This window comes from Streptomyces sp. enrichment culture, assembly GCF_964273255.1.
Taxonomy (GTDB): Bacteria; Actinomycetota; Actinomycetes; order Streptomycetales; family Streptomycetaceae; genus Streptomyces.
The window spans coordinates 3986771-4042966 of sequence record NZ_OZ186835.1 but is presented as its reverse complement, the minus strand read 5'-3'; the positions used below and the strand labels follow the sequence as shown (position 1 = coordinate 4042966).

50 protein-coding genes and 2 pseudogenes (2 of these 52 only partly in view) are annotated in these 56196 nt (G+C 73.6%); 30 read left to right on the top strand and 22 right to left on the bottom strand.

Annotation, left to right across the window (positions count from 1 at the left end):
• The 3 genes from ACSU53_RS17540 to ACSU53_RS17530 form a co-directional block, all read right to left on the bottom strand.
• Nucleotides 1–1776 carry the 5' portion of a serine/threonine-protein kinase gene (locus ACSU53_RS17540; RefSeq protein ID WP_437028840.1) on the bottom strand. It extends 33 nt beyond the left edge of the window, so 1776 of the gene's 1809 nt are visible here — the first part of the coding sequence; its start codon is at nucleotides 1774–1776; its stop codon lies off the left edge, out of view.
• Between the two features lie 552 nt (nucleotides 1777–2328).
• Complete coding sequence (locus ACSU53_RS17535) at nucleotides 2329–3357, bottom strand: hypothetical protein (protein ID WP_437028838.1); 1029 nt, start codon at nucleotides 3355–3357, stop codon at nucleotides 2329–2331.
• A 239-nt stretch (nucleotides 3358–3596) separates the two neighbouring features.
• Nucleotides 3597–3938, bottom strand: coding sequence for a hypothetical protein (locus ACSU53_RS17530; RefSeq protein ID WP_437028837.1), 342 nt, complete (start codon nucleotides 3936–3938; stop codon nucleotides 3597–3599).
• Nucleotides 3939–4449: 511 nt separating this feature from the next.
• Here ACSU53_RS17530 and ACSU53_RS17525 point away from each other — a divergent pair.
• On the top strand, nucleotides 4450–4728 hold the full coding sequence (locus ACSU53_RS17525) for a hypothetical protein (RefSeq protein WP_437028835.1): 279 nt from the start codon (nucleotides 4450–4452) through the stop codon (nucleotides 4726–4728).
• A gap of 273 nt (nucleotides 4729–5001) precedes the next feature.
• Here the strand turns inward: ACSU53_RS17525 and ACSU53_RS17520 are convergent, their stop codons facing one another.
• Nucleotides 5002–5970 carry an EamA family transporter gene (locus ACSU53_RS17520; RefSeq protein WP_437028833.1) on the bottom strand — a complete coding sequence of 323 codons (969 nt, stop codon included), beginning with the start codon at nucleotides 5968–5970 and terminating at the stop codon, nucleotides 5002–5004.
• A gap of 274 nt (nucleotides 5971–6244) precedes the next feature.
• Between ACSU53_RS17520 and ACSU53_RS17515 the strand changes: the two genes are divergently transcribed.
• Nucleotides 6245–6697 (top strand): NUDIX hydrolase, encoded by a 453-nt coding sequence (locus ACSU53_RS17515; protein ID WP_362099703.1) that lies wholly within the window; start codon nucleotides 6245–6247, stop codon nucleotides 6695–6697.
• 51 nt (nucleotides 6698–6748) lie between these two features.
• On the opposite strand, the gene ACSU53_RS17510 is transcribed toward ACSU53_RS17515, so the two are convergent.
• Complete coding sequence (locus ACSU53_RS17510) at nucleotides 6749–7018, bottom strand: GntR family transcriptional regulator (protein ID WP_437028831.1); 270 nt, start codon at nucleotides 7016–7018, stop codon at nucleotides 6749–6751.
• Between the two features lie 183 nt (nucleotides 7019–7201).
• On the opposite strand from ACSU53_RS17510, the gene ACSU53_RS17505 reads away from it, so the two are divergent.
• Nucleotides 7202–7486 carry a hypothetical protein gene (locus ACSU53_RS17505; protein WP_437028829.1) on the top strand — a complete coding sequence of 95 codons (285 nt, stop codon included), beginning with the start codon at nucleotides 7202–7204 and terminating at the stop codon, nucleotides 7484–7486.
• A gap of 30 nt (nucleotides 7487–7516) precedes the next feature.
• Here ACSU53_RS17505 and ACSU53_RS17500 read toward each other — a convergent pair whose 3' ends face one another.
• Entirely contained in the window at nucleotides 7517–10519 is a 3003-nt protein-coding gene (locus ACSU53_RS17500; RefSeq protein ID WP_437028827.1) for an FAD-binding and (Fe-S)-binding domain-containing protein, read from the bottom strand.
• Nucleotides 10520–11509: 990 nt separating this feature from the next.
• On the opposite strand from ACSU53_RS17500, the gene ACSU53_RS17495 reads away from it, so the two are divergent.
• The 7 genes from ACSU53_RS17495 to serC all read left to right on the top strand — a co-directional run bounded on the left by ACSU53_RS17495 (nucleotide 11510) and on the right by serC (nucleotide 19249).
• The gene (locus tag ACSU53_RS17495) at nucleotides 11510–13900 is read left to right on the top strand and encodes an ATP-binding protein (RefSeq protein WP_437028825.1); all 2391 of its coding nucleotides are present in this window, start codon (nucleotides 11510–11512) and stop codon (nucleotides 13898–13900) included.
• Nucleotides 13897–14304, top strand: a complete 408-nt coding sequence (locus tag ACSU53_RS17490; RefSeq protein WP_362099717.1) for a roadblock/LC7 domain-containing protein — start codon at nucleotides 13897–13899, stop codon at nucleotides 14302–14304. Before ACSU53_RS17495 ends, ACSU53_RS17490 begins: the two co-directional genes overlap by 4 nt.
• Complete coding sequence (locus ACSU53_RS17485; protein ID WP_437028823.1) at nucleotides 14301–14648, top strand: DUF742 domain-containing protein; 348 nt, start codon at nucleotides 14301–14303, stop codon at nucleotides 14646–14648. The genes ACSU53_RS17490 and ACSU53_RS17485 overlap by 4 nt, the downstream gene beginning before the upstream one ends.
• Nucleotides 14629–15264 carry a GTP-binding protein gene (locus tag ACSU53_RS17480; RefSeq protein ID WP_437028821.1) on the top strand — a complete coding sequence of 212 codons (636 nt, stop codon included), beginning with the start codon at nucleotides 14629–14631 and terminating at the stop codon, nucleotides 15262–15264. The genes ACSU53_RS17485 and ACSU53_RS17480 overlap by 20 nt, the downstream gene beginning before the upstream one ends.
• A complete protein-coding gene (locus tag ACSU53_RS17475; protein ID WP_437028820.1) occupies nucleotides 15261–16508 on the top strand; it encodes a cytochrome P450 in 1248 nt (415 codons plus the stop codon). The genes ACSU53_RS17480 and ACSU53_RS17475 overlap by 4 nt, the downstream gene beginning before the upstream one ends.
• A complete protein-coding gene (locus ACSU53_RS17470) occupies nucleotides 16505–17794 on the top strand; it encodes a cytochrome P450 family protein (protein WP_437028818.1) in 1290 nt (429 codons plus the stop codon). The genes ACSU53_RS17475 and ACSU53_RS17470 overlap by 4 nt, the downstream gene beginning before the upstream one ends.
• A gap of 336 nt (nucleotides 17795–18130) precedes the next feature.
• Nucleotides 18131–19249, top strand: coding sequence for a phosphoserine transaminase (serC, locus tag ACSU53_RS17465; protein WP_437028816.1), 1119 nt, complete (start codon nucleotides 18131–18133; stop codon nucleotides 19247–19249).
• Between the two features lie 85 nt (nucleotides 19250–19334).
• Here serC and ACSU53_RS17460 read toward each other — a convergent pair whose 3' ends face one another.
• The gene (locus tag ACSU53_RS17460) at nucleotides 19335–20348 is read right to left on the bottom strand and encodes a WD40 repeat domain-containing protein (protein WP_437028814.1); all 1014 of its coding nucleotides are present in this window, start codon (nucleotides 20346–20348) and stop codon (nucleotides 19335–19337) included.
• A 107-nt stretch (nucleotides 20349–20455) separates the two neighbouring features.
• On the opposite strand from ACSU53_RS17460, the gene ACSU53_RS17455 reads away from it, so the two are divergent.
• The 3 genes and pseudogenes from ACSU53_RS17455 (at nucleotide 20456) to ACSU53_RS17445 (ending at nucleotide 22459) form a co-directional block, all read left to right on the top strand.
• On the top strand, nucleotides 20456–21133 hold the full coding sequence (locus ACSU53_RS17455) for a GDSL-type esterase/lipase family protein (protein ID WP_437028812.1): 678 nt from the start codon (nucleotides 20456–20458) through the stop codon (nucleotides 21131–21133).
• Nucleotides 21134–21204: 71 nt separating this feature from the next.
• Nucleotides 21205–21423, top strand: a pseudogene (locus tag ACSU53_RS17450) (Uma2 family endonuclease); the annotation flags it as partial.
• A gap of 43 nt (nucleotides 21424–21466) precedes the next feature.
• Entirely contained in the window at nucleotides 21467–22459 is a 993-nt protein-coding gene (locus tag ACSU53_RS17445; protein ID WP_437028810.1) for an aldo/keto reductase, read from the top strand.
• Nucleotides 22460–22625: 166 nt separating this feature from the next.
• Here ACSU53_RS17445 and thpR read toward each other — a convergent pair whose 3' ends face one another.
• The 3 genes from thpR to ACSU53_RS17430 form a co-directional block, all read right to left on the bottom strand.
• The gene (thpR, locus tag ACSU53_RS17440) at nucleotides 22626–23198 is read right to left on the bottom strand and encodes an RNA 2',3'-cyclic phosphodiesterase (protein WP_437028808.1); all 573 of its coding nucleotides are present in this window, start codon (nucleotides 23196–23198) and stop codon (nucleotides 22626–22628) included.
• A gap of 145 nt (nucleotides 23199–23343) precedes the next feature.
• Nucleotides 23344–24711 (bottom strand): MFS transporter, encoded by a 1368-nt coding sequence (locus ACSU53_RS17435; protein ID WP_437028806.1) that lies wholly within the window; start codon nucleotides 24709–24711, stop codon nucleotides 23344–23346.
• Between the two features lie 81 nt (nucleotides 24712–24792).
• Entirely contained in the window at nucleotides 24793–25230 is a 438-nt protein-coding gene (locus ACSU53_RS17430) for a MarR family winged helix-turn-helix transcriptional regulator (protein ID WP_437028804.1), read from the bottom strand.
• Between the two features lie 155 nt (nucleotides 25231–25385).
• On the opposite strand from ACSU53_RS17430, the gene ACSU53_RS17425 reads away from it, so the two are divergent.
• A complete protein-coding gene (locus tag ACSU53_RS17425; protein ID WP_437028802.1) occupies nucleotides 25386–25568 on the top strand; it encodes a ribbon-helix-helix protein, CopG family in 183 nt (60 codons plus the stop codon).
• Between the two features lie 43 nt (nucleotides 25569–25611).
• On the opposite strand, the gene ACSU53_RS17420 is transcribed toward ACSU53_RS17425, so the two are convergent.
• Nucleotides 25612–27063 carry an NCS2 family permease gene (locus ACSU53_RS17420; RefSeq protein WP_437028800.1) on the bottom strand — a complete coding sequence of 484 codons (1452 nt, stop codon included), beginning with the start codon at nucleotides 27061–27063 and terminating at the stop codon, nucleotides 25612–25614.
• A 379-nt stretch (nucleotides 27064–27442) separates the two neighbouring features.
• On the opposite strand from ACSU53_RS17420, the gene ACSU53_RS17415 reads away from it, so the two are divergent.
• Together ACSU53_RS17415 and ACSU53_RS17410 are read left to right on the top strand one after the other, a co-directional pair.
• On the top strand, nucleotides 27443–27793 hold the full coding sequence (locus ACSU53_RS17415) for a DUF2530 domain-containing protein (RefSeq protein ID WP_437028798.1): 351 nt from the start codon (nucleotides 27443–27445) through the stop codon (nucleotides 27791–27793).
• 219 nt (nucleotides 27794–28012) lie between these two features.
• Entirely contained in the window at nucleotides 28013–30415 is a 2403-nt protein-coding gene (locus tag ACSU53_RS17410) for an HAD-IC family P-type ATPase (protein ID WP_437028796.1), read from the top strand.
• 161 nt (nucleotides 30416–30576) lie between these two features.
• Here the strand turns inward: ACSU53_RS17410 and ACSU53_RS17405 are convergent, their stop codons facing one another.
• Nucleotides 30577–31455, bottom strand: a complete 879-nt coding sequence (locus tag ACSU53_RS17405; protein WP_437028794.1) for a hypothetical protein — start codon at nucleotides 31453–31455, stop codon at nucleotides 30577–30579.
• 225 nt (nucleotides 31456–31680) lie between these two features.
• The gene (locus ACSU53_RS17400) at nucleotides 31681–34857 is read right to left on the bottom strand and encodes a sacsin N-terminal ATP-binding-like domain-containing protein (protein WP_437028793.1); all 3177 of its coding nucleotides are present in this window, start codon (nucleotides 34855–34857) and stop codon (nucleotides 31681–31683) included.
• Nucleotides 34858–35363: 506 nt separating this feature from the next.
• Between ACSU53_RS17400 and ACSU53_RS17395 the strand changes: the two genes are divergently transcribed.
• Complete coding sequence (locus tag ACSU53_RS17395; RefSeq protein WP_437028791.1) at nucleotides 35364–36056, top strand: M23 family metallopeptidase; 693 nt, start codon at nucleotides 35364–35366, stop codon at nucleotides 36054–36056.
• Nucleotides 36057–36122: 66 nt separating this feature from the next.
• On the opposite strand, the gene ACSU53_RS17390 is transcribed toward ACSU53_RS17395, so the two are convergent.
• Both ACSU53_RS17390 and ACSU53_RS17385 read right to left on the bottom strand, forming a co-directional pair.
• Nucleotides 36123–36332, bottom strand: coding sequence for a DUF397 domain-containing protein (locus tag ACSU53_RS17390; RefSeq protein WP_437028789.1), 210 nt, complete (start codon nucleotides 36330–36332; stop codon nucleotides 36123–36125).
• Nucleotides 36329–37210: a helix-turn-helix domain-containing protein gene (locus ACSU53_RS17385; RefSeq protein WP_437028787.1), complete on the bottom strand. Its 882-nt coding sequence runs from the start codon at nucleotides 37208–37210 to the stop codon at nucleotides 36329–36331. Before ACSU53_RS17385 ends, ACSU53_RS17390 begins: the two co-directional genes overlap by 4 nt.
• Before the next feature lie 158 nt (nucleotides 37211–37368).
• On the opposite strand from ACSU53_RS17385, the gene ACSU53_RS17380 reads away from it, so the two are divergent.
• From ACSU53_RS17380 to ACSU53_RS17355, 6 genes and pseudogenes are all read left to right on the top strand, one after another.
• A complete protein-coding gene (locus tag ACSU53_RS17380; protein ID WP_437028785.1) occupies nucleotides 37369–37800 on the top strand; it encodes an ATP-binding protein in 432 nt (143 codons plus the stop codon).
• 253 nt (nucleotides 37801–38053) lie between these two features.
• Nucleotides 38054–38944, top strand: a complete 891-nt coding sequence (locus ACSU53_RS17375) for a helix-turn-helix domain-containing protein (protein ID WP_437028784.1) — start codon at nucleotides 38054–38056, stop codon at nucleotides 38942–38944.
• Between the two features lie 92 nt (nucleotides 38945–39036).
• The gene (locus tag ACSU53_RS17370) at nucleotides 39037–39384 is read left to right on the top strand and encodes a hypothetical protein (protein ID WP_437028782.1); all 348 of its coding nucleotides are present in this window, start codon (nucleotides 39037–39039) and stop codon (nucleotides 39382–39384) included.
• On the top strand, nucleotides 39381–39638 hold the full coding sequence (locus tag ACSU53_RS17365; RefSeq protein WP_437028780.1) for a hypothetical protein: 258 nt from the start codon (nucleotides 39381–39383) through the stop codon (nucleotides 39636–39638). The genes ACSU53_RS17370 and ACSU53_RS17365 overlap by 4 nt, the downstream gene beginning before the upstream one ends.
• A gap of 192 nt (nucleotides 39639–39830) precedes the next feature.
• Nucleotides 39831–40711: pseudogene (locus ACSU53_RS17360) on the top strand (hypothetical protein).
• A gap of 51 nt (nucleotides 40712–40762) precedes the next feature.
• Complete coding sequence (locus ACSU53_RS17355; RefSeq protein ID WP_437028778.1) at nucleotides 40763–41107, top strand: hypothetical protein; 345 nt, start codon at nucleotides 40763–40765, stop codon at nucleotides 41105–41107.
• A gap of 282 nt (nucleotides 41108–41389) precedes the next feature.
• On the opposite strand, the gene ACSU53_RS17350 is transcribed toward ACSU53_RS17355, so the two are convergent.
• Complete coding sequence (locus ACSU53_RS17350; RefSeq protein ID WP_437028776.1) at nucleotides 41390–42316, bottom strand: DUF3027 domain-containing protein; 927 nt, start codon at nucleotides 42314–42316, stop codon at nucleotides 41390–41392.
• A gap of 356 nt (nucleotides 42317–42672) precedes the next feature.
• On the opposite strand from ACSU53_RS17350, the gene ACSU53_RS17345 reads away from it, so the two are divergent.
• The 4 genes from ACSU53_RS17345 to ACSU53_RS17330 all read left to right on the top strand — a co-directional run bounded on the left by ACSU53_RS17345 (nucleotide 42673) and on the right by ACSU53_RS17330 (nucleotide 46320).
• A complete protein-coding gene (locus ACSU53_RS17345; protein ID WP_437028774.1) occupies nucleotides 42673–44121 on the top strand; it encodes an MFS transporter in 1449 nt (482 codons plus the stop codon).
• Nucleotides 44122–44184: 63 nt separating this feature from the next.
• Nucleotides 44185–44682: a DUF2771 domain-containing protein gene (locus tag ACSU53_RS17340; protein WP_437028772.1), complete on the top strand. Its 498-nt coding sequence runs from the start codon at nucleotides 44185–44187 to the stop codon at nucleotides 44680–44682.
• A gap of 23 nt (nucleotides 44683–44705) precedes the next feature.
• Entirely contained in the window at nucleotides 44706–45401 is a 696-nt protein-coding gene (locus tag ACSU53_RS17335; protein ID WP_437028770.1) for a futalosine hydrolase, read from the top strand.
• On the top strand, nucleotides 45391–46320 hold the full coding sequence (locus ACSU53_RS17330) for a 1,4-dihydroxy-6-naphthoate synthase (RefSeq protein ID WP_437028768.1): 930 nt from the start codon (nucleotides 45391–45393) through the stop codon (nucleotides 46318–46320). Before ACSU53_RS17335 ends, ACSU53_RS17330 begins: the two co-directional genes overlap by 11 nt.
• A gap of 93 nt (nucleotides 46321–46413) precedes the next feature.
• Here the strand turns inward: ACSU53_RS17330 and ACSU53_RS17325 are convergent, their stop codons facing one another.
• On the bottom strand, nucleotides 46414–46797 hold the full coding sequence (locus ACSU53_RS17325) for a cold-shock protein (protein WP_164333825.1): 384 nt from the start codon (nucleotides 46795–46797) through the stop codon (nucleotides 46414–46416).
• Nucleotides 46798–46959: 162 nt separating this feature from the next.
• On the opposite strand from ACSU53_RS17325, the gene ACSU53_RS17320 reads away from it, so the two are divergent.
• Entirely contained in the window at nucleotides 46960–47220 is a 261-nt protein-coding gene (locus tag ACSU53_RS17320; protein WP_362102600.1) for a hypothetical protein, read from the top strand.
• Here the strand turns inward: ACSU53_RS17320 and ACSU53_RS17315 are convergent.
• Together ACSU53_RS17315 and ACSU53_RS17310 are read right to left on the bottom strand one after the other, a co-directional pair.
• Nucleotides 47187–47921 (bottom strand): HAD family hydrolase, encoded by a 735-nt coding sequence (locus ACSU53_RS17315; protein WP_437028766.1) that lies wholly within the window; start codon nucleotides 47919–47921, stop codon nucleotides 47187–47189. The genes ACSU53_RS17320 and ACSU53_RS17315 overlap by 34 nt on opposite strands.
• A 456-nt stretch (nucleotides 47922–48377) precedes the next feature.
• Nucleotides 48378–49427 carry a hypothetical protein gene (locus ACSU53_RS17310; RefSeq protein WP_437028764.1) on the bottom strand — a complete coding sequence of 350 codons (1050 nt, stop codon included), beginning with the start codon at nucleotides 49425–49427 and terminating at the stop codon, nucleotides 48378–48380.
• Nucleotides 49428–49547: 120 nt separating this feature from the next.
• On the opposite strand from ACSU53_RS17310, the gene ACSU53_RS17305 reads away from it, so the two are divergent.
• Nucleotides 49548–52208 (top strand): helicase-associated domain-containing protein, encoded by a 2661-nt coding sequence (locus ACSU53_RS17305; protein WP_437028762.1) that lies wholly within the window; start codon nucleotides 49548–49550, stop codon nucleotides 52206–52208.
• 365 nt (nucleotides 52209–52573) lie between these two features.
• Nucleotides 52574–54217 (top strand): DNA repair helicase XPB, encoded by a 1644-nt coding sequence (locus ACSU53_RS17300; RefSeq protein WP_437028760.1) that lies wholly within the window; start codon nucleotides 52574–52576, stop codon nucleotides 54215–54217.
• 31 nt (nucleotides 54218–54248) lie between these two features.
• On the opposite strand, the gene ACSU53_RS17295 is transcribed toward ACSU53_RS17300, so the two are convergent.
• From ACSU53_RS17295 to ACSU53_RS17285, 3 genes are all read right to left on the bottom strand, one after another.
• Nucleotides 54249–54632: a hypothetical protein gene (locus tag ACSU53_RS17295; protein WP_437028758.1), complete on the bottom strand. Its 384-nt coding sequence runs from the start codon at nucleotides 54630–54632 to the stop codon at nucleotides 54249–54251.
• A 185-nt stretch (nucleotides 54633–54817) separates the two neighbouring features.
• Nucleotides 54818–55645 (bottom strand): ABC transporter permease, encoded by an 828-nt coding sequence (locus tag ACSU53_RS17290; RefSeq protein ID WP_437028756.1) that lies wholly within the window; start codon nucleotides 55643–55645, stop codon nucleotides 54818–54820.
• On the bottom strand, nucleotides 55642–56196 hold the 3' portion of the coding sequence (locus tag ACSU53_RS17285) for an ATP-binding cassette domain-containing protein (RefSeq protein WP_437028754.1). It continues 402 nt past the right edge of the window; only the last 555 of its 957 coding nucleotides appear in the window; its start codon lies off the right edge, out of view; the stop codon is at nucleotides 55642–55644. The genes ACSU53_RS17290 and ACSU53_RS17285 overlap by 4 nt, the downstream gene beginning before the upstream one ends.

Here is a 56196-nt window from a genome sequence, read left to right as displayed (position 1 = left end):
GAGGAAGGCCAGGTCCGGCAGGGCGGTCGACTTGACCTGGACGACGAGGAGTCCCACGTCCCCGTCGCCGTCCCGGAAGCAGATCTCGGTGCCGACCGCGGAGGCGGCCAGCGGGTGGGCACCGGGCTTCTGCCTCGCGGTCAGCATGTTGCACGTGTCGTAGGTGCCGTCGCCCGGGTCGCCGAACACCTGGACGAACGTCACGGTGTCGCTGTCCAGTTCGCAGCCGGTCATGGAGCAGCCGAACCGGATGTCCTCCTTGCGGGTGTCGTAGACCTTGCCGTTGCCGGTGCGCAGGGAGTTCTCGGCAGTCAGAGTCAAGCCGCTGTAGCCGTGCGCCCGCGGCTTCCCGTCCGCGTCCGTCGCTCCGGCCCCGGTGCCCCGCCCGGCCGACGCGTCCGCGTCCGCCCCGGACCCCGCCCCGGCCCCGGTCCCGGACTTGTCCGCGTCAGCGTCCGTGCCCTCCCCCGCGCCCTCGCCCTCCCCCGCGCCACCGGACCCCGCCGGCCGGTTCGCGTCCGGTCCGGGTGTGCCGGAAGCGGAGGCGGCCGTGTCCCGGCCGCGTTCGCCGCCTCCCCGGCCCAGGTCGCCCACCGCGTCCAGGACCGTCCAGGCCGCCGCGATCACCAGCCCGACGGCGGCGACTCCGGCCGCTCCGTACAGCCCCAGGCGCCGCCGTCGGCTCCGTCGGTCCTCCGGGGTGGACGGCGGCCGGGGCGCGGCGAAGGGCCCGTACGGGGCCCCGTAGGGGTGTCCGTAGGGATGCCCGTACGGGCCGGCGGGCGGGAACGGGGCCGCACCGGCCACGGCTCCCGCGGGCCCCGCCGGCACCGTGTGCACCGCGGTCGGCGCCACGTCCGGTCCCGGGTGCGCGGCCGGCGGCGGCACCGTCACCTGCGGTCCGGCGATCTCCTGCCAGACGTCCGCCCCGGCCCCCGCATCGGCGTCCCGTCCCAGCGCCTCGCGGCAGAACGCGACGACCTCCGCCGGGGTGGGTCTGTCCTCCGGGGTCTCGACCAGGCACCGGGCGAGCAACCCGCGCAGCCGGTCGGGCAGTTCGGACAGGTCGGGGGCGGAGTGCACGATGCGGTACAGCACGCTCACCCCCGGCCCGTCGCCGTACAGCGGGCGGCCGAGCGCCGCGAAGGCGGCCGTCTGGGCGAGCGCGAAGACGTCCGTGGCGGCCGACACCTCGCCGCCGGACGCCTGCTCGGGGGCCATGAAGTGGGGCGTGCCGATGGTGGCACCGGTGGCGGTGTGGGCGGTCGCGTCGACGGCGCGGGCGATGCCGAAGTCGATGACCCGCGGCCCGTCGGAGGCCAGCAGGACGTTGGACGGCTTGAGGTCCCGGTGCACGATGCCGGCCCCGTGGATGGCCTGCAACGCCTCGGCGATGCCCGCCGTCAGCCACAGCACCGCCGTCTCGGGCAGCGGCCCGCGCCGGGCGACGGCCTCCGTGAGGGAGGGGCCCGGCACGTACAGCGTGGCCAGCCAGGGCGGTACGGCCTCCGGGTCGGCGTCGATCAGTTCGGCGGTGTAGGCACCCTTCACCGTCCGCGCCGCCCCGACCTCCCGGGCGAAGCGCCGCCGGAAGGTGGGGTCGTCGGCCAGTTCCGACCGCACGACCTTGACCGCCACCGGCCGGCCGCCGTGCGTGTGCGCGAGGTACACCCGCCCCATCCCGCCCGCACCCAGCCGTGCCGCGAGCCGGTACTCCCCCACGGTGCGCGGATCGTCGTCCTGCAGCGGCTGGAACACCTCGGCCGTATCCGTCATCGGTTCCCTCCCCGTTGTCCCGATGAGTCGATCAGCAGCCTAAGCGCTCAACATCGCCACGAGTCGGGGCGGGCAGCGCCGAGGGGGCGGGGCACCGTGGTGACAGGACGGGCACCTGGGGGCTCGGCGGGCGTGCGCCCTGTCGGCCGCGGGAAGACCCTCGGCAGCATCGCCGAGGGCATCTCCTGCCGGGTGAGCGCGGTCCGGCGGCGCTGTGGCCGACACTCACCCCCTGCGCACCTACGTCAACGGTCCGGCAGCCCGGGGCCGACGGGCCTGTGCCCCTGTCAGGGACGCCGATCCCCTTGTCGCCCTCGATGGTGGAACGCGATTCGCCCGGCCACCAGTGCGGGCAGACCCACCATGAGCCACCCCGCGACGGCCCAGTCCCGTACGGCTCCGACCGTCAGGACCACTGCCAGGTAGACGACGGCGACCACCGCGAGATCCCGGCCTACGGCTCCGTACCCGGACATTGCAGCCCTTCCTTCCCGTGCTGATGGGGGACATGGACGGACTGTCGCCGTCCGACGGCTGACCACCTGCAGGTGGTCAGCACTTGTAGCGCTTCCAGCCCTTGATGACCCCGACGTAGGTCAGCTTCCATTCCACGCACTGCTTGGCCTTGGCCGCGTCCTTGGCCTGCCCCCACAGGGAGGCGGCCTGAAGACCGGTGGCCGCCGCACAACCGGCCGACGCCGCGGGATTGGGTATCTTGCCGCAGGCCATGGCGGCCGCGATGACCGCGAACGTCGGCATGGTGGCCTTGGCCAGATCCTTCACCTCGCTCTTGCTGAACCGCAGGTAGATGTACCAACCCAGGCTGACCTTCGGGTCGGCGACAACGGGAAACGCCGTATCAGGAGATGTCTCGATCGTCTGAACGAGAGTGCTCCCCTCGAGCCGGTATCGCGTGGTCAGCGGACGCCCCTCGGCGTCCTTGGCCCACGGAGCGTCGATGGAGCCAATGATCTTGGCTTCGTCGCCGGTGCCCTGATTGATGACGTAACCACCGGATCCATCGGCCAGGAGGGTGGCACCCGCGGGAAGTCCCAGCGGGAACCGCTGCTCGGTGGCCGCTGCGGAGTCCTTGAGAGTGACCAGCACGCGAACACCGGCATCCTTGGTCGGCTGCACCGCCAGGTCCGTGGACGGGGCCGCGTCCGGGTATACGACCGTGCCGCTGCCGGCCTTCGTACCACGAGCGGCAGTACCGCCGTTCAACGCCACGGTCAAACGGGTGTCCCCCACTGCAGCGGTCACGGCATCTGACGCGACCGTCGGGGCCGTGATCCTCACTTCCTGGCCTTCGACCCTCGTCAGCGCGATGGCCGGGGTGTCCCGAGCAGCGGTGCTGTCCGCGATGTCGGCCGTACCGGTGACCGCCTCGACTGTCGCCGCAGCGTTCAACGGCCGTGTCGCGTCATCAGCCATGGCTACGGGTGAGCCCGCAGCAAGCAATGCGGCGCCGGTGAGGAGAGCGACGCCGCACATCGTCGTACGGCGCCCCGTCATGAACCGAAGCATTTCTTCCCCCTTGTGGGACGTTTCAGGAAGCGTCGTCCTGGTCAGGGACGACACGCGCTGAAGATCCTTACACGCGCCGAAGGGGCGGAATGATCAATTCCCTGTGAAAAGGATCAATGGAACCTCACGGTCCTCAACTGCATCGCCCTCTCGGGCTCCGATTCAGAGGAGCGACCACTCATGCGGCCAGGCACTCCGATCCGTGCCGAAGAAGGGGGCGCGGTACGTGCCCGCAGGCCAGGGCCAGGAGTCGTCCGAGCCGGTTCTGTCCGGACGGCGCCACCCACCACAGTTCACGGCAACCGGCGCCCCTTCTTCGCCGCCTCCCGCTCATAGCCCTTGGTTTCCCACCACTCCTCCAACAGGCCGCGGACCAAGGACACGAACATGGCGAGCCGGTCGGGTTCGGGCGCGGGCGAAGTGAGCACGTCGACGAAGGACTTGTCGTCCCACGGCAGCGTGACCTCCCAGTGCTCCTCCTCCTGGCGACCTTCACGCGCGACGGCCAGTCGGTACGTCAAGGTCGCACTGCGGTCCTGGTGGTGGTCGATGCGCAGGTCGGCGACGTCGAACCGCGTACCGCGGCTGGTGAACGAGCGCGCCAGAGCGAGTTCCGTCGGAGTCTGCGCCGCCATCAACAGTCCGTTCCTTCCGCCCTGTGCCGGTGGTGGGGAACGACTTGCCGCGCAGGCCACCGCCGGCGCGGGGGCCGGCACGGTTCACCGGCTTCCCCATCAGGTCTCGCAGACCGGGTCGACGGCAGTCCGCGCCGCCGCCCCCGCACGACTCTTCGGTCGTGCCTCTTCCTCGTCTTCCTCGTCATCGCCGTCCGGCCACTGAACGACCTCGCTCACCGGATCGGCTGGTCCGACCGGCGACGCCGCCCTCGCCGAAGCGACGGGCGAACGTCGAGAAGGTCGCGTTCACGCCGAAATTCGGCGGGCGGAGAAAGCGCTTGACGGCATCACTGTCCCGAATTCCCCCGGCCGTCGCACGGAAATTATCGCCTCTCGACCGAACACCTCGATGGTGAAGTGTCCGACGCGCGGGTAGCGTGCACGCGCGTTCCGTGACCGATATCGAGACGCCGGGCTCCGCCGTATCCCTCCCCGACCACGGCGAGCCCCGCCCGGGGGAGTTTTCCGGATGACCGAGACCCAGTCGCCTCACGCCGCATCCGAAGGCACGTGGGCCCTGCCGCTGCTGGTGCTGATACCGCTGACGGTGCTCAGGATGTTCGCGGATCCTTCCGCGGGACCCTGGCCGGTCCTGGGATGGTGCCTCATCGCCCTGGCCGTCCTGCTCCTGGCTGCCGGGTGGGCAACCGCCTTCCGTCATGGATCGCGACGGCGCGGTGCATGGGGCACGTGCCTCCTCGTGCACGCCGCGCTGGTCTGGCAAACGGTGCTCCTGCTGCGGCAGTGAATCGCAAAGGGACGCGCGCGGAGAACGTTCCGAGGACGCGGAGGGGAGGAAAATGGGCGGCACGGTGTCCCTTTCCGCTGTACTCCCGCCACAGGTACTTCGGGCACCGCATCAAGCGGAATACGGATAGCGGTCACGGGGCGGGCAAGGCACCTCCCTCGGGGCCGGTTTCCGGTGAACCCGACCGGGAAATCGTCGTGGGGTCCGGGCGTCCGGGGCGCTTTTGGCATCCGTGATCCGACGAGCCCCGTGATCCGACGGGGCGGGCGGCTGTCAGTCCTTGGCGGAATCCACCCGCACCCTGCTCCGGCGCCGCGGGCCCACCTGGGTGCGGACCGCGCCCATGCTCGCCGCGATGACCAGGGCGATGGCGGCGGCCTCGGTCGGGCTGAGGGCCTGGCTGAGGACGAGGAAGCCGGCCATGGCCGCGATCGCGGGCTCCAGGCTCATCAGGATGGCGAACGTGGAGGCGTGCAGCCTGCGCAGGGCGAGGAGTTCCAGGGTGTACGGCAGCACGGAGGAGAGCACGGCGACCGCCGCGCCCAGCGCGAACGTCGTCGGTTCGATCAGCTTGGCGCCCGACTCCAGGATGCCCAGCGGCAGGAACAGCACCGCCGCCACACCCATCGCCAGCGCCAGTCCGTCCGCCTGCGGGAAGCGGCGGCCCGTCCGGGCGCTGAACACGATGTAGGCGGCCCACATCACGCCCGCCGCCAGGGCGAACACCACGCCCAGCGGATCGAGGTGGTCGAAGCCCCCGCCGCCGAGCAGGAAGACGCCGGCGAGGGCCAGCCCGGCCCAGAGGAAGTTGATCGCCCGCCGGGACGCCAGCACGGACAGGGCCAGCGGCCCGAGCACCTCCAGGGTGACGGCCGTGCCGAGCGGGATGCGGGCCACCGACTGGTAGAAGAGGCCGTTCATCGCGGCCATGGCGATGCCGAAGACGATCACCGTGGTCCAGTCGGTGCGGGAGTGCCCGCGCAGCCGAGGCCGGCACACCGCGAGCAGCACGACGGCGGCCACCAGCAGCCGCAGCGACACCACCCCGAGCGCGCCCGCCCGCGGCATCAGGGTCACCGCGAGGGCGCCGCCGAACTGCACGGAGATCCCGCCGGCGAGGACCAAGCCCACCGGCCCCAGCGAACCCCGCCCGCGCGACGCGCCGTCCGGAGCGGACGGGCCGCCGCCCGTCGCGGGGGCGGCGGCCTGGGTGGACGGGGTGGCGGGGCTGGGCGTGGTCACGAGACCTTCCTGGGGACGCGGTGCGGAGGGCGGGAATCCTGGCGGGGGGCGTGCACCGGAATGCATCACCCGGTCCAGGGTAATGTCCCCGGTACAGGACCGTGAGGCATGTACGTACCTGACGATGAGGCTCGCGGGCCGTCCCGGTCAACCCCCTTCCAGACTGCGGGCCACACGCCGCACCCGGCCCGTGGCCGCGCCGGCCCGACCGGACCGGTACGGTTCCCAGCGGCGATCACCCGCCCCCGCCCCGTCACCACCCCTCCGAGGTCCCGTGCGACGACTTGTCACCCGCGTCTGGCGACTCCTGCGCCCCTTCCAGAGCCGCATCATGTGGCTCCTGCACGCCAAGTTCGTCGTCGGCGTGACCGGTGTGGTGCGCGACGACGAGGGGCGGGTGCTGCTGCTCCGGCACCGGATGTGGCCGCCGGGACGGCAGTGGGGCCTGCCCAGCGGATTCGCCCGCAAGGGCGAGGACTTCCGGCAGACCGTGGTCCGCGAGGTCAAGGAGGAGACCGGCCTGGACGTCGAGGTGGGTCCCCTGGTCATGCTGAACAGCGGCCTGCGCACGCGCATGGAGGTGGCCTACGAGGCCCGGCTGCTCGGCGGCGAGCTGCGCCTGGACCCGTTCGAGATCCTGGAGGCCCGCTGGTGCCTCCCGGACGACCTCCCCGAGGAGGTCCAGCCCGTCTGCCACCCACTGGTCCGGGGCGAGACGACGCCGTAGAGGCGGGGCCGGGCCGGATGCCGAGCCGGATTCCGGCCCGGGGAACTGCCGTCAGGTGCCGGAGGCGGGCCCGCCGGCCGCGGACGGCCCCTTCGGCTCGGCGACGAAGGAGCCGAGACCGGGCTCGGTGTACGTCAGCCCTTCTTCCCGCAGCGCACGCAGCACCTTGTGAGCCGTGGCGTTGGCGATCCCGAACTCCGCGGTGAGCTGCACCACGGAGGGCACGCGCGTGCGCGGCGGGTAGGTGCCGTCGGCGATCCGGCCGCGCACCACCTCGGCGACCTGGCGCCAGCGGGGAATGTCGGGAGCGAACTCGATCACCGATTCAGGATGAGCATACTTAGCGCAGTACGCGATACAGGGGATACCTAGCATGCCTAGAATGCCTTAGTGTCCCGCACGGGTGTCCCTGCCCGTGGCGTGGCAACTCGCTGATCACCTCGACCGGAACCGATGACATGACCGACCACCCCACCCACCCCCTCACCTCACCGGGACACCCCCATGGACGCATCTGAGCCCCGCCTGCTCCCCTGGTCCGGCGTGGACGGCAAGCCCTGTTACCTGATCACGGACGACGGTCTCGACGGGCCGGTCTCCCGGCTCGCCGACACGACGGAGGCGGTGCAGCTCGGCATGGGCGCCGACGTCCTCGCCCACGCCCGCGCGCTGATCCCCGACGCGCTGCCCGGCGAACTGCGGCACCTGGCCGAGTGCCTGACTGTGGCCCTCGCGGACGCGCTGCGGGTGGCGGAGAGCCGGGGCCGACGGCTGCGGCGGCTCGTCTGAGCGCCGTCCGGACACCCGCACCCCCGGTGCTCACGCCCCGTCGTCCAACGTCCCACCGTGCGACGTCCCGCCGTCCGACACCGCGTCGTCCAACGCCTCGGCCAGCACCTCCGCGAGGTGACGGCCCCGCACGCCCGCGAGCTGCTCCAGCTGGGTGCGGCAGGAGAAGCCGTCGGCCAGGACCACCGTGCCGTCCGGGGCGTCCCGGACGGCCGGCAGCAGCTGTTCCTCCGCGCAGGCCGTGGAGACCTCGTAGTGGCCCTTCTCGAAGCCGAAGTTGCCCGCCAGGCCGCAGCAGCCGCCGGACAGGTCACCGGTGAGGCCGGCGGCGTGGCGCAGGCGGCGGTCCGGGGCGTCGCCGAGGACCGCGTGCTGGTGGCAGTGGGTCTGGCCGGTGACGGGGCGGTTCAGGGCGGGTGGGGCCCAGCCGGGGGCGTACTGCTCCAGCGCCTCCGCGAAGGTCCGGACGCGGCCGGCCAGCCGGGCGGCCCTGGGGTCGTCGTGGAGCAGTTCGGGGGCGTCGGTGCGCAGGGCCGCCGCGCAGCTGGGTTCCAGGACGACGAGCGGGGCGTCGGTGGCGAGCACGGGTCCCAGCAGGTCCAGCGTGCGGCGCAGCACGGCGCGGGCCCGGTCGAGCTGGCCGGTGGAGACGTAGGTCAGTCCGCAGCAGACCCGGCCGCGGCGGGCCGTGAGCAGGGAGAGGGCCGAGCGGGAGCGGGCGTCCCCGACCGGGCGGCGGCCCCGGCGCAGGGTCGGGGGCAGGGCCACCCGCAGGCCCGCCGCCTCCAGCACCCGGACGGCGGCCCGGCCCACCGAGGGCGACAGGTGCTCCGTGAAGGTGTCCGGCCACAGGACCACCAGCGTCCCCGCGCCCGTCCCGCCGGCGTCCGCCCCAGGGCCCTCGGCCACCGCGGCTCCCCCGGCCCCCACGCCGGGTGTCCGCCGCGTCCGCCACCACCGCGTGAACGTCCGGTCCGCGACCCGGGGGATCTGCCGCTCCCCCGCGATCCCGCCCAGCCGTTTCGCCGCGCCGGCGAGCGGGCCGACCGAGGCGAGGGCGTTGACGAGCGCCGCCGAGCGCGTCCGCGCCACCCAGCCGAGCCACTCCGGCAGCCACCCCATCGCGTAGTGGGCGGCGGGACGGCGACGGCCGGCGTAGTGGTGGTGCAGGAACTCCGCCTTGTAGGTGGCCATGTCGACGCCCACCGGGCAGTCGGAACGGCAGCCCTTGCAGGACAGGCACAGGTCGAGGGCGTCGCGCACCTCCGTCGAGCGCCAGCCGTCCGTCACCAGCTCACCGGCGAGCATCTCGTGCAGCAGCCGTGCGCGTCCGCGCGTGGAGTGCTCCTCCTCACCGGTCGCCCGGAACGACGGGCACATCACCGACGGCCCCGACGCCGACGTCGTACGGCACTTGGCGACGCCCACGCAGCGGCGGACCGCGGCCGAGAAGTCGCCGCCGTCGGCCGGGTAGCCGAAGGCCACGTCCACCGGCTCCCGGGGCAGCACGGCGAACCGCAGGTCCGCGTCCAGGGGCGCCGGGTCCACCAGCATGCCCGGGTTGAGCAGGCCGTCCGGGTCCCAGACGCCCTTGACCCGCTCGAACAGGGCGACCGTCTCCGCGCCGTACATGCGCGGCAGCAGTTCGGCCCGCGCCTGTCCGTCCCCGTGCTCCCCGGACAGCGAACCGCCGTGGGCGACGACCAGGTCGGCCAGTTCCTCGGAGAAGCGGCGGAAGCGGGCCACGCCCGGCTCCGTCAGCAGGTCGAAGTCGATCCGGACGTGGATGCAGCCGTCGCCGAAGTGCCCGTAGGGGGCGCCGCGCAGACCGTGGGCGGCGAGCAGGCCCCGGAAGTCGCGCAGGTACGCGCCCAGCCGGGCGGGCGGCACCGCGCAGTCCTCCCAGCCGGGCCACGCCTCGGTGCCGTCCGGCATCCGGGTCGCGGTGCCGCTGGCGTCCTCGCGGATCCGCCACAGGGTGCGCTGCCGCGCCGGGTCGGTCACGACGACGGCGTCCAGGGCGTCGGCCGCGCGGACCACCGACTCCGCCCGCGCGCGGGCCTGGGCCGCCGTGTCGCCGCCGGTCTCCACGAACAGCCAGGCGCCCCCGCGCGGCAGGTCCACGGCCTCCGGCACGAGATCGGCCGCCATGCCCTCCACGGTCAGCGGCCCGCACGGCAGCAGGCCCGCCGCCGCTTCGGCGGCCCCGCTCTCGTCGGCGTACCCGAGCACGGCGAGCGCCCGTGCGCGCGGGGCGGGCACGAGGTCCACCACCGCCTCGGTCAGGAGGGCCAGCGTGCCTTCCGACCCGCAGAGGGAGCGGGCGACGTCGGCACCGTTCTCGGGCAGCAGGGCGTCCAGCGCGTAGCCGGAGATGCGGCGGGGCAGGTCGGGGAACCCGGTGCGTAGCCGAGCCAGTTCGCCCTCGACGAGCCGTCGCAGGCCCGCCGGGGCGCCGGACCAGTCCCGGCCGGCGTCCAGCCGCTCCCCGCGCGCGGTCACGACCGACAGCTCGCGGACGTTGTCGGCGGTGGTGCCCCAGGCCACCGAGTGGGAGCCGCAGGAGTTGTTCCCGATCATGCCGCCGAGCGTGCAGCGGCCGTGGGTGGAGGGATCCGGCCCGAACCGCAGACCCTGCGGGGCGGCGGCCTCCTGGAGCCGGTCCAGCACCAGTCCGGGCTGGACGACGGCGGTACGGGCGCGCGGGTCGAGGGCGAGCAGCCGGTTCATGTGCCGGGTGAAGTCCAGCACCACACCGGTGCCGGTCGCCTGCCCCGCGATCGACGTGCCGCCGCCGCGCGCGACCACCGGGACGCCGCGCTCCCGGCAGACCTCCAGCACGGCCGCCACGTCGTCGGCGTCCCGGGGTGCGACCACGCCCAGCGGCACGCGCCGGTAGTTGGAGGCGTCCATGGTGGTCAGTGCCCGCGCGGTCGTACCGAAGTCCACCTCACCGGCCACCACGGAACGCAGGGCGTCCCGCAGGTCGCGGGAGGCCGCGGAGCCCGCCGGCACCGAGGCGGTGCGCGCCACCGACGGTGGGGGCGCCGACGGCGTGGACTGGGCTGGGGGCGTCGGCGCGGGGGACGCCGGCGCGGGGGTCCTGGGCAGGGGGGACATCGGCGCTTGGGACGTCGGAGACGCCGCCGGGGAATCCGTCCGGGGGGACCTCCCGCCTGCCCGGCCGGTGCCACCGTCGGAGGCGCCCGGGCCGTCGGCCCCGGCGGAGCCCTCGGAGCCGCCGGGGGCGCCCGGCCTCCCGGCGCCATCCCGTCCGCCCGGGCCGCCGGGCGCGCCGGGGCGCCCATCGGCCCTGCCCTGCCTGCCGACCCCGCCCGGCTCGTTCGGTTCGCGCGGCTCGTTCGTCCCGTCCGTCCCGCCTGTGGTGCCCGTCATGCTCTCAGCATGCCCCGGCCCGGGGGCCCGGCCCCAGACCCGGGCGACGCGGCCCGGCGGCCCGGCCCCGAACCCCGGTGACGTCCCCCACCGCTCGGCCGCGGACGGGGGCGCAGCCCGGCCGCGCACCCCCGAGCCGCGCCCCCTCCCACGCGCTCTCCGCAGCCTCTGCCGTTCCCCCGTTCCCCCGTTCCCCCCGTTCCCCGTTCCCTCGCCCCCGTTTCCCTCGTTTCCCGCACCCGGCCCACCACGTCGAGGCCTTCCGGGGCCCCGGCAGGACGTCCGACCGGTCGACGGTCCGGGACCGGACCCCGCACGCGCACCGTGCACCGTGCCCCGTGCCCCGCGCACCGCGCACCCCTCACCCCGCACCGTTCCGGCCACGGTCCCGGACGCCGTGGCCGGATCCCGTCGCCTCCCGGCCGCGTCCCGAGAACTGGAAGGGATACTTCCCAAAGCGATCACGAACTCCCATATAGTGACCGCGAGTTGCGCGCGCCCCATCGCTCTCGTCCGAAACGCGACCCCAAAACGACAACGGTGGCCACGCGGGCCACGGCCGAGCGCGGTGACCCCCGGCACGCACACCCGCGGACCAGCCCGAGGACCCGACCGAGGACCTGATTGATGACCTCCCCCCTGCTCCCCGGCGACCGCCCCACCCCCCGTGCCCTGCTGCCGATCCCCCTGCTGACCGCGGCTCTTGCCGCGCTCGGGACCGTCGCGGCGGTCCTGCTGGGACCGGAGTCGGCCCGGGGCGCCGTCGGGTGGACCGCGGCGATCGCCGGCCTGCTGCTGTGCGCCGCCGCGACGGTCGCCGTGCACGCCGTCCTGACGGCACGCGCGGCCCGCGGACGCGTGGAGGCGGTCAGCCAGGACGTCGGCCGGCTGCTGCAGGAACGCGCCCGGGTCGCGGAGGAAGCCCGCCGCCAGCACGAGCGGCTCACCGGTGAACTCAACCGCGAGCGCGCCCGGTTGTCCGCCGAGCTGGACCAGGAGCGCGCCCACCTGGCGGAGGCACTGACCGCGGAGCGCGACCGGCTCGGCGAACAGCACGCCGCCCAGAGCGCCCAGTTGTCGCTCCAGCACGCCGAGGAGAAGACCCGGCTCACCGAGGCCCACACCGCCGAGATCGAGCGGCTGACCGATGAGCACGCCGCGAAGCTGCGGCTCATCACCGACGAACACACCGCCCACACCGCCCGGTTGACCCGTGACCTGGACGAGGAGCGGACCGGCTGGGCCGACGAGCGGGCCCGCCTGACCGAGGAGTGCGAGCGGCTCCGCGAGGAGAACACCCGGCTGACGCGGGACCTGCGCGAGGCCAACAGCGCCCGCGCGGCCGCCGTGTCGGCCACCGCGAACACCGCCGGCCGGATGCAGGCGCTGGCCACCGGCATGCTCGCGGACCTGCGCGCCATGGAGGAGAAGCACCAGGACGAGGAGGTGCTGGCCGACCTGCTCCACCTCGACCACCGCACCGCCCAGGCGGGCCGCCTCGCCGACTCCGTCGCCGTTCTGACCGGCGCCCGCTCCGGCCGCCGCTGGGCCCGGCCCATCGGCATGGAGTCGATCCTGCGCGGCGCCATGGGCCGCATCAGCGGCTACCAGCGGGTCCGCGTCCACTCCACCAGCGACACCGCCGTCGCCGGGCACGCCGCCGAGGGCGTCATGCACGCGCTCGCCGAACTCCTCGACAACGCCGCGAACTTCTCACCGCCCACCGCCGAGGTCCACGTCTACGTGGAGGAGGTCCCGGCGGGCGTCATCGTCTCCGTCGAGGACAGCGGGCTCGTCATGGGCGAGTCCCAGCTGCGCCGCGCCGAGCGTGCGGTCTCCGGCGAGTCGGCCGAACTCGGCGGCCTGACCGGCACCCGGCTGGGCCTCGCGGTGGTGGGCCGGCTGGCCCGGCGGTACGGCCTGCGAGTCTCCTACCGTCCCTCGGCCCGCGGCGGCACGGGCGTGCTGATGCTCGTCCCGCAGGACATCCTCGTACCGCCGGAGTCGGCCGCCGCCCCGGCCGCCGGCAGCGCGCAGGCCGCGGCGCCGTCCTCCGCCCCGGCCGCCGCGCCCTTCTCCGGCACCACCGCGCGGACCCCGTCGGCCGCCACGGAACCGGCAGTCCCGGCCCGGACGGCACCCGGCGGCGAGCCCGAGCCCCGTCACGGCACCGCCGCCCGGTCCGAGGCCGGTCACGGTGCCCGCGAGGGGACGGCACCCGGCCGGACGGCTCACAACGGCACGGCACGCCCCGCGCTCCGCGCCCCGTCCGGCGCCGCGGAGTCCCCCGCCCCGTCCTCCTACGCGGCGGGCCGTGCCGGGGCCGTCGAGCCGGCCCCGGAGCCGCTGCCGTCCCACGGCTCCCCGGCCGTCGGCACTCCCAGATCCGCCCCGGGCACCGACGCGCCCGCACCGCTCACGCTGCCGCGCCGCCGCCGGGGCCGCACCCTCGCGGAGGCCGAGCGCACCCGGCAGGACACCACCCCCGCTCCGCGCCCCGCGCCGACCGCCGAGGAGACCCGGGCCCGCACGGCCCGCTTCCACACCTTCCGCCAGGCCGTGCGCACCGTCGCGGAGGAGACGGCCGCGGGCCCGGACGGGATCTCCCAGCCCCAGGGCGCGGACGGGACCCCCCGGCCCCAGGGCGCGGACGGGACCTCCCAGGACCCGGACCGGTCCCCCCGGGCACGGCAGGTCACCGCCCCCGAAGCGGCGGCCACCACCGCCACGGCCACCGCGCCCTCCGCCGACACCGACGCCGCCATCGACACCACCGATGTCGACGCCCCGTCCCCGGCCGCCTCACCGCCCCCGGCCCCTTCCTCCCGGGAGCCGGACAGCCGGAACGCCGGGAACGCCCGGGACACCCGGGACACCCGGGAAGCCCCAGGCACCCCCGAGTTCACCGAGACCCCGGAGGTCTCCGAGACCCCCGGCGCCCAGGAGGTCACCGGATCCCCCGAGACCTCCGACCCCGCAGCAACCCCCCGCATCCCGGAAGGCGACACGACCACATGACCGGCACGACGACCGCCGACGACAAGCTCACCTGGCTGATCGAGGGCCTGCTGGAGCGCACGCCGGGCGCGCGGCACGCGCTCGTGCTGTCCCGGGACGGCCTGAAACTGTGCCGCACCCCGGAACTCTCCGCCGACCAGGCCGACCAGCTCGCCGCCATCGCCGCCGGCATCCAGTCCCTGTCCCACGGCGCCTCCGTCGAGTTCGGCGACGGCAGCGGCGGCGTGCGCTCGGCGATGACCGAGTTCTACGGCGGTGTGCTGTTCATCGTCGAGGCGGGCGAGGGCGCGCACCTGGCCGTCGTCACCGCGGAGGACGCGGACGCCGGACTCGTCGGCCACAACATGAGCGAGCTCGTGGAACAGCTCGGCGAGCACCTGACCGCCCAGCCCCGGACCTCATGAGCAGGCCGGGCAGGGACGACGCACCGGACCGGCTCTACACGCTCACCCAGGGACGCAGCCGGTCCGGCCCCGACAACCCCTTCGACCTGGTGACCCTCGTCGTCGCCGAGTGCGACCCGGCGCCCGGCATGCAGTCCGAGCACGCGGCGATCCTGCGGCTGACCGAACGCCCCACGGCGGTGGTGGAGATCGCCGCCGTACTGAAGCTGCCGGTGAGCATCACGCGCATCCTGCTGTCCGACCTGCTCGCGGCCGGCCGGGTCAGCGCCCGGCACCCGCGCAGAACCGCCGTTCCCGACCCCGACATCCTGGAGCAGGTGCTCGTTGGACTCCGCAACCTCTGACCCGCGCCCCACGGACGGGGCCCGCACACCGCTCGGCTCGTCGGCCGCCAACGGCCTCAAGATCGTCGTCGTGGGCGGCTTCGGTGCCGGGAAGACCACCATGGTCCGCTCGGTCAGCGAGATCCGCCCCCTCAACACCGAGGAGACGATGACCCAGGCGGGCGAGGCCGTCGACGACATCAGCGGGGTGCGAGGCAAGACCGCGACCACCGTCGCCTTCGACTTCGGCCGCATCACGCTCGACGCGCGCAACGTGCTCTACCTGTTCGGGGCACCCGGCCAGGAACGCTTCTGGTTCCTGTGGGACCGGCTGTTCTCCGGCACGCTGGGCGCGGTCGTCCTCGTCGACACCCGGCGCATCGACGACTCCTGGTACGCCATCGACCGGCTGGAGAAGCACGGTACGCCGTTCATCGTGGCGTGCAACGACTTCGGCGGCCCCACCTTCACCCCGCAGCAGATCCGCGAGGCGCTGGACCTCGACCCGCACGTGCCGCTGGTCAACTGCGACGCACGGTCCCGGGAGTCCAGCAAGATCGTGCTGATCACGCTGGTGGAGCACATCCAGGCCCGGTACGCCTCCCCCTCCCGCGACTCCCGTCAGGAGCTGGTGTGAGCCCCGCCCCCCATTCCGCCGCGCAACCCGATCCCGTCCGCCTGAGCGGGCCCCTGCTCCAGGACGACCCGGCCAGGGTGTACCGGGAGATGCGGCGCGCCCACGGCAGCGTCGTCCCCGTCCTGCTCGACGGGGACATACCGGCCTGGCTGGTGCTCGGCTACCGCGAACTGCACCAGATCACCGGCGATCCGGTGCTGTTCAGCCGCGACTCCGACCTGTGGAGCCAGTGGGTCAACATCCCGGACGACTGGCCGCTGCTGCCGATGATCGGCCGCAAGCAGCCGTCGATCCTCTACACGGTCGGCGAACGGCACCGGCAGCGGGCCGGGATGATGACCGCCGCGCTGGAGGCCGTGGACCCGTTCGAACTGCGGCGCTCCGCCGAGAAGTTCGCCGACGAACTGATCGACGGCATCTGCCCCGAGGGCCGCGCCGACATCATCGCCGAGTACGCGATGCTGCTCCCGGTGCGGGTCCTGACCCGGCTCTACGGGTTCACCGACGACCAGGGCCCGGCCCTGGTCACCGCCCTCAACGACATGATCGACGGGCGGGAGCGGGCCATCGCCGGGCAGACCCACCTGTTCACCTCGATGACGGAGCTGGTGGCGCTGCGCCGGGAGCGGCCCGCCGACGACGTGGTGACCCGGATGCTCGCCGACACGTCCGGGTTCACCGACGAGGAGATCGTCCAGGACCTGATGGTGATGATGGCGGCCGGGCACCAGCCCACCGCCGACTGGATCGGCAACTCGCTCCATCTGATGCTCACCGACAGCCGGTTCGCCGCCTCGCTGTTCGGGGGCCGCAACAGCATCGCCGAGGCGATGAACGAGGTGCTGTGGGAGGACACCCCCACCCAGAACGTGGCCGGGCGCTGGGCGTCCCGCGACACCCAGCTGGGCGGGCGCCGCATCCGGGCCGGCGACATGCTGCTGCTCGGCCTCCAGGGCGCCAACGCCGACCCGCAGGTGCGCACCGACGGCTCCGCCCTGACCGGCGGCAACGGCGCCCACTTCTCGTTCGGCCACGGCGAACACCGCTGCCCCTTCCCGGCGCAGGAGATCGCCGAGGTGATCGCGCGCACCGGCATCGAGGTCGTCCTCGACCGGCTGCCGGACATCGACCTCGCGGTGCCGGCCGCCTCGCTCTCCCGCCGCCCGTCCCCCTGGCTGCGCGGGCTGTCCGAACTTCCGGTCACCTTCACACCCACCCCCGCCCTGGGAGGCACGCTCGCATGACGGCCGCCACGGAACCGACCGCAACCGACCCGACCGTCCCCGGCCCGGCGTCGGCCGCGGACCCGAAAACGGGCACGGACCGCATCCACCTCGACCCCTTCGTCTCCGACCTGGACGCGGAGAGCGCCGCGCTGCGCGCCGCCGGGCCGCTGGCCGCCGTGACCCTGCCGGGCGGCGTGGACGTGTGGGCGGTCACCCACCACGCCGAGGCAAAGAAGCTGCTGACCGACCCCCGGCTGGTGAAGGACATCAACGTCTGGGGCGCCTGGCAGCGCGGCGAGATAGCCCACGACTGGCCGCTGATCGGCCTGGCCAACCCGCCCCGCTCGATGCTCACCGTGGACGGCGCCGACCACCGCAGGCTGCGCACCCTGGTCGCGCAGGCACTCACCCCGCGCCGGGTGGAGCACATGCGGGAGCGCATCACCGAGCTGACCGCGTCCCTGCTCGACGAGGTCGCCGCCGCACCGGGCGACACGGTCGACCTCAAGGCGCTGTTCGCGTACCCGCTGCCCATGTACGTGATCGCGGACCTGATGGGCCTGGCGGAGGAACGGCTGCCGCGCCTGAAGGAGCTGTTCGAGAAGTTCTTCTCCACCCAGACCCCGCCCGAGGAGGTCGTCGCCACGCTCACCGAGCTGGCCGCGATCATGACCGAGACGGTCGCGCACAAGCGCGAGAACCCGGGCGACGACCTGACGTCCGCGCTGGTCCTGGCGTCGGAGAACGGCGACCGGCTCACCGACGAGGAGATCGTCTCCACGCTCCAGCTGATGGTCGCCGCCGGCCACGAGACGACGATCTCGCTCATCGTCAACGCGGTGGTCAACCTCTCCACCCACCCGGACCAGCGCGCCCTGGTGCTGTCCGGGCAGGCCGACTGGTCCGCGGTGATCGAGGAGACGCTGCGCTGGTCGACGCCGACCTCGCACGTCCTCATCCGGTTCGCCACCGAGGACGTGCCCGTCGGGGACAAGGTGCTGCCCGCCGGGGACGCGCTGATCGTGTCGTACGCGGCGATCGGCCGCGACGAGCAGGCGCACGGCCCGACCGCCGGCGACTTCGACATCACCCGCGACACCGCCGCCCGGCACATCTCCTTCGGCCACGGCCCGCACGTCTGCCCGGGCGCCGCCCTGTCCCGGCTGGAGGCCGGCGTGGCGCTCCCCGCGCTCTACGCCCGCTTCCCGGACCTGGACCTGGCCGTCCCGGCCACCGAACTGCGCAACAAGCCGGTCGTCACGCAGAACGACCTGTACGAGCTGCCGGTACGCCTCGGCACCTGACCCCACGCGGCGCGGCCGGCGGGCGGAACGGGCCCGCCGGCCGTCCTGGCGGACACGGGCCGGAGCGGTCCGCCGGCCGCACCGGCGGACACGGTCAGGACCACCGCCCGGCACGGACGGGACCACCCCCGGCACGGACGGGACCGCCCCCGGCACGGACGGGACCGCCCCCGGCCGCGCCCGCGGCCACGGGCGGGCAGCGGCGGGACCGGCCCACGGGCCCACCGGCCGCGGGCTGCGGACACCGGCGGACACGGGCGCGACCGGTCCACCGGCCGTCTCAGCGGACGGACGAAACGCGCCCCGCGCGTCCGTCAGCCGCTAGGCTCCCCTGTCGTGGCTGAGATCCAGATTCCCGCTGACATCAAGCCCGCCGACGGACGTTTCGGCGCGGGTCCCTCCAAGGTGCGGACGGAGGCGCTGGACGCCCTGGCCGCGACCGGCACGTCCCTCCTCGGCACCTCCCACCGCCAGGCCCCGGTGAAGAACCTGGTCGGCAGCGTGCGCGAGGGCGTCCGCGAGCTGTTCCAGCTCCCCGAGGGCTACGAGGTCGTGCTCGGCAACGGCGGCTCCACCGCCTTCTGGGACATCGCGACCCACGGCCTGATCGAGAACAGGTCGCAGCACCTCACCTTCGGCGAGTTCAGCTCCAAGTTCGCCAAGGCCGCCAAGCTGGCCCCCTGGCTCGCCGACCCGGACATCGTCTCCGCCGACCCCGGCACGCACCCCGAGCCGGTCGCCGAAGCCGGTGTCGACGTCTACGCTCTCACCCACAACGAGACCTCCACCGGCGTCGCCATGCCGATCAAGCGGCCGGCGGGCGCCGACGAGGGCGCGCTCGTCCTGGTCGACGCCACCTCCGGCGCGGGCGGTCTGCCCGTCGACATCGCCGAGACCGACGTCTACTACTTCGCCCCGCAGAAGTCCTTCGCCTCCGACGGCGGCCTGTGGATCGGCGTGTTCTCCCCGGCCGCGATCGAGCGCGCCGAGCGGATCCACGCGAGCGGCCGGCACATCCCGGAGTTCTTCTCCCTGCCCACGGCGATCGACAACTCCCGCAAGAACCAGACGTACAACACCCCGGCCCTCGCCACCCTGTTCCTGCTCGACCAGCAGCTGAAGTGGCTCAACGGCCAGGGCGGACTGGACTGGGCGGTCCGCCGCACCGCCACCTCCGCCCGCACCCTGTACGGCTGGGCCGAGGACATCAAGTACGCCAACCCGTTCGTCACCGACCCGGCCAAGCGCTCCCAGGTCATCGGCACCATCGACTTCACCGACGAGGTCGACGCGGCCGCCGTCGCCAAGGTGCTGCGCGCCAACGGCATCGTCGACACCGAGCCCTACCGCAAGCTGGGCCGCAACCAGCTCCGCGTGGCCATGTTCCCGGCCGTCGACCCGGCCGACGTGGAGGCGCTGACCAAGTGCGTCGACCACGTCATCGAGAAGCTGTAGCCGCACCGCCGTACGTGATCGGGGGCGCCCGGCAGTGATCCGCCGGGCGCCCCCGCGCGTCCACACACGCGGGGCCCCCGGCCCCTCACCCCCGCCGGCGCCGCCGTCCCAGCGCGAACAGCAGCACGCAGATCAGCGCCACGGCGGCGCCGCCGACCTTGACGCCGTCCCCGAGCGCGTCGTCCCCGGCCGCGTCGCCGCCGGCACCGCTCCCGCCCTTGCCGCCCTTGCCGCCGTCACCCTCCGCGGCCTCCGCGCCGGGCGCCTCGCGGGCCTCCACCGGGCTCTCGGTGCCCTCCGTGCCGTACAGGATCCGGGTGCCGTCCGCGGAGAACGTGACGGACTCCCCCTGGCCCTGGAGCGGCACGCTCAGCCGGCCCTTGCGCTGCGGCTTCCCGTCGTTCCAGGCGTAGTGGATCCCGCCGAGGTAGCCGCGCACGGCGAGGTGTTCGCCGTCCGGGGACAGGGCGGCGTCGGTGGCCCACAGGTCGATCGGGACGGTGCGCCGGAAGACGTTGGGGCCGGACGCGGACAGCTCGGCGGGCCCCTCGTACAGGTGCCCGCCGTCCTCGTTCTTGTCGATGATGTAGACGCGTCCGGTCTTCGGGTGCACGACCATCGACTCGGCGTCCCGCGCCCCGTCGGCGTACGTCACGACGTACTGCGTGGCCCGCACGGTGCGGTCGCTCAACTCCTTCGGCTCCGGAAGCTCGTAGATCCACACGTGGGGCCAGGTGCCGCCGAGGTTGTCGCCGATGTCCCCGACGAAGATGCGGTTGCCGGGGCCGATCGAGATGGCCTCCACGTCACGGGGCGACCCGATGCCGGTCAGGGTGAGCCGGGCGACGGTCTCGCCGGTCGCGCTGTCGACGGCGTACAGGTAGGGGCCGTCGTCGCTGTCGTTGTGGGTCCAGTAGATGCCGGGGTGCTGCCGGGACGCGGCCAGGCCGCTGGACTCGGTGATCCGCGGGTCCTTGATCGTGAACCCCTCGTCGCCCGCGCTCCGCGTCCGCGGGCCCGCCGCGTCGGCTGCGGAGGCGGGCACGGCGAGCGCGCCCGTGAGGAGGACGGCGGCGAGCAGGGCGAAAGGTCGGCGCATGCCCCAAGCCTGCCATCAGGCAGGGCAGTTCAGCGCCGGTGGGGATCACCCGGTCGCGTGGCCGGTCTCACACCCCGTCGGCGGGGGTGATCCACGATGATGAGCGGATGCTCAGGTTCATGCCCGTGGGTGACTCGATGACGATCGGGAGCGCGGGTGAACACACCTGGCGCTACCGGCTGTGGCAGCACCTGTGCGGAACGTTCGGCGGCCCGTTCACCTTCACCGGCCCGCGCGAGACGCTCTACGACCAGGCCGCCGAGGCCCCCACCTCGTACGCCTACGCCGACCCCGACTTCCCCCGGGGCCACCTGGCCGGCTGGGGCGAGGGCTGGCACCACCTGACCCCGCTGATCGGCGACGCCGTCCGCACCGCCCGCGCCGACGTGCTGCTGGTCTCCCTCGGCCTGATCGACCTCGGCTTCTACACCAACGCCGAGCAGACCGCCGACAACGTCCGCGCCTTCGTCGCCGGCGCCCGCGCGGCCCGCCCGAGGGTGCGCATGGTGATCATGCCGGTGCTGCACAACATCCGCGCCGACCAGGACGCCGCCTTCGCCGCCCAGGTCGTCCGCTTCAACGACCTGCTCGCCAAGACGGTCATAGACCTCGGCACCGACACCTCCCCCCTCCTGCTCGCCGACCCGGCGGACACCTACGACTTCCACACCGACACCTACGACGGCACCCACCCCAACGAGCGGGGCGAGCACCGCATGGCGGCGGCCTTCGCGGACGCCCTGTGGCGGCACTGGGACCTGGGCGGCCCCTACGAGCAGGCGTAGCCACCCGGCGAAACGGCCCGGGCAGGACGGCACCGCGTCCCGCTCACCGTGCGTATCGTTGTACCGCGCGGGCCGCCAACGACTACGGGCCGAAGAAGGCCGCGTACGCGACCGCCGGAATCCCCCTGTACGTCATCGCCGACCCCTACCTGGGGCGCTGCTTCGTCTACACCGACCCCAAGAACGGTGACTACGTCACCAGGACCAGGGTGGACTTCGGGGACGACATCGACCTGACCGGCACCGTGGCCGATCTGACGCTGCCGACCGACGGCTTCCCCCGGGACTGATCCCCTTGCTTGGAGCGCACTCCAGGACGTTGGCTGGGGAACCATGGAGTACACGCAGCTCGGACGCACGGGACTCAAGGTCAGCCGCCTCGTCCTCGGGACGATGAACTTCGGTCCGCAGACCGACGAGGCCGACAGCCACGCCATCATGGACGCGGCGCTCGACGCCGGCCTGAACTTCTTCGACACGGCCAACGTCTACGGGTGGGGCGAGAACAAGGGCCGCACCGAGTCGATCATCGGCAACTGGTTCGCCAAGGGCGGCGACCGGCGCGACAAGGTCGTCCTCGCCACCAAGGTCTACGGCAACATGGCCGCCGACGGCGACGCCTGGCCGAACCACGACAAGCTGTCCGCGGTCAACATCAGGCGGGCCGTGGACGCCAGCCTGAAGCGGCTGCGGACCGACTACATCGACCTGTACCAGTTCCACCACATCGACCGCAGCACCCCGTTCGAGGAGATCTGGCAGGCGATCGACGTCCTGATCCAGCAGGGCAAGATCCTCTACGTCGGCTCCTCCAACTTCCCCGGCTACAAGATCGCCCAGGCCAACGAGATCGCCGCCCGGCGCGGCGGCACCATCGGCCTGGTCAGCGAGCAGTGCCTGTACAACCTCGCCGAGCGGCGCGCCGAGATGGAGGTCGTCCCGGCGGCGCAGGAGTACGGGCTCGGGGTGATCCCCTGGTCGCCGCTGCACGGCGGTCTGCTGGGCGGGGTGCTCAAGAAGCAGGCCGAGGGCGGGCGCCGGGCGTCGGGCCGGGCTGCCGACTTCCTCGCCGATCCCGCTTCGCGGGCGCAGATCCAGGCGTACGAGGACCTGCTCGACAAGCACGGCATCGCCCCCGGCGAGGCCGCCCTGGCCTGGCTGCTCACCCGGCCCGGGGTGACCGGACCGATCGTCGGGCCGCGCACGAAGGAGCAGCTCGACTCGGCCCTGCGGGCGGTGGAGCTGGAGCTGAGCGAGGAGCTGCTGGCGTCCCTGGACGAGATCTTCCCGGGGCCGGGTCCCTCGCCGGAGGCGTTCGCCTGGTGACACCGGGGGCGTTCGCCCGTTGACCGGCGTCGGTGCGCGACGTACGGCGGGGCGGTCGGCGGCGGTGCTAGTTGCCCAGGGCTGCCGCCAGTGCCACGACGACGAACATCAGTATCAGCGCACCGGCCATGATCCGGTTACGGGTCTTCGGGTCCACGCTCCGAGGTTAACCGGCCGCACCGAGGGCGTGGCGGGCGACCGCCTCGTAGCGGGGCTGCTCGCCCGGCACGCCCGACGTCGGCAGGCTGCTGCGGACGAGGGCCAGCTCGGTCACGGTCCAGGCGCGGCTGCGGTAGCCGCCGAGGACGTCCAGGTGGGGCCGCACGTCGTGGTCGGTGCGGCTGCGGGCCAGGGTCAGGTGCGGGCGGTAGCGGCGGTGGTCCTCCATCGGGACGCCGGCCTTGCGGGCGGCGGCCTCGGAGCGTTCGGCCAGCAGCCGCAGGGGGCCGAGGTCGCCGTCGACGCCGGTCCACAGGGCCCGGCCCCGGCCGAACCGGCCGCCGCCGCCGAGCGCCAGCCGGAAGGGTTCGGTGCGGGACGCGGCCCGTTCCAGACGGGCGTCCAGGTCCGGGACGAGGACGTCGTCGACCTCGCCGTAGAAGGCGAGGGTGACGTGCCAGCCGGGCCGCCCGGTCCACCGCAGGGTGTCCGCGCCGGGCAGCGCCCGCAGCCGCTCCACCTCGGCGGCGAGCGAGCGGGTCACGTCGTCGGGGGGCAGCAGGGCGGCGAAGAGTCTCATGGCTCCAGTTTCGTGGGTGGCCGGGGCCCGGATCCCGCGGGTGGCCGGGGGCCCGGACGGCTCTCGGGCCGCCGCCGGGCCTCCCCCGTGCGCGGCAGGAGCCGGCCCCGGGCCTTCGAGGGCCGGACCCGAGGTCCCGGCGGGGTCAGGCCGCCGCCAGGGTCTTCTCCCGCTCCCGTTCCCGCGGCACGAACCGCACGCGCGGGTGCCCGCCGTGCCAGCCGACCGTGAGGCGGAGGTTGCCGAGCCGGGCCAGGATCAGGCCGATGACGGCCGCGGCGGTGACCGCGATCGCGCCGCCGACCGCGAGCCCCACCCGGGCGCCGTAGGTGTCGGTCATCCAGCCGACGATGGGCGCGCCGACGGGGGCGCCGCCGAGGAAGACCATCATGTACAGGGCCATGACGCGGCCCCGGACGGCCGGGTCGGTGGACATCTGGATGCTGGTGTTCGTGGTGACGTTGACCGTCATCGCGAACAGGCCGATCGGGATCATGAGGACCGCGAACATCCACATCGCCGGCGCCACGGCGGCGACGATCTCCACGGAGCCGAAGGCCAGCGCGGCCAGGATCAGCAGCCGCAGCCGTGCGGTGCCGCGCCGGGCGGCGAGCAGGGCACCGGCCAGGGAGCCGACGGCCATCAGGATGTTGAAGAGGCTGTAGGCGCCCGCGCCGCCCTTGAAGACGTCGTCGGCGAAGGCCGAGAGGTAGACGGGGAAGTTGAAGGCGAAGGTGCCGATGAAGCCGACCAGCACGATCGGCCACACCAGTTCCGGCCGCCCGGCGACGTAGCGCAGGCCCTCCCGGAGCTGGCCCTTGCCGCGCTTGGAGGGCGTGGCGGCGTGCAGCTCGCGGGAGCGCATCATCAGCAGGCCGGTGATGGGCGCGATGAAGGACAGGCCGTTGAGGAGGAACGCCCAGCCGGTGCCGACGCCGGTGATCAGCACGCCCGCGACGGCGGGGCCGACCAGCCGGGCGGACTGGAAGTTGGCGGAGTTCAGGCTGACGGCGTTCTGGAGCTGGCGCGGGCCGACGAGTTCGGCGACGAAGGACTGGCGGGCCGGGTTGTCGACGACCGTGGCCAGGCCGAGCGCGAAGGCGGCGACGTAGATGTGCCAGACCTGGACGCTGTCGGTGAGCGTGAGGACGGCGAGCATCAGGGAGGTGAGCGCCATCGCGGTCTGGGTGACGAGCAGCGTGGGGCGCTTGCGCAGCCGGTCGACGAGGACGCCGCCGTAGAGGCCGAACAGGAGCATCGGCAGGAACTGCAGCGCCGTGGTGATGCCGACGGCGGCGGCGGAGCCGGTGAGGGTGAGCACCAGCCAGTCCTGGGCGATGCGCTGCATCCAGGTGCCGATGTTGGAGACGACCTGCCCGAGGAAGAAGAGGCGGTAGTTCCTGACCTTCAGCGAGGAGAACATCGACGACTTGCGGGGGGAGCGGTCGAGGGCGGTCGTGGTGTCGCGGGTGTCTGGTGCGGGGGCGGAAGCTGCTCCGGATCCCGTACTCAAAAGGTTCGCCTCCTTGGGGCTACAGCGCTTTCTGCGTGGGCGTCGCCGGGGCGGCCCGCCGGTGGGGCCGCCGGGGCGGGCCTACAGGTGTGCCAGCTTCTCCAGCACGGGGGCGGCGGCGCGCAGTCTCGCCCACTCGTCCTCGTCGAGACCCTCCACCAGCGTGGCCAGGAACGCGTTCCGCCGGCGGCGGCTCTCCTCGAGCATGGCCTCTGCCTGCTCGGTCTGCCGCACGACCTTCTGGCGCCGGTCGTCGGGATGCGGTTCCAGCCGGACCAGGCCCTTGCCTTCGAGCAGGGCCACGATGCGGGTCATCGAGGGCGGCTGGACGTGCTCCTTGCGGGCGAGTTCACCCGGGGTGGCCTGGCCGCAGCGGGCCAGGGTGCCGAGCACCGACATCTCCGTGGGGCTGAGCGACTCGTCGACGCGCTGGTGCTTGAGCCGACGGGACAGCCGCATCACGGCGGTGCGGAGGGAGTTCACGGCGGCAGCGTCGTCGCCATGGCTGAAGTCCGGCATGGTGCTTAGCGTAACTCATTACTCTCGCTAAGGACTACCGGTTCAGCACGGTCCCGGCCGTGACTCCGGCCACTACCGCCCCGGATCACCCGTACGAGTGATCATTCGGCGAAAACGGGTGCACGGGGACGAGATGTGCGGCAACGCTCATGCCCATGGGGACCGACGTGCTCAGCCTGCGGATCGATCAGGAGCTGCTCGAACGGCTCCGGGACCACGCCGCCAAACGCGGCATGACCGTCCAGGACTACGTCCTGCGGACACTCCGGCGCGACGACTTCGACCAGCGGTTCCGGACCTCGGTGGAGGAGACGGAACGGTTCTACGGGGTCACGTGACCGGGACCCCGCAGAACCGCTGCCCGCCGGGCGCGGGGGCGGATCAGGTCAGCCCGAGCGCCGGCATCAGGTAGTAGAAGGCGAAGACCGCCGACACCGCGTACATCGCCACCGGGACCTCCCGGCCCCGCCCGGCCGCCAGGCGCAGCACGGAGAAGGTGAGGAAGCCCATGCCGATGCCGTTGGTGATCGAGTAGGTGAACGGCATCATCACCATCGTGACGAAGGCCGGGACGGCGATCGTGTAGTCCGCCCAGTCGATCTCCTTGACCGAGCCCGCCAGGATCAGGAAGCCGACCGCGAGCAGCGCCGGCGTGGCCGCCTGGCTCGGGACCATGGTGGCCACCGGCGTCAGGAACAGGGCGACGGCGAACAGCGAGCCGGTGACGACGTTGGCGAAGCCGGTGCGGGCACCCTCACCGACGCCGGCCGTGGACTCGACGAAGGCGGTGGTGGCGGACGAGGAGCTGGCACCGCCCGCGGCGACCGCGACGCCGTCGATGAACAGGACCTTGTTGATGCCGGGCATGTGGCCGTCGCCGTCGGTCAGCTTGGCCTCGTCGGAGACGCCCATGATCGTGCCCATCGCGTCGAAGAAGCACGACAGCAGCACGGTGAAGACGAACAGCACCCCGGTCAGCACGCCCACCTTGGCGAAGCCGCCGAACAGGCTCACCTGGCCGATCAGGCCGAAGTCGGGGGTGGCCACCGGGTTGCCGGGCCAGGTCGGGTCGGTCAGGCCCCAGGAGGGGATGTCGGCCACGGCGTTGATGATCATCGCGACGACCGTCATGGCGACGATGGACAGGAGGATCGCGCCGGGCACCCTGCGGACGATCAGCGCGAGCGTGAGCAGCGCGCCGAGGACGAAGACCAGCACCGGCCAGCCGTTCAGGTGACCGCCGACGCCCAGCTGGAGCGGGACGGTGGTCTGGGCGGCGTCCGGGATCCGGGTGATGAAGCCGGAGTCGACCAGGCCGATCAGCATGATGAACAGGCCGATACCGATGGCGATGGCCTTGCGCAGGCCGTACGGGACGGCGTTCATCACGCGCTCGCGCAGCCCGGTGGCGACCAGCAGCATCACCACGAAGCCGGCCAGCACGACCATGCCCATGGCGTCCGGCCAGGACATGCGGGGCGCGAGCTGGAGCGCGACGACCGAGTTCACGCCCAGGCCGGCCGCCAGCGCGATCGGGACGTTGCCGATGACGCCCATCAGCAGGGTGGTGAACGCGGCGGTCAGGGCCGTCGCGGTGACCAGCTGACCGTTGTCGAGCTGGTGGCCGTACATGTCCTTCGCGCTGCCGAGGATGATCGGGTTCAGCACGATGATGTAGGCCATCGCGAAGAAGGTGGCGAAACCGCCGCGGATCTCGCGGGCGAGGGTGCTACCCCGCTCGGAGATCTTGAAGTAGCGGTCGAGGGCGCCGTACGCCGGGCCGCCCTCCGGGTGTTCCGGGGTGGGCGCCTTGGCGGGAGCCGACGTGGACATGCGGGACCTCATCACCGGTGGGATCGCAGGGCGTCCCTTTGGCGTTTCCTACGAACAGAAGTGGCCAGAGACAAACCGTTTCAGTATGAACATATAACGGCCGCTCCGCTATCTCCGCGCGTAGATGCCGGGTGACCTTCCCCGGCGGAGGCATTCCCCCTCCGCATCCCCGCCGGGTGTTCCTCCCGTCTCCCCGTCGGGCGAACGCCCGGGGGAACACCCGGCGGGGAGTCGAGCAAGGCACCCGGCGGGGAGTCGGGGAGAGCGCCCGGCAGGTGGCAGAGGAAGGCACCCGCGGGGATCGGGCCGGCGTGTGGTCGGGCCGGGGGCCGGCGGACGCGACCGGCCGGCCCGCCGGGCCCCCTCGTAGACTGCCCGTATGGAGAAGTGGACCCCCAAGCACGAGGCACCGGAGCCCCTGGAGGGCCCCGTGGTCGCCACGATCGTCGGCGGCACGATCGTCTGGTTCGTCCTCTTCCTGGTGCAGCTGCCCTTCTACGGCTGGTTCGACGAGCACGGCCGCACCTGGTGGCTGTGGACCTGCCTGGCCGGCGGCGGGCTCGGCTTCATCGGCATCTGGTACGTCCGCAGGCGCGACGCCGCGATCAAGCGGGCCCGGGCCGCGGAAACGACGGACGCGGCGGAGCCGACGGACCCGGCGGACCCGGCGGACACAGCGACGGACGCGACGGGCGCGGCGCGGCCGGCGAAACCGGCGGAGACCGCCTGAGCCGGAGCCACCGGTGTGCGGGCGCCGCACGGGCGCGCGGCCCGGCGTTCCGCGGCGGGCCCGGGACTCCGAGGAGCCCGGTCCCGGAGGACCCCGGGAGACCGCCCGGGCCGTCCCGTACGACCGGGGCAGGACGGTGCTCCCCCCGGGTCCTTCCCAGGTCGGAACTTGCCGGGGTCCGGTGGGTGACCGGCGCCGTCCGCACGTAACGTCAGAGGCATGACGCATCTCGACGCGGGCGCCCAGGTCGAAGCCGAGCCGCCCGGCACGGTCACGTCACCGGTGACCGGACTGACCGCCGCGGAAGTGGCCGAACGCGTGGCGCGCGGGCAGGTCAACGACGTACCCGTGCGCAGCAGTCGGTCCATGACCGAGATCGTGCGCGCGAACGTCTTCACCCGGTTCAACGCCATCATCGGCGTCCTCTGGGTCATCATGCTGATCGTCGCGCCGATCCAGGACAGCCTGTTCGGCTTCGTCATCCTCGCCAACACCGGGATCGGCATCATCCAGGAGTGGCGGGCGAAGAAGACCCTGGACTCGCTGGCGCTGATCGGCGAGGTGCGGCCGACGGTCCGCAGGGACGGGACGTCCGCCGAGGTCAGCACCTCTCAGATCGTGCTGGACGACCTGATCGAGATCGGGCCGGGCGACAAAGTGGTCGTGGACGGCCGGTGCGTGGAGGCGGACGGGCTGGAGATCGACGAGTCGCTGCTCACCGGTGAGGCCGACCCCGTGGTGAAGCAGCCGGGCGACCCGGTGCTGTCCGGCAGCTTCGTGGTCGCGGGCGGCGGCGCCTTCCAGGCCACCAAGGTGGGGCGCGAGGCGTACGCGGCACAGCTCGCCGAGGAGGCGTCCCGCTTCACCCTGGTCCATTCCGAGCTGCGCTCGGGCATCTCCACGATCCTCAAGTACGTGACGTGGATGATGGTCCCGACCGCGATCGGCCTGATCATCAGCCAGCTGGTCGTCAAGAACAACGAGCTGCGCAACTCCATCGCCCGCACCGTCGGCGGCATCGTCCCCATGGTCCCGGAGGGGCTGGTGCTGCTCACCTCGGTCGCCTTCGCGATCGGTGTGATCCGGCTGGGCCGCAAGCAGTGCCTGGTGCAGGAGCTGCCCGCCATCGAGGGCCTGGCCCGGGTCGACACGGTCTGCCTGGACAAGACGGGCACGCTGACCGAGGGCGGCATGGACGTCACCGAGCTGCGGGTGCTCGGCGACGGGGACGAGAGGTACCTGCGCAGGGTGCTCGGCGAGCTGGGCTCGGCGGACCCGCGGCCGAACGCCTCCCTCCAGGCGATCATCGACGCGTATCCGGACACCACCGAGTGGCGTCTGACGGACACGCTGCCGTTCTCCTCCGCCCGCAAGTACAGCGGGGCGAGTTTCGTGGAGGAGCCGGGCGCCGAGCCGGTGACCTGGCTGCTGGGGGCGCCCGACGTGCTGCTGGCGCCGCACGACCCGGCGCTGGACGAGACCGTGCGGCTGAACGAGCAGGGGCTGCGCGTGCTGCTGCTGGCCCGGGCCCGGGACGGCGTGGACGTGGACGCGCCCGAGGCGGCCGAGGGCGTGTGGCCGGTCGCGCTGGTGGTGCTGGAGCAGCGGCTGCGGCCGGACGCGGCGGACACCCTGCGCTACTTCGCCGAGCAGGACGTGCGCGCCAAGGTCATCTCCGGGGACAACGCGGTGTCGGTCGGCGCGGTCGCCTCGAAGCTGGGCCTGGAGGGCTCGACGGTGGACGCCCGCCGGCTGCCGTCCGACCCGGACGGGATGGCGGGGGCGCTGGACGAGGGCACGGTGTTCGGCCGCGTCACCCCGCAGCAGAAGCGGGAGATGGTGGGTGCGCTCCAGTCGCACGGGCACACGGTCGCGATGACGGGCGACGGGGTGAACGACGTGCTGGCGCTGAAGGACGCCGACATCGGGGTGGCGATGGGCTCCGGCTCGGAGGCCACCCGGGCGGTCGCGCAGATCGTGCTGCTGAACAACAGTTTCGCCACCCTGCCGTCGGTGGTGGCCGAGGGCCGGCGGGTGATCGGGAACATCACCCGCGTCGCGACGCTGTTCCTGGTGAAGACGGTCTACTCGGTGCTGCTGGCGATCCTGGTGGTGTGCTGGCAGGTCGAGTACCCGTTCCTGCCGCGCCACCTGACGCTGCTGTCCACGCTCACCATCGGCGTCCCGGCGTTCTTCCTGGCCCTGGCGCCGAACAAGGAGCGGGCCAGGCCGCACTTCGTGCGCCGGGTGATGCGGTACGCGATCCCGGGCGGGGCGCTGGCCGCGCTGGCGACGTTCGCGACGTACCTGCTCGCGCGGCACCACTACAGCGGTGCGGACGCGCTGGGCGCGGAGACGAGCGCGGCGACCCTGACGCTGTTCCTGATCTCGATGTGGGTGCTGGCGATCATCGCCCGCCCCTACACCTGGTGGCGGATCGGTCTGGTCGCGGCCATGGGGGCCGGGTTCCTGGTGGTGCTGGTCGTGCCGTGGCTGCAGGAGTTCTTCGCCCTGAAGCTGGTCGGGATGACGATGCCGTGGGCGGCGGTCGCCATCGCCGTGGTGGCGGCGGCGACGCTGGAGTTCCTGTGGCGGTGGGTGGACCGCCGGTTCCCCGTGTAGGGCCGGACCCGACGCGCGGTTCCCCGCGTCCCTGGCGGGGACGCGGGGAACCGGGTGTGTCACTGTCCGGGCGGCCGCCCGTACGGACGCTCGTAGCGAGGCCCGTACGGATGCCCGTACGGATGCCCCTACGGGTGCCCGTAGGGGCGTGAGGCGGGTGCCTACTTCACGTCGACGAAGTCACCGGCGGCCTTGACGGCCGGGGTGGTGCTGGTGCCCGCGAAGTTGTAGCGGTAGTAGCCGTCGACCGACGCCTTGACCGTGGTCTTCAGCTGACCGGTGGTGCTGGTCTTGATGGTCTTGACGGTGGTGTAGGTGCTGGAGTTCTTCTTGCGGAACTGCAGCTGCACCGACTGGGTGCTGTAACCGTGATACTTGTGCGTCTCCCAGTTGGCCCGGGACAGCTTGCCGGTGACCGTGATGGTCTTGCCCTTCTTCACCGGCTCCGGGGAGGCGTTGACGGTGAGGCGGGAGATGCGCTGGACCTTGGTGCTGCCCATCGCGCCCTGGTCGGCGAACTCCTCGGTGGCGTAGTTCAGCGCCAGCCCGCCGGCCTTCCAGGTGCCGGCGTCGGAGTTGATCAGCTCGTCGTACGCGGGGTAGACGTCGATCTTGCCCTTGCAGGTGGCGGTGGTCGCCGAGGTGGAGGTGCAGGTGGCCGGGTTGTCGCCGAGCAGCAGGTTGACCGGCTGCTCGTAGGAGCCCTTGTAGATGTAGGGGCCGGTCGCGAAGTCGTCCGAGTGGATGTCCACGTCGGCGCCGTGCGTGATCTTGTAGGTGACGGTGGTGGAGACCTTGTTCGTCGTCCCGACCTTGACCGCGGCGGCGATCTTGAGGCCGGAGAAGGAGACGTCGAGGTCGCCCACGGCGGCAGCGGCGGCGAACGTGGACCGCTGGGCCGGGGCGTTGCGGTCCGCCTCGATCGCGGCCGCGGCCGCGTCCCGGAAGGAGGGCGCGTCGACGGCCTGGGCGGACGGGACGGCGAGGGCGGACAGGGCCAGGGCGCCGGAGACGGCGGCCACGGTGGCGCGAATACGCATGCGTTCCCCTGGTGGAGGAAGGGGGCCCCGGCTCTGGTCGTTTCCTACGGCTCGTCGTCGGCGCGGGGCCCCGAATGATCGTGGAGTCTGTTGACTCGGAAGATCAGATGCGCGGGTCGGGCCAATGGTTGTACGGAAAGTGAAAATTTTGTGACCGTGTTCGTTCACGGTCCGCTGCCTCCCGGTTTCCGTCGGCCGAATCGCCCGCTTCCGGCCGGTCTCCGGTCAGTCGAACCAGCGGTCCCGCGCCAACTCCTCCGTCCGCGAGGGGTCTTCCAGCAGCGCGGCGACCTCGAACCGGCGCGGCCACTGGCCGGCCGCCCAGGCGAGCCCGGCGGCGACCCCCTCCAGGGTGGCCGCGTGCAGGACGCCGTCCGGTGCGAGCCGCCAGTCGAGCTCCACGCCGTCGACGAGGAGTTCCTCGTGCTCGACGTAGGTGGCGGGGGTGCGCGGGCCCAGCAGCACCCGCACCGGCTCCGGCACGTCGTGCTCGGTGCCCTCGGAGCCGACCCGCCCGGTGACCGTCTCGCTGAGCCGCCGCACCTGGAACAGCTCCGCCAGGTCGGCGGCGCGCGCGGGACGGACCGGCAGCAGCGGCAGGCCCTCGCTGAACGGCAGCAGGTCGGGCGAGTCGACGACCACCGCGTCGGCGGCGTCCACCACCCGCACCCGCCCGTCGACGACCGCCCGCAGCTCGTCCGGCAGGGTCACGTCCTCCGGGTCGAGGCCGGCCAGCGCCCCGTACAGGGCGTGCAGTTGCGCCGGGCCCACCTCGCGGTCCGGGTCGGCCAGGCGGTCGAGGAGTTCGGCGGCGCCGCCGGGCTCGTCGAGCAGCGCGGCGACCGAGGTGCGCACGCCGAGGGCGCGCAGCACCTGCTCGTCCTCGAACCCGGTGGCGTCGGCCTCGTCGTACAGCCCGCGCAGCAGCGGGTCGCCGCCGGCGGCGCGCAGACCGGCGGGGCGGCGGCCGTCGAGCACCGGGTGGCCGCGCAGCCACCAGGCGGTGTAGGGGCGGACCGTCTCGTGGGTGCCGTCCGGCATCAGGATCCGCACCGGCTGGGTGAGCGCGTCGCGCAGCGGCGGACAGGCGAGCAGGGCGAGGGCGCGGGGCCACTGGTCGTCGTCGACGAGGTCGAGGTCGCGCACGGCGACGATCTCGGTGGCGACCGGCGGCACCGGGGTGTCGGGGAAGCGGTCGAGGACGTCCTCGCACCACACGTCCACGGCGTCCAGCAGGCCGGGGTCGTCGGGTTCGGTGAAGTCGCTGTCGCGGGGCTCCAGTTCGTCGGGGTCGAGCACCACGTCGGTGGCGCGGACGAGGGCGAAGCCGACCAGCACGCCGCAGGCGGCCAGCGGCTCCTCGCCCCACTTCTCGGCCAGCTCGGCGTCCACGGCGGCGAGTTCGCCCTCCCGCATGACGGAGGCGAACGGGCCGCCGGGGAAGACGAGTTCGCAGGCGGGCGCCAGTTCCCCGTCCTCGTCGGGGAGGGCGAGGGCACCCAGCCAGGGCTCGTCGCCGGGTTCCAGGCCCGCGTCCCGGACCAGGCGGAGCACGGTGTCGGCGAGTTCCTCGGCGTCCGGGGCGTCCTCCTCCCAGCCGATGCCGCCGCCGTCGTCGTCGAGGGACGCGGCGACGGCGGCCCGCACCTGCGGGGTGGTGAGGACGGCGCGCGGGGTGGCGGGGAGCGCCCCCAGCTTCTCCAGGAGGGGGTGGGCGGCGTCCGGGTGGGCGACCTTGAGGCCGAGCCGGGTCAGCACCCCGGGCTCGATGCGGGCGGCGTCGTCGCCGGGCAGCAGGACCTGCCGGGGGCCGATGGTCGTGCGGGCCGCACCGGGCCCGAACCCGTCGGACGGGTCCCCGGCGAGCGGCACGGGCAGCCCGGACAGCCGGTCCGGGTCGACGCCCGCGAGACTCTCGTACAGCCGCCGCCACCAGCCGGGCTCCTTCTCCAGCCCGGCCAGCCGGTCGACCGCGTCGCCGAGCGGGATCCGGGCGACGCCGAGGGTGCGCAGCTCGACGCGGCGTTCGAGGCCGGCGGGCAGCAGGGTCGGCAGGACCTCCGCCAGCACCCGTACGGTGTCGGCGCCCGCGCCCTCGACGACCTCCGCGTCCCGGGGCCGCAGCGACTCGGGCAGCCCGGAGTCGTCGTCCCGGCCGTCCCGGTCGTCGCGCGGCTCGGCCGCCGGCGGCAGGAAGGAGGTGCGCGGCAGCCGTTCCAGGATCGCCCCGCGCAGGGCGCCGTCCAGCTCGCCCTTGCCGAGCGGCCCGGGCACCAGGTCGAGGATCCCGGCGGTCACCGGCCGCCAGCCGGCGAGCAGCTCGGTGTAGGCGTCGGCCGCCCGCTCCACCAGGAAGTCGGTGAGCGGGCCGGGGGCGGCGTGCCGCCGGGTGGAGTCCAGCGGGAAGGAGGCGATGAGCAGCGCGGGGACACCGAGGGGTTCCTCGCTGGGCGTCGGCGCGTGCACGACGGGGCTGGTGCGCGGACGGGCCGGGGTGCCGTCGGCGTCGACGGGCACGGCCCAGGTGACCGACCAGTGCGGCCGCAGCCGTTCCTCGATCGGCCGGTCGGCGAGCAGGTCGGGGGTGAGCGGCCCGTGCGCGGCGACGCTGCGCCAGCGGGTGGTGCCCTCGCGGGAGTCCTCCACGACGGTGAACGCGCCCTCGGTGCGGCGGCGCAGTGTCCTGGACGGGGCGTCGCCCGCCTCCACGACGATCTCCTCCAGCCCCGGCAGGGCCAGCAGCAGGGCGTCGTCGACGGCGTGCAGCAGCCGTTCGGCCAGGTCGGCGGCGGCCGTGTCGCGCAGGGGGAGGATGACGGCCGTGTCGTACGGCGCGGGGGCGCTGCCCTCGGCGGCGAAGGGGAGCCGCAGCAGCGGCACGTGCCCGTCCCGGCGGCGGATCTCGTCCCCCAGGGCGGGGCTGGTCCCGGCGGCCTCGTGGGCAAGCCCCCGGGCCTCGGCGAGCGACCAGCGCACGCCGCCGTGCCGGCTGACCACGGCGGGTTCGTCGGTGACGGCGAGCACGGCCGCGAACCCCACGCCGAACCGGCCCACCGAGCTGTCGGGCGTGTCCCGCTTCGCGGAGGCGCGCAGCGTGGACAGCGACTCGACCCCCGCCGCGTCCAGGGGCGCGCCGGTGTTGGCGGCGACGAGGACCCCGTCCCGCAGGGTGAGCCGGAGCCGTCCCGGCACGCCCGCGCGGGCGGCGGCGTCGGCGGCGTTCTGGGCGAGCTCGACGACCAGCCGGTCGCGGTAGCCGCCGAGGACCAGGTCCTCCTCGGCGTTGGCGTCCTCCCGGAACCGGGCGGGACTGGCGGCCCACGCGTCCAGAACACCCCGCCGCACCTGCACCGTGCCGAACGGATCGGCCCCCTCGGCGGCGGGCCGCACGAACTTGCTCACGTTGACTCTCCTCATCGGGTGACGACGAAGGTACCGCGAGCCGGGTGCCCGGCGTTCCCGCCGACGCCCCTGGTCCGGTGCGGTCCGCGGCCCGCGTCGCGCACCGGCCGCTCCCGGCCGGTCCGGTGCCGCCCGGGCGGAACCGCATGCTGATCGTTTTCCGACGCAACCGGAGACCCACGCCACATCCCCGGGCCGCCCGCATCCGGCCCTCGGTGACAAGCGGCACAGGCCCGAGGTGCCGTACTACCCGGAATAGTGGCGAAGCCCCCCACGCCAAATCGGACATTTAGTGCACAGTTCTGATCGATCAGCTTGAAATGGGGGGTTTCACCCCGTGCGACCCCCTCCGTCAAGAGATGTGGGTCTCACGCCTGACCTACGGCCTTTCGTCGTAGGTCACACCTTTGCGGCTTTTGGGCGGGGGCGGTTACCAAGGAACGGCCACCACGGCGCGGTCCCTGCACCGGGTGGTTCTCCTCTGTCCCCACCCCGTGAGGTTTTCGATGTCCCAGCGCGTCACGTCCCGCTCCTTCCGCCCGGCCCGCATCCGTACCCGCGCCGCCGTCCTGGTCGCCGGTTTCGGTGCCTCGGTCGCCCTGGGAGCCGGAGTCGCGACCGCCGCCGACACCACCACGTCCGGCGTCGCCCACGCGGTCCAGGCCCAGGCCGCCGCCCAGGCCAAGGCCGCCCAGGCGAAGCAGGCCGCCGAGGCCAAGAAGGCCGCCCAGGCCGCCAAGGCCGCGAAGGCCAAGAAGGCCGCCGCCAAGAAGAAGGCCGCTTCCTGGGTCGACCCGGTGAAGAAGTACAAGCTGTCGGCCAGCTTCGCCGCGAACGGCGGCATGTGGGCCTCCAAGCACAGCGGCCAGGACTACGCCATCCCCACCGGCACCCCGGTCCTCGCCACCCACGGCGGCACCGTCGTCAAGGCCGGCCCCAACGGCGCCGGCGACGGCCCCGCCTACGGCAACGCCATCGTCATCAAGCACGGCAACAAGACCTACTCCCAGTACGCCCACCTCTCGAAGGTGAACGTCAAGATCGGCCAGGTCGTCAAGACCGGCCAGAAGATCGCCCTGTCAGGCAACACCGGCAACTCCAGCGGACCCCACCTCCACTTCGAGATCCGCACCACCCCGAACTACGGCTCCGCCGTCGACCCGGTCAAGTTCCTCCGCGCCAAGGGCGTCAACTTCTGACCGACCACGGCACCACCTGACCGCGCCACGCGACCCCGAGGACCACTCCTCGGGGTCGTCGCGCGCTCAGCCCTCGGACGCGTACGGCACGAACGCCGCCCACGCCTCCGGCGCGACGGCGAGCCGGGGGCCGGCGATGTCCTTGGAGTCACGGACGTGGACAGTGCCGGGGGTGAGGGCGAGTTCGACGCAGGAGTTGCCGTCGGTGCCGTCGCTGTAGCTGCTCTTGAACCAGGCCAGCTCGGAGGCGTCACCAGCGGAGACCTTGCGGATCATGTTTCTCCCAGCAGTAGTTGCTCGATGAAGGTCAGCGACTCCCGGGGCGAGAGCGCCTGCGCCCGAATGGTGCCGTACCGCAGCTCCAGGATGCGCAGTTGCTTCGGCTCGGAGGTCGGACGACCGCTGAACGCACCGTCGGAGCGCCCCACCGCAGAACCGTCCGCGAATTTCAGTACTTCGATCCTGCCGTCCACCCCGGGGTGAGCGTCGGTTTTCGTCGGCATCACCTGAAGCGTGACGTTGTGCAGCCGCCCCACTTCAAGCAGATGTTCGAGCTGCTGTCGCCACACCATTGTGCCTCCGACTCTCCTCTGCAACGTCGCTTCCTCCAGGACGAAGCTGATGGACGGAGCCGGATCACGTTCGAACACCGATCGTCGCTCCATACGAGCAGCAATCATCCGCTCCACGTCGTCGGGGGCGTACGGCGGTTGCGCCGCCTGGAACAGCGCACGCGCGTGTTCGGGTGTCTGCAGCAGACCGCTGATGCTGTTGCAGACGTAGACGCCGATCTCGACGGCCCGCCCTTCCAGCTTCGCGATGTGCCGCACCGTCTTCGGATACCGGACCCTCTTCACGTCCTCCCAGGCCGCCGCGATCAGCCCGCCCGCGTTCAGGACCTCGTCCGCCTTGTCCAGGAACTCCTGGCGAGGGATGCGCTTGCCGCCCTCGATCTTGTACACCATGTCCTCGCCGTACCCGACGATCCGCCCGAACTCGGCGGCCCGCAGCCCCGCCGCCTCGCGCCGCAGCTTCAACTGCCGTCCCACCGTGGTGATGACGGCGACGCCCCACTCGTCGTCCGGGTCCACCTCCCAACCGGGCTCGTCCGCCTCTTCCTTGAGCCGACCCGCCCCCGCCTCGACCGCCGTCATGCCGCACCTCTCCCTCGGAACCGTCCGTGACGCACGCGGCGCCCTACCCGCACCAACGGTCGGCACAGCCACGACAGCACCGGACAACCACCGGACAGTGACCGTACGTACGCACCAAGTGACGTCCACGGTACGCAGACACCGCCACGCTGGGTGACGTGAATCAGCGAACCGCCGAACCCGCCGCCCCCGTCCGCAACTTCAGCGTGCAGCTCTCCCCCACGCCACGGGGCGCCCAGCAAGCCCGGGGTCTTGGGGCAGCCCAACTGCGCTCCTGGGGCCTGCCCGTGGACCCGGCCCGTCAGATCATCGCCGAGCTGGCCGTCAACGCGGCGACCCACGGACGCGTCCCGGGACGGGATTTCCGGCTCACGCTCTACGTCGTGGGCGCCACCCTCCGCATCGAGGTCACCGACACCCGGGGGGACCGGCTCCCCCAGCCGCAACTGCCGTCCCCCGATGCCGAGTCCGGCCGGGGCCTGCTGCTGGTCGAGGCCCTGGCCGACCGCTGGGGCGTATCGGAGGGCCGCTTCCCGCGCAAGACCGTCTGGGCCGAACTGCGGCTGACGGTACCGGAACCCGAGATCTGAAGCCCTGGTGCCGTCGGCGCCTTCCAGAACAAAGAACGGGGGAGAAAGAACCCCACCAAGCCCCACCCTCCCTCCCGGGGCGCGCCATCACTCGCTCGGGTGAACATCACCGTCTCAGCTGGATTTTGGAGCCCTCAGCTCCTCTACGCTCAGCCCACGGACATCCCGAAAACGATTTCGGCCCCCGCCGGGACTGCAATCCCGAAGCGAGGGCCTGACCACCAAGAAGCCTGCCAAAGGAAACGCCTTCTCGATGGGTACCCAAAACCCTAGCGCGCCCCCGCGCGCCCAGTCAGCCGCAGACCGCAATCCGACCCGACCGCGTCACCGCACCGGCGGCGTCATCCACGAGAACACCCGTCACACCACCCGCTTCGTGGTGATCGGCAACCACCTCGTCCAGCACGCGGAGCTGTCCCTGCTGGCGATCGGCCTCGGCTGCCACATCCAGTCGCTGCCCGCCGGCGCCCCCGTCGACATCAAAAGCCTCACCGCACGCTTCGCCGAAGGCACCACCCGCATCGCCGCCGCCCTGCGCGAGCTCGAAGCCCACGGCTACCTGCGCCGCGAACGCCACCGCACCGCCAACGGGCGCATCGTGACCCGCACGATCTCCTGCAACCAGCCCGGCCACCGGCGGCAGCCCGCCGACACCGGCTGCCCCGACCCGCGCCCCCGGCCGAAGGCGGAACGCCCACCGCAGCCGCCCCGCCCGCGCAAGGCCCTCCCCGCCGTGCCCCGGCCCGCGTTCCCCGCCGCCGCCCTGCTCCAGCAGGCGACCGACCTGCTCACCGGCCTGCGCCGGCACGACCCCCGCCTGCTCCTCACCGCCGCCGACACCGAGCACCTCGCCCCCGGCGTCGCCACCTGGCTGGAACGCGAGGCCACCCCCGCCGCCGTACGCCTGGCCCTCACCGCCGACCTCCCGGACGAAACCCTCACCCGTCCCGCCGCCCTCCTCGCCCACCGCCTCACCGCCGCCCTGCCCGCCGTCCCCCCGTACCGCCCACCGGCCGCCCCACCCCCGGTACGCCACCCCCTGCGCACCTGCGACGGCTGCGACCGCGCCTTCCGTGGGCCCACGACGGAGACGCGCTGCCGGGACTGCCGCGAACACCGCACCGTCATTTCGGCTGCGCCATGAACACAGCAGGAGAAGAACACACGATGCTCGCCGCACGGCACCCCAGTGACCCCGGACGACTACCCTGGCCAGTGCACTCCCGGGAGGACTCCATGAGCAGGCAGGCCGACCACGGACACGAGCTGGTTCCCCGCCCCGAGCAGACCCCTGATGCCCTGCGCGCCGCCCTCGCCGTCGTCGCTCCCGGGCGGCTGGCCGAGATGCAGCGGACCAAGGACGAGGCCTTCGCCAAAGCCGTGGAATGGCAGTCCCTCAGCCCGGTGCGCAGCTGGGTCCTCGCCTGGGCCAGGGACATCGAGATCGCCCGTCGCCCCGACCTCGCCACTCGCCATGCCCGGGCCAAGCGCCTCCTGGAGCACGAGGACGAGGCGACCGCCCGCGAGGCGTTGGGGGAATTCAGTGCTGTTCTGGACGAGGCACTGAAGGCAGTACAGGGTTGAGCTGGACCTGGGAGTACGCCTTCAGTGCGGAGGAGGCCGCACGCACCGCGCCCCCGGCTTTCCTCGCCGAAGTGGAACGCAAGGCCGCCGAACTCGTCAGAGCGGCCGAGGCACAGTATCTGCACGGTCGCGCCCACGACGGGGCCGATCCGAAAGGCGGGGACGTCGCCGTACGGGGCGGGATGTTCACCTACCAGATCGTCGTGGGCAGCGAGCGCGTCTTCGTTCTCCAGCTCACCTACCTCGGTTTCTGAGGCGCGGCGGAGAGAGGCGTGCCCGTGCCGCCACTCTGTCCGCCGCACCAGTACCGCGCACCGGTCCCCCACCCCTGCACATCCCCGGCGCACCTGGGGTGGCTCCGACCGCCCCTTCCCGGGTCCCGGCCCCGCAGCACGATGCCCGGGCCCCGATACCTCCTCCCGGTCATACGATCCAGTAAGGACCCCATGGTCAGCCCGCCTCATGAAGCGAAGCACCGCAACTTTCAACGCGACTCCGGCCTGTTCAGCCGCGTCCCCCGCTTCCTGGGCGTGGATATCCCCAGGCCCGTCGGAGCCACGGCCCTGCCGACGGACCTCGGAGAGACCGGTCACGTGCTACGCCGGGTCGACACCCTTCTACGGTTGGACACAGCGGAATCGGGTGCGTTTCTCCTGGCTGTCGACATTCAGAACGAGCGGGACGCGGACACCCCGGCGAGCTGGGCCTACTGCACCGCCTACCTGTGGAAGAAGTACCGGCTGCCCACCACGCTCCTCGTCGTCTGCCAGGACCACGCCACGGCCGAGTGGGCCCAACAGGCGGTGAGCAGCGGACCATCCCAGCTGCCCACACTCACCCTGCGGCCGTGGTCGCCGGGCCGCACAACATGCCCGTGATCACCGACCCGGACGAGGCGCGGGCAGACCTCGCCCTGACCTGCCTGGCAGCCGTCGCGCACGCTGCCGCGCCGGCCGTGAACCCGATGCTGAAGGCTCTGTCCACCGCACTGCGGGACGTTCCCGCAGACATCGCCGACCCCATCGTCGAGTTCACTGAGCGGGGCCTGCGAAGCCACTCGGCCAAGCACCTCTGGTGGAGCCTCGTGGCCGTGGACCTCACTCCCGCAGGGCCTCGTCTCCTCGAAGAGATCCGGGAAGAGGTCCGCGCCGAAAGCGAGCGGCAGCGCGCCGCCGAGAACGTGCTCACCGTGCTCGCGGAACGCGGCCTCGACGTCTCCGACCAGGCCCGCGACCGCATCCACGGCTGCGCCGACCCCCACACCCTCAGCCGCTGGCTCCGACGGGCCGTCACCGCAGGGCTGCGGGAGGAATCCATGAGCACGTAGGCCGACCACGGAGCAGCACACGTAAAGTGGCTCTGGGGAAGGGAAGCACCCATGACGGCACGGACGCCTGCCGAGCAGGCGCTGGCCAGCTCCTACACCACAGGAGACGGCAGCGTGCGCTTCGACATCGCTGCTCTGTCGGTCGACCGCCTGCCCCAGGGCCACGCCCTGCTGACCTACCAGTTGCGAGTAGTACGCCACGGCCTGCCCGACGAACACTGGGTGGTTGCCCTCCCCTGGGAAGACAAGTCCTTCACGGACGTTTTCGACTCACCGGCCCCCGAACCCGAGCGGCTGCGGCAGCTCGTGCACCTCGTCCGTGCCCTGCTGGAGGAGTGGTGGGACACCAAGGGACACAACCGGCAGTCGGCGAAGCTGGGACAGCGCCTTCTCTGACCTTGCACCGACGAGTACCGATCGGGTGCTCGCCCGTCCGGAACAGAAGATCGTCGCACGCAGCGTCGTCCCATGTCGGCCACCATGCTCGCGGAAAGCGGTCCCGACCTCTCCGACGGGACCGTGAGCGCATCGACGGCTGCGGCCATCCGCGGACCCCGAGCCGCCGGCTCCGACCCGCCCTCACGGCGACGGAGATGATCTTCGACCGGGACGGGGGATGCCACGGTCCGCCCGCCGGGTGACACCACCCGAGTCCACCCGGCGCCGCCCCTCGTCACGCTAGGAGTGACCCAGTTCCGCCGACGCCTCGTCCTCCGTCGCCGGGACCGAACCCGAGTCCGGGGCCGGGCGGAGGGGGAAGGGGTCGACGCGGGTCTCGTCGATGACCGGGGTGGCCGGCTGCGGGGGCTTCGGCATGACCGCGGCCTCGGAGTGGCCGCCGCAGCCGTAGCCGAGGGAGACCACGCGGCCGTCGGCCGGGGAGAACTCGTTGGCGCAGATACCGAACGCCTGGCCGAGGGAACCGCCGATCGGGGCGAGGAAGCCGCAGGAGACGCAGGACGCGGGGGCCGACTGGGCCATCGGGGTCTTGGCGCCGAAGGCCTCCTCCCAGCGGTCGGCGGCGGCGTGCAGGCCGTAGCGGGACAGGACCCGGGCGCGGCGCATGCCGAGTTCGTCGGCGACCGCCGCGATGGAACCCCGGGCCGGGGGCGTCGCGAGGTCGGCGGGTGCTCCCCCGGCGACCTCGGCGTCCTCCGCGTCGACGAGGTCGGCCATCTCCTCGGAGAGGACGGAGTTGGGCGGCGGCTCGTCCTCGCCGGTCCAGCCGGGCTCCAGGCGCAGGTCGTCGGCGTCGGTGGGCAGCAGGTCGCCGGGGCCCATGTCGCCGGGGCGCAGCCGCTCGCTCCACGGCACCCACTCCGGGGCGAGGATCGCGTCGGGCCCGGGCAGCAGGGCGGTCTCGTCGACGGTGACGATCCTCGCGCGGGAGGCGCGGGCGACGGTGACGGCCCAGCGCCAGCCCCGGTAGCCGAGCTCGGTGCAGCCGAAGAAGTGGGTGACGACGCGGTCCCCCTCGGAGACCAGCCCCTCGTGCTCGCCGACCACACCGGGCGCCGCGGCCTCCTCGGCTGCGGCACGGGCGAGGTCGACGGCCTCGGCGCACAGACGGTCGGGGGTGCGGCTTCGCGTTGTCGCTGCGCTCACAGGTATCGCTTCTCTCCTACGCCGTCTCACGAGTGCGCCACTCCCATGCGCGGGGGCGGACGGAGCGGACCGCAGGACCGCGTCGACGTCCGCGCCGGATCGTGCTCGGGCGCGCCTCCATCCATTCTGCGGGATGGCTGAGATACGCACGCTACCTTCTCGCGTGCGCTGGGCCTACACCGACGGTTGTTCCGGGGTTCCGCGCGCCGGGCTCCCGCGCGCGGGTTCCGGGCGCCGGGCCGCCCGCGGCGGACCGGGGCGCCGGTTGCGCCGGACAGCGGCACGACCGTCCCGCGCCGGGCCCGTCGGCGGACGTCGCAGCACTATCCCCCGCCATCTCGGGGCACTATGGCGAGGTGGCTACCGCGAAATCACCCCACGGCGCCACCGGGATCGGTGGGGCGAGGACGAAGGGGATGAAGGGGACGAAGAGCAACGGCCGGCGCAACGGCACGGGCCGGACGGGCGGCGGCGCCCGTGCGGTCGGCCGGGCGCTGCGCTTCCCGGTGACCGGCACCGCGCGGGGCATCCGCCGGGCCACGCACGCGCACGGCGCCGGTGAGTCGGGGCTCGGCAAGCTGATCGAGCTGCACGGGGTCAACGGCGCCGGCGACGTGATGATCACGGTGGCGCTGGCCTCCACCGTGTTCTTCTCGGTGCCGACGGACGAGGCCCGCGGGCGGGTCGCGCTCTACCTGGCGATCACCATGGCGCCGTTCACCCTCCTCGCCCCGGTGGTCGGCCCGCTGCTGGACCGCCTCCCGCACGGCCGCCGCGCCGCGATGGCGGGCGCGATGCTCGCCCGGGCGCTGCTCGCGCTGGTGCTGTCCGGCGCGGTGGTCACCGGCGGGCTCGAACTGTATCCGGCCGCGCTCGGCGTGCTGGTCTCCTCGAAGGCGTACGGGGTGGTGCGCAGTGCGGTGGTGCCGCGACTGCTGCCCCCCTCGTTCTCCCTGGTGAAGGCGAACTCACGGGTCACCCTGGGCGGGCTGCTGGCCACCGGAGTGGCCGCGCCCATCGGGGCGGGGCTCCAGCAGATCGGGCCGCGCTGGCCGCTGTTCGGGGCGTTCGCGCTGTTCGTGACGGGCATGTTCCTGTCCTTCCGGCTGCCGTCGAAGGTGGACTCCGCGAAGGGGGAGGACGTCGCGCTGCTCGCCTCGGACGAGAGCCACCTGCACGGGCCGCACCGCAAGAACGGCAAGCGGCCCGGGCTGCGCACCGTCGGCCCGGCCGTCACCCACGCGCTCGCCGCCAACACCGCGATCCGCTGCCTGACCGGCTTCCTGATCTTCTTCCTGGCGTTCCTGCTGCGCGAGCACCCGCTGACCGGGCAGAGCGCCGCGGTGTCGCTGGGCATCGTCGGCGTGGCGGCGGGCACCGGCAACGCGCTCGGCACCGCGGTCGGGGCGTGGCTGCGTTCCCGCGCCCCGGAGATCATCATCGTGACGGTGGTGGCGTGCGTGGCGGGTGCGGCCGTCGTGGCCGCCACGTTCTTCGGGGCGGCCCTGGTGGCCTGTCTCGCGGGGGTCGCCGGGTTCGCGCAGGCGCTCGCCAAGCTGTCGCTGGACGCGCTGATCCAGCGGGACGTGCCGGAGCTGGTGCGCACCTCGGCGTTCGCCCGTTCGGAGACGCTCCTGCAGATGGCCTGGGTGCTGGGCGGTGCGATCGGCATCGCGATGCCGCTGATCGGGCCCCTGGGCCTGGCCGTGGGCGCCGGCATCGTCGGCGCGGGCTGGCTGCTGACCGTACGGCCCCTGCTCACCTCGGCCCGGCACGGGGGCCCGGCACGTCCGCGAGTGGCGTAACGGCCCGGCCACGCCGTACCCCGCATGGGAGGTGGGCGGGGCCCGCCCGATAGCCTTTCCGTCATGACCACGTTGCCCCGCGGCGCAGCCGCCCAGAGCCACCGCGCTGTGCGACGCCGCCGCGTCGCCGTCGCCGCCGGCGCCGTATCCGCCGGACTGCTCGTCCTGTCCGCCTGCGACAAGCCGACGGCACTGTCCACGATCACCGTCGGCAGCTCCTCCGTGAGCTCCGAGGCCGCCTGCGGCGGCGAGGGCGAGGCGATCAAGGCGGCCGACCTCGACAAGTGCCTCAAGGACAAGGACGTCAAGAGCATCACGGTCGACCCGGACGAGACCGTGCGCTTCGGCGTCGACCCGGACGTCGCCGACAAGGGCTGGACGATCCTGATGAACGGTCAGCCGCTGACCGACTCCAGCACCAAGACCTACCGCACCATCCCGGGCAGCGTGTTCTTCAACGCCCAGTACGGCGCGCAGGGCGACTCGACCCTGGTGTCGATCAAGGAGGGCGAGAACGAGACGACCGGGCTGTGGTCCTTCCGGCTGAAGAAGGACGCCTGATCACTGCGCCGGTACGCCTGCTCGTGGCCACCGCCGTCCCCGCCGAGCGGGACGCGGTGGCCCGGGCGTTCCCCGGGCCGGTCCGCGAGGCGGCCGTGCCCGGCACGGCCGTGCACACGCCCGACGGCGGCCCGGACCTGCTTGCGGCCGGGGTCGGCCCGGCCCTGGCGGCCGCCTCGACGGCCGCCGCGCTGACCGCCGCCGCACTGGCCGGCCGCCCCTACGGGCTCGTCGTCTCCGCCGGGATCGGCGGGGGCTTCCCGCCGCACGCGCCCCTCGGCTCGCTGGTCGTCGCGGACGAGATCACCGCGGCCGACCTGGGCGCGGAGACGGCCGACGGTTTCCTGCCGGTCACCGACCTCGGATTCGGCACCGTCACCCACCACCCGCCCGCGGCCCTGGTCCGGGCCGCGGCCGCGGCGACCGGCGCGCCCACCGGCACCGTGCTCACCGTGTCCACGGTGACCGGCACCGCCGCCCGCGCGGAGGCGCTGCGGGCACGCCACCCCCGGGCCCTGGCCGAGGCGATGGAGGGCTTCGGGGTCGCCGAGGCCGCCGCCGCGCACGGCGTGCCCGTGCTGGAGGTGCGCGCGGTGTCGAACCCCGTGGGCCCCCGCGACCGCGCGGCCTGGCGCATCGGCGACGCCCTGGCCGCCCTGACCGAGGGCTTCGGGAAGCTGGGGCCCGTCCTGGAGAGTTGGAACCGGCATGAGCAGTGAACAGCACCACCGGCAGGACCAGCGGCTGCGGATCGCGTACTCGCCCTGCCCGAACGACACGTTCGTCTTCGACGCCCTCGCCCACGGCCGGGTGCCCGGGGCGCCCGCCCTCGACGTCACCTTCGCCGACATCGACGTCACCAACGGCATGGCCGAGCGCGGCGAGCTCGACGTGCTGAAGGTGTCCTACGCGGTGCTGCCGTACGTCCTCGACGACTACGCGCTGCTGCCCTGCGGCGGCGCGCTGGGGCGGGGCTGCGGACCGCTGGTGCTGACCCGGGACGAGACCCTGACCGGCGCCGGCCTGGCGGGCCGCACGGTCGCCGTGCCGAGCGAACGGTCCACGGCGTACCTGCTGTTCCGGCTGTGGGCGGCCGAGGTGGTGCCCGGCGGGGTCGGCGACATCGTGGTCATGCCGTTCCAGGAGATCATGCCCGCGGTACGGGACGGCAAGGTCGACGCGGGCCTCGTCATCCACGAGGCACGCTTCACCTACCGGACCTACGGGCTGCACCAGCTGGCCGACATGGGCGAGCACTGGGAGCACACCACCGGGCTGCCGATCCCGCTCGGCGCGATCATCGCCAGGCGCTCCCTCGGCGCGCCGGCGCTGACCGGCCTGGCGGACGCGGTGCGGGCCTCCGTGCGGGCCGCCTGGGACGATCCGGAGGCGTCGCGCCCGTACGTGATGGCGCACGCGCAGGAGATGGACCCGGCCGTCGCCGACCAGCACATCGGGCTGTACGTCAACGAGTTCACCGCGGACCTCGGCGAGGACGGCTACGCGGCCGTGCGCGGGCTGCTGACCCGGGCGGCGGCCGAGGGCCTGGTGCCCCCGCTCGGCCCGGAGGCGCTGCGGTTCCCCTGTCGGGCGGCGCGGCCGGGGGACGGGCGCCTCGCGCCCACACGGCCCAGGTAGGCAGGCGACGGAGAACGGCCGCGGTACCGGTACCGCGGCCGTTCTTCGTCCCGGTGGCGCCGGCGTGGTCGGCGCCACCCGCGTGCCCGGGGGCTACACGTCGAGCTGGTCGGCGACCGCGCGCAGCAGGCCGGCGATCTTCTTGCCGGAGGCGCGGTCGGGGTAGCGGCCGCCCTCCAGCTGCGGGGTGATGTTCTCCAGCAGCGTGGTCAGGTCCTGGACGATGGAGGCCAGTTCGTCCGGCTTGCGGCGCTGGGCCGCGGCGACCGACGGGGTGGGGTCGAGAACGGTCAGGGAGAGGGCCTGGTCACCGCGCTGCCCGGCGACCACGCCGAACTCCACGCGCTGACCCGGCTTGAGTGTCTCGACTCCGGCGGGGAGGACCGAGGAATGGACGAAGACGTCGCCGCCGTCGTCTCGGGAGAGAAAGCCGAAGCCCTTCTCACTGTTGAACCACTTGACCTTGCCGGTGGGCACGTCTGTCCTCGTCCTTGTACTCGTCGGGAAAACTGCTCGGAAACGGCTCTCGATAGCACTGGGGCGGGCCTGGTGGCCCGCCGGTACCCAGGCTAATGGTCCTCGGGCCGGTGACAAGACGTCCCCGGGTTGTTCTCTCGGGCAGGGAACTACCCTGGTCGAGTGCGTGACAAAACCCAAGCGAATTCCGCGGCGCCCGGCGACGGTCTGATCCGTGCCGGTGCCATCGTCTTCTTCGTCGGTGCCGTGGCCACCCTGGTCACGGTGGCCCCGCTGTTCCTCGGAACGACGCCCTTTCCGACCTACATGTTCGTGCTGAGCATGCTCATGGGGGTCGGATTCCTGATGGCGGGAGCGGGAGTTCTGCGTTCCGCGGCGGCGGGACGGCGTCAGGCGCGGTCGGGAGAGCCCTCCGTGCGGTAGTCCGAAAACCATCCCGGGAATTCCGTGAGCGAGGTCAGGACGACGTCCGCGCCGGCCGCGCGGAGTTCCGCCCCGTCGCAGGGCCCCGTGGCGACCGCGACCGCCAGCGCGCCGGCGGCCCGCGCGCCGCGCACGTCGCCCACGTGGTCGCCCACGTAGACGTGCGCGCCGTGCTCGCGCAGCGCGAGCGCCTTCTGCTCGGCCCACAGTCCGCCGATCACGGCGCCCGGCTCGATGCCGAGGTGCGCCAGGTGCAGTTTGGCGTTCGGCTCGTACTTCGCGGTGACGACGACCGCCCGCCCTCCGGCCCGCCGCACCGCGTCGACGGCCTCGCGGGCGCCGGGCAGGGCGGGGGTGGGCGTGATGGCGAACTCCGGGTACATCGACCGGTACAGGTCCGCCGCCTCCTCCACCCGCTCGGCCGGGAACCAGTGGATCAGCTCGTCGGCGAGCGGCGGCCCGAGGCGGGTCACCGCCAGATCGGCGTCGATGGACGTTCCGGTCCGCTCCGCCAGCGCCAGGTAGCAGGCGCGGATCCCCGGCCGGGAGTCGATGAGCGTCATGTCGAGGTCGAACCCCACGGTGGGCCCGGGGGCCGCGGGGGACGGGGTCTCGGACGGGGTCTCGGACGGGGTCACCGACGGGGTCGGAGCCGCGGACGGGGACTGCGGCGTGGGCGGGAACGGGGTCGTGGAAGGCATATGGGCCATTGTGCCCGGGCGCCCCGCGCAGCCCACCGCCGCCGGCCGGGCCCCGGCCGGTTCCCGACTCCGCCCCGCCCTCGTGTCCGGCCGGGGGACCGCTGTCCCGCCCGGGCCCCGTAACCCACGGCGCAGGCTCCCGCCCGTCTCGGTGATCCACGGCGCAGGCTGGTCAGTCGCCATCGATGCCCTCTTCACGCACCCGCTCCCGACCGTCTCCGTGACCCGCGGCCCCGGATCCCGCCCGGGCACCTGCCCCCGGCCCGGGCTCCCCGTCCGTTTCCGTGATCTCGTCGCCGACTCCCACCCGTCTCCGCGCCCCCGGCGCAAGCTCCCGCTCGTCTCCTTGAGCCACGGCACCGGCTCCCGCCCGCGTCCACGTCCGGTGGCCGGCTCACCGCCGCCGTGGCGAGGGCCGGGGCGGGCTCGCGCCCGTGTCGCGTCCGGCGACCCGGCTCACCTCTGCCGTTGCGAGCGCCACACGAGGAACAGGGCGGAGGCGACGGCGGCGCCCCGGACCACCCACGGCCAGGTCTCGGCGACCGCGTCGTTCATGGCCCCCTCGGCGACGGGCTCGCCCCACCGGCCGGCGCTGCGGCCCCAGAGCCAGGTGAGGCCCGCGGCGAGGGACAGGCCGGGGATGATCACGACCGCCCACTTCGACTCGGCCGGGGTCAGCCGCCGGGACGCCCAGGCGATGAGCCAGCCGAGGAGCAGGGCGAGCCAGGTGCCGAGGACGGCGCCCGCGACCAGCAGGGCGGCGGCCAGGAGCAGCAGCGGGTTGTTCCAGCTCCCGCCGGACGGGCGCCACGGGCGGCGCCGGGCGGGGGCCTCCACGTCGGCCTCCACGGCGGCTGCCGCGGCCTCGTCCGCCTCCGCTTCCGCGGGCTTCGCGCCGGCGGCCTGCTGCGGGGCCGGCGGGGGCTTCAGCAGCTCCGGGATCTCCACCCCGCCGGTGAAGCCGGGCACCTCGTCGCCGACGCCGAAGGGGCTGCTGTCCACCCGCCACCAGTCGGGCTGGGCCGCGCTGTCGCCGAGTTCGTCGGTTCCGGCCCGGTGCGGTGCGGACGGCACGTCGGCGGAGGCGGGCGCGGGGTCGGCGGGCGCGGTCGGGCGGGGGCCCGGGACGAAGCGGCCCAGGACGCCCTTGGGGCGCGCTGGACGCCCGGCCGGACCGGCGGGGGTGTGCGGGGCCTCCCGCGCGGCGGGCTGTTCGGGGACGGCGGCGGGGGCGCTGGGGGCCGGGTCGCCGGCGGGCCCGGCCGCGGAGGGGCCGTCGGCCGGTGTGGCCGCCGTCACGACCTCGCTGGGCGTGCCGATGCGGGACAGGATGCGGCGCACGGCGGCCGGTGAGTCGACCACGGCCTTGGCGCGGCGCCGGTCGATCTCGTCGCGGAGTTCGGTGACCAGGCGCATGCGCGCCGCCGACGGCAGCTGTCGTTGCTGGGCCACGTCGCCGACGCGGCTCAGGTACTCGTAGACGACCTGGTCACTCTCGATACCCACGAAGTCCCCTCGGGGGCGGATGCGTTGGCTCACACCGTCGACCGACGGTACCGCGAGTCGCATCGCCGGGCCCAACTGCACACGCCCCACCCGCATACCCCACCCGCTACCGTGAGGCGGATGAGCACCGAGGAGAAGCCCGCGGCGGCGCCCCGATCCCTCGCCGAAGCCCTGCGGGGGCGGGACGACGCCGCTCTCGCCGCGCTCCTGCGCAGCCGCCCGGACCTCGTCACGCCCGTGCCCGGTGACCTCACCCAGCTCGCCACCCGGGCCGGGACGCGGGCCTCGGTGGTGCGTGCGCTGGAACGGCTGGACCGGTTCGCGCTCCAGACGGCCGAGGCGCTGGCGGTGGCCCCGGACCCGGCCTCGTACGGCGATCTGCTCGGGTTGCTGGCGGGCGACGACGGTGATCCGGCCGTGGCGGCCGCGCTGCCGGGGGCGTTGGGCACGCTGCGCGAGCAGGCGCTGGTGTGGGGCGGTGACGAGGTGCTGCGTCTGGTGCGCACGGCACGCGAGTTGCTGTCGCCCACGCCGCAGCACCCGTCGCCGACCGGGCTGGGCCCCTCGGTGCGGGAGGCGACCGCCGGGATGTCCCCGGGGCGGATCCAGGAGCTCGTGACGACGGCGGGACTGGCGTCCACGCACGACTCGGTGTCCGCGGTGGCGTCGCTGACCGCGCTGTTCACCGACCGGGAGCGGATGGCGGCCCTGCTGGACGAGGCGCCGGCGGAGTCCGTGGAGGTGCTGGAACGGCTGGTGTGGGGGCCGCCGTACGGGCAGGTCACGGCCGATCCGGCGCCCCGGCTGCGCTGGCTGCTGGACCGCGGACTGCTGCTGCCGACGGCACCCGGGACGGTGGTGCTGCCGCGCGAGGTGGCCCTGCATCTGCGGGGCGGGCGGGCGCACCGGGTGACCGAGCCGGTGCCGCCGCCGGTGGAGTCGGCCGGCGCGCACCGCCCGCAGGTGGTGGACGCGACCGCGGCGGGGCAGGCGTTCACGGCGCTGGCGACGGTCGAGGAGCTGCTGAAGGACTGGGACGAGGGCGGGCCCGCCGTGCTGCGGTCCGGCGGGCTGAGTGTGCGGGACCTGAAGCGGACCGCCGTCGCGCTGGACGTGCCGGAGCCCACGGCCGCGTTCTGGGTGGAACTCGCCTACGCGGCAGGGCTGTTGGCGGCCGACGGGGAGGCCGACGAGCGGTACGCGGTGACGCCCGCCCACGACGAGTGGCGGGAGCGGCCTCCCGCCGAGCGCTGGGCGCGGCTGGTCACGGCGTGGCTGACGGCGACCCGGACCCCGGGGCTGGTCGGCGGGCGGGACGCCAAGGACCGGGCGCTGGCGGCGCTCGGCCCCGGGCTGGACCGGTCGGCGGCGCCCGACGTACGGCACCGGGTGCTGACCCTGCTGGCCGGGCTGCCGGAGGGGCACTCCGCCGCCGAGGGGTCGCTGCTGGCGCGGCTGCGCTGGGAGCGGCCGCTGCGGGGGCGGGCCGGGGCCGCGGGGGCCGCGGGTTCCGCGGGTTCCGAGCCGGGGCACCGCGGTGCCGGGTCCGCGGCCTCCGGGGCGGCCTCCGGGGACGGTGAGGACCTGCGGTCCCGGCTGGCCCGTTGGACCCTGGCCGAGGCGGAACTGCTGGGCGTCACCGGGCGGGGCGCGCTGTCCGCGCACGGCCGTGCCCTGCTCGGTGCCGCCGCGCCGCAGCCGCCGGGGGCGGCGGGCGCCCGGGAGCCGGAAGCGGCCGACGTCCCCGGCGACAAGCTGCCCGTGCACCACCGGCCCGTCCCGCCGGCGGTCCCGGCCCTCCTGTCCCCCGCCGACCGGGCCGCGGCGTCCGCCGAGGCGGCGCGCCTGCTGGCGCCGCTGCTGCCCGAGCCCCTGGACCACGTCCTGCTCCAGGCCGACCTGACGGCGGTGGCGCCGGGCCCGCTGGAGCGGCCCCTCGCGGACCTGCTGGACGTGCTGGCGGACGTGGAGTCCAAGGGCGGGGCCACCGTCTACCGGTTCACGCCGGGATCGGTCCGGCGTGCCCTGGACGCCGGGCAGACCGCTTCCGACCTGCACGCCTTCCTCGCCGCGCACTCCCGGACGCCGGTGCCGCAGCCGCTGGCGTACCTGATCGACGACGTGGCGCGCCGGCACGGGCACCTGCGGGTGGGCGCCGCGTCGGCGTACGTGCGCTGCGACGACGACGCCGTGCTCAACGAGATCCTCGCCGACAAGCGGGCCGCCGGGCTGGGGCTGCGCCGGCTCGCGCCGACGGTGCTGGCCGCGCAGGCCGACCCGGCGGCGCTGCTGGAGGGCCTGCGGTCGATGGGGTTCGCACCGGCCGCCGAGTCCGCCGAGGGCGATGTCGTGATCACCCGGGCGCACGCCCGCCGCACGCCGCCGCGCACGGCGCCCGAGCCGGTCCCGGACGGCCCGCCGGTGCCCGACGACACCCTGCTCAGGGCGGCGGTCCGCGCCATCCGGGCCGGTGACCTCGCCTCCACGGCCCCGCGCAAGCCCGCCGCGGACGGGGACCGGACGGCGCCCGGGGGCGAGCTGCCCCGCACCACCACCGCCGAGACCCTCGCCACCATGCAGGCCGCCGTCCTGACCGGGGAGGCCCTGTGGATCGGCTACGTCAACGCCGAGGGCGCCGCGAGCCAGCGGGTCATCGCGCCGGTCCGCGTCGAGGGCGGCTTCGTCACGGCCTACGACCACACGGCCGACGAGGTCCGCACGTACCCGCTGCACCGGATCACGGGGGTGGCGGAGCTGGCGGACGAGGAGGGGCAGGGGTAGGGGTAGGGGCGAGCCGGCGGGCGCCCGTGACGGTACGGGGTCTCGGGTTCCGGTCGCCCGTCGGTGACCCGGCCCGGCCTCCCGCCCGTGCCACCGGCCGACCGCCCCTCGGTGGCCTCCGGGCCGGCCGTCCGTCAGCGACCCCCGGGCCGACCGTCCGTCAGCCGCCTCCGGACCGGCCGCCCGTCGGTGGCCCCGGCCGGCCCCGCCGCTGACCCGGCCGTCCGTCCGCCGGTGAACAAGCTCACGCCGTCCGCGGCGGAGCGATGCGGCCCGCTCGGGGCCGTGCGGGCCCTCGATCAGGCAAACTGGACGATTGGCCGTGCAGTGCCCGTGCCGAGCCCGTCGCAGAAAGGCAGCCGCGCGTGAATGGTCCGCTCATCGTCCAGTCCGACAAGACCCTCCTCCTCGAGGTCGACCACGAGCAGGCCGACGACTGCCGGCGCGTCATCGCCCCCTTCGCCGAGCTGGAGCGCGCCCCCGAGCACATCCACACCTACCGGGTGACCCCGCTCGGCCTGTGGAACGCGCGGGCGGCGGGCCACGACGCCGAGCAGGTCGTCGACGCGCTGGTGCAGTACAGCCGCTACCCGGTGCCGCACGCGCTGCTCGTCGACATCGCCGAGACGATGGACCGCTACGGGCGGCTCAGCCTGGTCAAGCACCCGGCGCACGGCCTCGTCCTGACCAGCACCGACCGGCCCGTGCTGGAGGAGGTGCTGCGCTCCAAGCGCATCGCGCCCCTGGTCGGCGCCCGCATCGACCCCGACACCGTCGCCGTGCACCCCTCGGAGCGCGGGCAGATCAAGCAGACGCTGCTGAAGCTGGGCTGGCCGGCCGAGGACCTCGCCGGGTACGTGGACGGCGAGGCGCACCCCATCGAGCTGCACGAGGACGGGTGGGCGCTGCGCCCGTACCAGAAGCAGGCGGTGGAGAACTTCTGGCACGGCGGCTCCGGCGTGGTCGTGCTGCCCTGCGGCGCGGGCAAGACCCTGGTCGGCGCCGGGTCCATGGCGCAGGCGAAGTCGACGACGCTGATCCTGGTGACGAACACCGTCTCGGCCCGGCAGTGGAAGCACGAGCTGGTGAAGCGGACCTCGCTGACCGAGGAGGAGATCGGCGAGTACAGCGGGACGAAGAAGGAGATCCGCCCCGTCACCATCGCCACCTACCAGGTGCTCACCACCCGGCGGAAGGGCGTGTACCCGCACCTGGAGCTGTTCGACTCCCGGGACTGGGGCCTGATCGTCTACGACGAGGTGCACCTGCTGCCCGCGCCCGTGTTCAAGTTCACCGCCGACCTCCAGGCGCGGCGGCGGCTCGGCCTGACCGCGACGCTGGTGCGGGAGGACGGCCGCGAGTCGGACGTGTTCTCGCTGATCGGGCCGAAGCGGTTCGACGCGCCATGGAAGGAGATCGAGGCGCAGGGCTACATCGCGCCCGCCGACTGCGTGGAGGTCCGGGTCAACCTCACCGACTCCGAGCGGCTGGCGTACGCGACCGCCGAGACGGAGGAGAAGTACCGCTTCTGCGCGACGACCGCGACCAAGCGGAAGGTGACGGAGGCGATCGTGCGCCGCTTCGCCGGCCAGCAGATCCTCGTCATCGGCCAGTACATCGACCAGCTCGACGAGCTGGGCGAACACCTCGGCGCCCCCGTGATCAAGGGCGAGACGACCAACCTGCAGCGGGAGAAGCTGTTCGAGGCGTTCCGCCAGGGCGAGATCGGCGTGCTGGTGGTGTCCAAGGTCGCCAACTTCTCGATCGACCTGCCGGAGGCGACGGTCGCGATCCAGGTGTCGGGCACCTTCGGCTCCCGCCAGGAGGAGGCCCAGCGGCTCGGCCGGGTGCTGCGGCCCAAGTCGGACGGGCACCAGGCGCACTTCTACTCGGTGGTCGCCCGGGACACCATCGACCAGGACTTCGCCGCGCACCGGCAGCGGTTCCTGGCGGAGCAGGGCTACGCCTACCGGATCGTGGACGCGGACGAGCTGCTGGCGGAGGGCTGACGGGCGCCCCGGGCCCGCGGGCACCCGCCCGTCAGCCCTCGGGCAGGGTGAGCAGCAGGACCAGGGCGACCGCCCACGGCAGCAGGGACAGGCCGGCCAGCCAGATGCGGGTCACCGACCAGCGGCGGGTGCGGGGCAGCAGCCAGGCGGCGAGCCAGGCGCCCGCCGCGAGGACACCGCCGTGGAGCACGGTGCCGTGGGCGAGGGCCAGGGCGGTCGTCAGGGCCCGCGAGCAGTCGTCGGGGCCGCAGGAGTCGGTCGCCATCGGGGACAGCGCCGCCAGCAGGAGCGCCGCGGGGACCAGGAACGCCCCGAGCGCGGTGGCGACGGCGGGCGCCACCCAGGCGCGGGGGTCCGGCTCGGCCCGGTACTGCCGGGCCGTCGACGCGGGTCCGGCGGGGCGGTGACGGTTCATGCGGCCAGTGAAGCGGCCCGCGGCGCCGCCCGCACCGGTCCGGGTACTCATCTCGGCGGGCGTTCCCGTACTCAGGCGGCCCGCCGCAGGAGGCCCGCCTGAGTACGGCAGGCCCACCCCACAGCGGGCCCGCCGCAGGAGCGCAACTCCTGGGGCGGGCCGCTGATCACGGGTCTCCTTGCCGCTCACCCCCGGGGTTCGCGGGCGAAGGAGGCGGTCGACCAGACGTAGCCGAGGACCGTCAGCCCCACGCACCAGGCGACGGACAGCCACCCGTGGTGGCCGATCCCGTTGCCGAGCAGCAGCCCGCGCAGGGTCTCGATGGCGGGCGTGAACGGCTGGTACTCGGCGATCGGCCGGAACCATCCCGGCATCCCGTCGACCGGGACGAAGGCGCTGGACAGCAGGGGCAGCAGGATCAGCGGGGTGGCGTTGTTGCTGGCGGCCTCGGCGTTCGGGGCGCCCAGGCCCATGCCGACCGCGATCCAGGTGAGCGCCGTGGCGAACAGGACCAGCAGGCCGAAGGCCGCCAGCCACTCCAGCGCCGTCGCGTCCGTCGAGCGGAAGCCGATGGCCACGGCGACCGCGCCCACGACGACCACGCTCAGGACCGACTTCAGCACGCTGCCGACCACGTGTCCGATGAGCACCGAGCCCCGGTGCACGGCCATCGTCCGGAAGCGGTCCACGATCCCCTCCGTCATGTCCATGGACACGGACACCGCGGTGCCGATCGCGGTGCTGCCGATGGTCATCAACAGCAGTCCGGGGACGAGGTAGGCGACGTAGGCGCCGCGTCCGCCGCCGCCCAGGCCCGCGCTCATCACGTCGCCGAAGACGTACACGAAGAGCAGCAGCAGCATGACCGGCGTCAGCAGCAGGTTCAGCGTGAGGGACGGGTAGCGCCGGGCGTGCAGGAGGTTGCGGCGCACCATGGTGGCCGAGTCGCGCACGGCGAGGGAGAAGCGGGAGGGGCGGGACGGGCGGGCGGGAACCGGAAGGGTGGCGCTCATCGGACGGCCTCCTCGGACGGGACGGGAACGGCGGCAGCTTCGGTCAGCGTGAAGAAGACGTCGTCGAGGTCGGGGGTGTGCACGGTCAGCTCGTCCGCCTCCACGCCGGCGGCGTCGAGACGGTCCAGCACGGCGCGCAGTTCGCGCTGGCTGCCGCTGCTGGGGATGCGCAGGGTCAGCGACGCGTCGTCCGGGGCGGCCCCGGCGAGGGCGGTGACGGCCGACCGGTAGCCGGCCGGGTCGGTGAAGCGGAGCCGGACGTGTCCGCCGGGGACGATCCGCTTGAGCTCGTCGGCGGTGCCGTGGGCGGCGATCCGGCCCTCGTGGAGGACGGCGATGCGGTGGGCGAGCTGGTCGGCCTCCTCCAGGTACTGGGTGGTGAGGAAGACGGTCACGCCGTCGGTGACCAGCTCGCGGATGATGCCCCACATGGTGTGACGGGAGCGCGGGTCGAGTCCGGTGGTCGGCTCGTCCAGGAAGATGACGCGCGGACCGCCGACCAGTGTCATGGCGATGTCGAGGCGGCGCTTCATGCCGCCGGAGTAGGTGGC

What these genes read in the sequence shown, in the direction of transcription:
- thpR (WP_437028808.1), bottom strand. Translation starts at nt 23,198, where the DNA reads ATGAGACTCTTCGCCGCCCTGCTGCCCCCCGACGACGTGACCCGCTCG.
- ACSU53_RS17505 (WP_437028829.1), top strand. Translation starts at nt 7,202, where the DNA reads ATGGACGCATCTGAGCCCCGCCTGCTCCCCTGGTCCGGCGTGGACGGC.
- ACSU53_RS17420 (WP_437028800.1), bottom strand. Translation starts at nt 27,063, where the DNA reads ATGTCCACGTCGGCTCCCGCCAAGGCGCCCACCCCGGAACACCCGGAG.
- ACSU53_RS17485 (WP_437028823.1), top strand. Translation starts at nt 14,301, where the DNA reads ATGAGCAGGCCGGGCAGGGACGACGCACCGGACCGGCTCTACACGCTC.
- ACSU53_RS17525 (WP_437028835.1), top strand. Translation starts at nt 4,450, where the DNA reads ATGACCGAGACCCAGTCGCCTCACGCCGCATCCGAAGGCACGTGGGCC.
- ACSU53_RS17495 (WP_437028825.1), top strand. Translation starts at nt 11,510, where the DNA reads ATGACCTCCCCCCTGCTCCCCGGCGACCGCCCCACCCCCCGTGCCCTG.
- ACSU53_RS17530 (WP_437028837.1), bottom strand. Translation starts at nt 3,938, where the DNA reads ATGGCGGCGCAGACTCCGACGGAACTCGCTCTGGCGCGCTCGTTCACC.
- ACSU53_RS17305 (WP_437028762.1), top strand. Translation starts at nt 49,548, where the DNA reads ATGAGCACCGAGGAGAAGCCCGCGGCGGCGCCCCGATCCCTCGCCGAA.
- ACSU53_RS17290 (WP_437028756.1), bottom strand. Translation starts at nt 55,645, where the DNA reads ATGAGCGCCACCCTTCCGGTTCCCGCCCGCCCGTCCCGCCCCTCCCGC.
- ACSU53_RS17455 (WP_437028812.1), top strand. Translation starts at nt 20,456, where the DNA reads ATGCTCAGGTTCATGCCCGTGGGTGACTCGATGACGATCGGGAGCGCG.
- ACSU53_RS17315 (WP_437028766.1), bottom strand. Translation starts at nt 47,921, where the DNA reads ATGCCTTCCACGACCCCGTTCCCGCCCACGCCGCAGTCCCCGTCCGCG.
- ACSU53_RS17460 (WP_437028814.1), bottom strand. Translation starts at nt 20,348, where the DNA reads ATGCGCCGACCTTTCGCCCTGCTCGCCGCCGTCCTCCTCACGGGCGCG.
- ACSU53_RS17390 (WP_437028789.1), bottom strand. Translation starts at nt 36,332, where the DNA reads ATGATCCGCAAGGTCTCCGCTGGTGACGCCTCCGAGCTGGCCTGGTTC.
- ACSU53_RS17295 (WP_437028758.1), bottom strand. Translation starts at nt 54,632, where the DNA reads ATGAACCGTCACCGCCCCGCCGGACCCGCGTCGACGGCCCGGCAGTAC.
- ACSU53_RS17330 (WP_437028768.1), top strand. Translation starts at nt 45,391, where the DNA reads ATGAGCAGTGAACAGCACCACCGGCAGGACCAGCGGCTGCGGATCGCG.
- ACSU53_RS17410 (WP_437028796.1), top strand. Translation starts at nt 28,013, where the DNA reads ATGACGCATCTCGACGCGGGCGCCCAGGTCGAAGCCGAGCCGCCCGGC.
- ACSU53_RS17385 (WP_437028787.1), bottom strand. Translation starts at nt 37,210, where the DNA reads ATGACGGCGGTCGAGGCGGGGGCGGGTCGGCTCAAGGAAGAGGCGGAC.
- ACSU53_RS17470 (WP_437028818.1), top strand. Translation starts at nt 16,505, where the DNA reads ATGACGGCCGCCACGGAACCGACCGCAACCGACCCGACCGTCCCCGGC.
- ACSU53_RS17490 (WP_362099717.1), top strand. Translation starts at nt 13,897, where the DNA reads ATGACCGGCACGACGACCGCCGACGACAAGCTCACCTGGCTGATCGAG.
- ACSU53_RS17375 (WP_437028784.1), top strand. Translation starts at nt 38,054, where the DNA reads ATGGGTACCCAAAACCCTAGCGCGCCCCCGCGCGCCCAGTCAGCCGCA.
- ACSU53_RS17340 (WP_437028772.1), top strand. Translation starts at nt 44,185, where the DNA reads ATGACCACGTTGCCCCGCGGCGCAGCCGCCCAGAGCCACCGCGCTGTG.
- ACSU53_RS17370 (WP_437028782.1), top strand. Translation starts at nt 39,037, where the DNA reads ATGAGCAGGCAGGCCGACCACGGACACGAGCTGGTTCCCCGCCCCGAG.
- ACSU53_RS17415 (WP_437028798.1), top strand. Translation starts at nt 27,443, where the DNA reads ATGGAGAAGTGGACCCCCAAGCACGAGGCACCGGAGCCCCTGGAGGGC.
- ACSU53_RS17405 (WP_437028794.1), bottom strand. Translation starts at nt 31,455, where the DNA reads ATGCGTATTCGCGCCACCGTGGCCGCCGTCTCCGGCGCCCTGGCCCTG.
- ACSU53_RS17430 (WP_437028804.1), bottom strand. Translation starts at nt 25,230, where the DNA reads ATGCCGGACTTCAGCCATGGCGACGACGCTGCCGCCGTGAACTCCCTC.
- ACSU53_RS17445 (WP_437028810.1), top strand. Translation starts at nt 21,467, where the DNA reads ATGGAGTACACGCAGCTCGGACGCACGGGACTCAAGGTCAGCCGCCTC.
- ACSU53_RS17425 (WP_437028802.1), top strand. Translation starts at nt 25,386, where the DNA reads ATGGGGACCGACGTGCTCAGCCTGCGGATCGATCAGGAGCTGCTCGAA.
- ACSU53_RS17355 (WP_437028778.1), top strand. Translation starts at nt 40,763, where the DNA reads ATGACGGCACGGACGCCTGCCGAGCAGGCGCTGGCCAGCTCCTACACC.
- ACSU53_RS17395 (WP_437028791.1), top strand. Translation starts at nt 35,364, where the DNA reads ATGTCCCAGCGCGTCACGTCCCGCTCCTTCCGCCCGGCCCGCATCCGT.